At 44.4% G+C, this 57,671-nt stretch carries 57 protein-coding genes and 1 riboswitch (2 of these 58 cut by a window edge); of the genes, 9 read left to right on the top strand and 48 right to left on the bottom strand.

Annotated features, from left to right (window positions below):
- Window positions 1-212 carry the 5' end (the start) of an RNA-guided endonuclease InsQ/TnpB family protein gene (locus ACESPQ_RS07110; RefSeq protein WP_373144163.1) on the bottom strand. 709 nt of this gene lie to the left of the window's left edge, so only the first 212 of its 921 coding nucleotides appear in the window; its start codon is at window positions 210-212; its stop codon lies beyond the left edge, outside the window.
- Between ACESPQ_RS07110 and ACESPQ_RS07105 the strand changes: the two genes are divergently transcribed.
- On the top strand, window positions 213-410 hold the full coding sequence (locus ACESPQ_RS07105) for a hypothetical protein (RefSeq protein WP_257377013.1): 198 nt from the start codon (window positions 213-215) through the stop codon (window positions 408-410). It abuts the gene before it with no gap.
- A gap of 441 nt (window positions 411-851) precedes the next feature.
- Here ACESPQ_RS07105 and ACESPQ_RS07100 read toward each other — a convergent pair whose 3' ends face one another.
- From ACESPQ_RS07100 to ACESPQ_RS06980, 25 genes are all read right to left on the bottom strand, one after another.
- Window positions 852-2,279 carry an MATE family efflux transporter gene (locus ACESPQ_RS07100; protein ID WP_002607538.1) on the bottom strand — a complete coding sequence of 476 codons (1,428 nt, stop codon included), beginning with the start codon at window positions 2,277-2,279 and terminating at the stop codon, window positions 852-854.
- A 16-nt stretch (window positions 2,280-2,295) separates the two neighbouring features.
- Entirely contained in the window at window positions 2,296-2,721 is a 426-nt protein-coding gene (locus tag ACESPQ_RS07095; protein ID WP_373144162.1) for a MarR family winged helix-turn-helix transcriptional regulator, read from the bottom strand.
- Window positions 2,722-2,865: 144 nt separating this feature from the next.
- A complete protein-coding gene (locus ACESPQ_RS07090; protein ID WP_109771315.1) occupies window positions 2,866-3,264 on the bottom strand; it encodes a hypothetical protein in 399 nt (132 codons plus the stop codon).
- A 287-nt stretch (window positions 3,265-3,551) separates the two neighbouring features.
- Window positions 3,552-4,034, bottom strand: a complete 483-nt coding sequence (locus ACESPQ_RS07085) for a hypothetical protein (RefSeq protein ID WP_109771316.1) — start codon at window positions 4,032-4,034, stop codon at window positions 3,552-3,554.
- Between the two features lie 550 nt (window positions 4,035-4,584).
- Window positions 4,585-4,956: a hypothetical protein gene (locus tag ACESPQ_RS07080; protein WP_373144161.1), complete on the bottom strand. Its 372-nt coding sequence runs from the start codon at window positions 4,954-4,956 to the stop codon at window positions 4,585-4,587.
- Between the two features lie 332 nt (window positions 4,957-5,288).
- Window positions 5,289-6,596, bottom strand: coding sequence for a phosphomethylpyrimidine synthase ThiC (thiC, locus tag ACESPQ_RS07075; RefSeq protein ID WP_002607543.1), 1,308 nt, complete (start codon window positions 6,594-6,596; stop codon window positions 5,289-5,291).
- Between the two features lie 98 nt (window positions 6,597-6,694).
- Window positions 6,695-6,799: riboswitch (TPP riboswitch) on the bottom strand.
- 158 nt (window positions 6,800-6,957) lie between these two features.
- A complete protein-coding gene (locus tag ACESPQ_RS07070; protein ID WP_373144160.1) occupies window positions 6,958-8,520 on the bottom strand; it encodes an ATP-binding cassette domain-containing protein in 1,563 nt (520 codons plus the stop codon).
- 374 nt (window positions 8,521-8,894) lie between these two features.
- On the bottom strand, window positions 8,895-9,446 hold the full coding sequence (locus tag ACESPQ_RS07065) for a GNAT family N-acetyltransferase (RefSeq protein ID WP_373144243.1): 552 nt from the start codon (window positions 9,444-9,446) through the stop codon (window positions 8,895-8,897).
- Window positions 9,447-10,099: 653 nt separating this feature from the next.
- On the bottom strand, window positions 10,100-10,654 hold the full coding sequence (locus ACESPQ_RS07060) for a GNAT family N-acetyltransferase (RefSeq protein WP_373144242.1): 555 nt from the start codon (window positions 10,652-10,654) through the stop codon (window positions 10,100-10,102).
- Window positions 10,655-11,003: 349 nt separating this feature from the next.
- Window positions 11,004-11,804, bottom strand: coding sequence for a pyrroline-5-carboxylate reductase (gene proC, locus ACESPQ_RS07055; RefSeq protein ID WP_373144159.1), 801 nt, complete (start codon window positions 11,802-11,804; stop codon window positions 11,004-11,006).
- A 72-nt stretch (window positions 11,805-11,876) separates the two neighbouring features.
- Window positions 11,877-12,140 carry a zinc ribbon domain-containing protein gene (locus ACESPQ_RS07050; protein WP_373144158.1) on the bottom strand — a complete coding sequence of 88 codons (264 nt, stop codon included), beginning with the start codon at window positions 12,138-12,140 and terminating at the stop codon, window positions 11,877-11,879.
- Between the two features lie 78 nt (window positions 12,141-12,218).
- The gene (locus ACESPQ_RS07045; RefSeq protein ID WP_109771322.1) at window positions 12,219-12,686 is read right to left on the bottom strand and encodes a GNAT family N-acetyltransferase; all 468 of its coding nucleotides are present in this window, start codon (window positions 12,684-12,686) and stop codon (window positions 12,219-12,221) included.
- A 225-nt stretch (window positions 12,687-12,911) separates the two neighbouring features.
- The gene (locus ACESPQ_RS07040) at window positions 12,912-13,766 is read right to left on the bottom strand and encodes an ABC transporter permease (RefSeq protein ID WP_109771323.1); all 855 of its coding nucleotides are present in this window, start codon (window positions 13,764-13,766) and stop codon (window positions 12,912-12,914) included.
- Window positions 13,763-14,674 (bottom strand): ABC transporter ATP-binding protein, encoded by a 912-nt coding sequence (locus ACESPQ_RS07035; protein ID WP_257328373.1) that lies wholly within the window; start codon window positions 14,672-14,674, stop codon window positions 13,763-13,765. The genes ACESPQ_RS07040 and ACESPQ_RS07035 overlap by 4 nt, the downstream gene beginning before the upstream one ends.
- A 321-nt stretch (window positions 14,675-14,995) precedes the next feature.
- A complete protein-coding gene (locus tag ACESPQ_RS07030) occupies window positions 14,996-15,421 on the bottom strand; it encodes a UPF0158 family protein (RefSeq protein ID WP_002607552.1) in 426 nt (141 codons plus the stop codon).
- Window positions 15,422-15,627: 206 nt separating this feature from the next.
- Window positions 15,628-15,999, bottom strand: a complete 372-nt coding sequence (locus ACESPQ_RS07025; protein WP_373144156.1) for a hypothetical protein — start codon at window positions 15,997-15,999, stop codon at window positions 15,628-15,630.
- Between the two features lie 216 nt (window positions 16,000-16,215).
- Window positions 16,216-16,395 (bottom strand): hypothetical protein, encoded by a 180-nt coding sequence (locus ACESPQ_RS07020; RefSeq protein WP_373144155.1) that lies wholly within the window; start codon window positions 16,393-16,395, stop codon window positions 16,216-16,218.
- Between the two features lie 312 nt (window positions 16,396-16,707).
- Window positions 16,708-17,361, bottom strand: a complete 654-nt coding sequence (locus ACESPQ_RS07015; protein ID WP_373144154.1) for a flavodoxin — start codon at window positions 17,359-17,361, stop codon at window positions 16,708-16,710.
- A 17-nt stretch (window positions 17,362-17,378) separates the two neighbouring features.
- Window positions 17,379-17,912: a flavodoxin family protein gene (locus ACESPQ_RS07010; RefSeq protein WP_373144153.1), complete on the bottom strand. Its 534-nt coding sequence runs from the start codon at window positions 17,910-17,912 to the stop codon at window positions 17,379-17,381.
- Between the two features lie 16 nt (window positions 17,913-17,928).
- Window positions 17,929-18,285 (bottom strand): cyclophilin-like fold protein, encoded by a 357-nt coding sequence (locus tag ACESPQ_RS07005; protein ID WP_373144152.1) that lies wholly within the window; start codon window positions 18,283-18,285, stop codon window positions 17,929-17,931.
- Window positions 18,286-18,301: 16 nt separating this feature from the next.
- The gene (locus ACESPQ_RS07000) at window positions 18,302-19,177 is read right to left on the bottom strand and encodes an aldo/keto reductase (protein WP_373144150.1); all 876 of its coding nucleotides are present in this window, start codon (window positions 19,175-19,177) and stop codon (window positions 18,302-18,304) included.
- Window positions 19,165-20,361, bottom strand: coding sequence for an MFS transporter (locus ACESPQ_RS06995; protein WP_373144149.1), 1,197 nt, complete (start codon window positions 20,359-20,361; stop codon window positions 19,165-19,167). The genes ACESPQ_RS07000 and ACESPQ_RS06995 overlap by 13 nt, the downstream gene beginning before the upstream one ends.
- Before the next feature lie 6 nt (window positions 20,362-20,367).
- Window positions 20,368-20,919 (bottom strand): cyclophilin-like fold protein, encoded by a 552-nt coding sequence (locus ACESPQ_RS06990; RefSeq protein ID WP_373144148.1) that lies wholly within the window; start codon window positions 20,917-20,919, stop codon window positions 20,368-20,370.
- A 16-nt stretch (window positions 20,920-20,935) separates the two neighbouring features.
- Window positions 20,936-21,877 (bottom strand): alpha/beta hydrolase, encoded by a 942-nt coding sequence (locus ACESPQ_RS06985; RefSeq protein WP_373144146.1) that lies wholly within the window; start codon window positions 21,875-21,877, stop codon window positions 20,936-20,938.
- A gap of 34 nt (window positions 21,878-21,911) precedes the next feature.
- The gene (locus ACESPQ_RS06980) at window positions 21,912-22,436 is read right to left on the bottom strand and encodes a flavodoxin family protein (protein WP_002607568.1); all 525 of its coding nucleotides are present in this window, start codon (window positions 22,434-22,436) and stop codon (window positions 21,912-21,914) included.
- Between the two features lie 236 nt (window positions 22,437-22,672).
- On the opposite strand from ACESPQ_RS06980, the gene ACESPQ_RS06975 reads away from it, so the two are divergent.
- The 3 genes from ACESPQ_RS06975 (at window position 22,673) to ACESPQ_RS06965 (ending at window position 25,049) form a co-directional block, all read left to right on the top strand.
- The gene (locus tag ACESPQ_RS06975) at window positions 22,673-23,569 is read left to right on the top strand and encodes a LysR family transcriptional regulator (RefSeq protein WP_373144144.1); all 897 of its coding nucleotides are present in this window, start codon (window positions 22,673-22,675) and stop codon (window positions 23,567-23,569) included.
- 384 nt (window positions 23,570-23,953) lie between these two features.
- Entirely contained in the window at window positions 23,954-24,640 is a 687-nt protein-coding gene (locus ACESPQ_RS06970) for a hypothetical protein (protein WP_373144142.1), read from the top strand.
- Window positions 24,641-24,644: 4 nt separating this feature from the next.
- Window positions 24,645-25,049, top strand: coding sequence for a hypothetical protein (locus tag ACESPQ_RS06965; protein WP_373144141.1), 405 nt, complete (start codon window positions 24,645-24,647; stop codon window positions 25,047-25,049).
- 123 nt (window positions 25,050-25,172) lie between these two features.
- On the opposite strand, the gene ACESPQ_RS06960 is transcribed toward ACESPQ_RS06965, so the two are convergent.
- The 9 genes from ACESPQ_RS06960 to ACESPQ_RS06920 form a co-directional block, all read right to left on the bottom strand.
- Complete coding sequence (locus tag ACESPQ_RS06960) at window positions 25,173-26,099, bottom strand: DUF4268 domain-containing protein (RefSeq protein WP_373144140.1); 927 nt, start codon at window positions 26,097-26,099, stop codon at window positions 25,173-25,175.
- 278 nt (window positions 26,100-26,377) lie between these two features.
- Window positions 26,378-27,712, bottom strand: a complete 1,335-nt coding sequence (rlmD, locus tag ACESPQ_RS06955; RefSeq protein WP_373144137.1) for a 23S rRNA (uracil(1939)-C(5))-methyltransferase RlmD — start codon at window positions 27,710-27,712, stop codon at window positions 26,378-26,380.
- 36 nt (window positions 27,713-27,748) lie between these two features.
- The gene (locus ACESPQ_RS06950) at window positions 27,749-28,345 is read right to left on the bottom strand and encodes a hypothetical protein (protein WP_002607584.1); all 597 of its coding nucleotides are present in this window, start codon (window positions 28,343-28,345) and stop codon (window positions 27,749-27,751) included.
- A 265-nt stretch (window positions 28,346-28,610) separates the two neighbouring features.
- Window positions 28,611-30,035, bottom strand: coding sequence for an Asp-tRNA(Asn)/Glu-tRNA(Gln) amidotransferase subunit GatB (gene gatB / locus ACESPQ_RS06945; RefSeq protein WP_002607585.1), 1,425 nt, complete (start codon window positions 30,033-30,035; stop codon window positions 28,611-28,613).
- Window positions 30,032-31,453 (bottom strand): amidase family protein, encoded by a 1,422-nt coding sequence (locus ACESPQ_RS06940; protein WP_002607586.1) that lies wholly within the window; start codon window positions 31,451-31,453, stop codon window positions 30,032-30,034. The genes gatB and ACESPQ_RS06940 overlap by 4 nt, the downstream gene beginning before the upstream one ends.
- Window position 31,454: 1 nt before the next feature.
- The gene (gene gatC / locus ACESPQ_RS06935) at window positions 31,455-31,748 is read right to left on the bottom strand and encodes an Asp-tRNA(Asn)/Glu-tRNA(Gln) amidotransferase subunit GatC (RefSeq protein ID WP_002607587.1); all 294 of its coding nucleotides are present in this window, start codon (window positions 31,746-31,748) and stop codon (window positions 31,455-31,457) included.
- Window positions 31,749-31,931: 183 nt separating this feature from the next.
- A complete protein-coding gene (locus ACESPQ_RS06930; RefSeq protein WP_008728486.1) occupies window positions 31,932-33,056 on the bottom strand; it encodes a CamS family sex pheromone protein in 1,125 nt (374 codons plus the stop codon).
- Window positions 33,040-35,037 (bottom strand): NAD-dependent DNA ligase LigA, encoded by a 1,998-nt coding sequence (ligA, locus tag ACESPQ_RS06925; RefSeq protein ID WP_373144136.1) that lies wholly within the window; start codon window positions 35,035-35,037, stop codon window positions 33,040-33,042. The genes ACESPQ_RS06930 and ligA overlap by 17 nt, the downstream gene beginning before the upstream one ends.
- A gap of 10 nt (window positions 35,038-35,047) precedes the next feature.
- Window positions 35,048-37,336: an ATP-dependent helicase gene (locus ACESPQ_RS06920; protein ID WP_373144135.1), complete on the bottom strand. Its 2,289-nt coding sequence runs from the start codon at window positions 37,334-37,336 to the stop codon at window positions 35,048-35,050.
- Between the two features lie 191 nt (window positions 37,337-37,527).
- Between ACESPQ_RS06920 and ACESPQ_RS06915 the strand changes: the two genes are divergently transcribed.
- Complete coding sequence (locus tag ACESPQ_RS06915; RefSeq protein ID WP_002607591.1) at window positions 37,528-39,111, top strand: LCP family protein; 1,584 nt, start codon at window positions 37,528-37,530, stop codon at window positions 39,109-39,111.
- A 126-nt stretch (window positions 39,112-39,237) separates the two neighbouring features.
- Here ACESPQ_RS06915 and ACESPQ_RS06910 read toward each other — a convergent pair whose 3' ends face one another.
- The 4 genes from ACESPQ_RS06910 to licT form a co-directional block, all read right to left on the bottom strand.
- Window positions 39,238-40,104: an HAD-IIB family hydrolase gene (locus ACESPQ_RS06910; protein ID WP_002607592.1), complete on the bottom strand. Its 867-nt coding sequence runs from the start codon at window positions 40,102-40,104 to the stop codon at window positions 39,238-39,240.
- A gap of 58 nt (window positions 40,105-40,162) precedes the next feature.
- A complete protein-coding gene (locus tag ACESPQ_RS06905) occupies window positions 40,163-41,638 on the bottom strand; it encodes a family 1 glycosylhydrolase (RefSeq protein WP_373144134.1) in 1,476 nt (491 codons plus the stop codon).
- 11 nt (window positions 41,639-41,649) lie between these two features.
- Window positions 41,650-43,494, bottom strand: coding sequence for a glucose PTS transporter subunit IIA (locus ACESPQ_RS06900; RefSeq protein ID WP_109771331.1), 1,845 nt, complete (start codon window positions 43,492-43,494; stop codon window positions 41,650-41,652).
- A 108-nt stretch (window positions 43,495-43,602) separates the two neighbouring features.
- Window positions 43,603-44,445 (bottom strand): BglG family transcription antiterminator LicT, encoded by an 843-nt coding sequence (gene licT / locus ACESPQ_RS06895; RefSeq protein WP_002607595.1) that lies wholly within the window; start codon window positions 44,443-44,445, stop codon window positions 43,603-43,605.
- A gap of 376 nt (window positions 44,446-44,821) precedes the next feature.
- Between licT and ACESPQ_RS06890 the strand changes: the two genes are divergently transcribed.
- The 3 genes from ACESPQ_RS06890 (at window position 44,822) to ACESPQ_RS06880 (ending at window position 47,024) form a co-directional block, all read left to right on the top strand.
- A complete protein-coding gene (locus ACESPQ_RS06890; RefSeq protein WP_044906356.1) occupies window positions 44,822-45,640 on the top strand; it encodes a purine-nucleoside phosphorylase in 819 nt (272 codons plus the stop codon).
- Between the two features lie 11 nt (window positions 45,641-45,651).
- Window positions 45,652-46,326, top strand: a complete 675-nt coding sequence (gene pnuC, locus ACESPQ_RS06885; protein ID WP_002607597.1) for a nicotinamide riboside transporter PnuC — start codon at window positions 45,652-45,654, stop codon at window positions 46,324-46,326.
- Window positions 46,327-46,388: 62 nt separating this feature from the next.
- Window positions 46,389-47,024 (top strand): Crp/Fnr family transcriptional regulator, encoded by a 636-nt coding sequence (locus ACESPQ_RS06880; protein ID WP_257377024.1) that lies wholly within the window; start codon window positions 46,389-46,391, stop codon window positions 47,022-47,024.
- Window positions 47,025-47,393: 369 nt separating this feature from the next.
- On the opposite strand, the gene ACESPQ_RS06875 is transcribed toward ACESPQ_RS06880, so the two are convergent.
- From ACESPQ_RS06875 to ACESPQ_RS06850, 6 genes are all read right to left on the bottom strand, one after another.
- Window positions 47,394-48,404: a Gfo/Idh/MocA family protein gene (locus ACESPQ_RS06875; protein ID WP_022300116.1), complete on the bottom strand. Its 1,011-nt coding sequence runs from the start codon at window positions 48,402-48,404 to the stop codon at window positions 47,394-47,396.
- A 117-nt stretch (window positions 48,405-48,521) separates the two neighbouring features.
- Window positions 48,522-49,910 carry a PTS galactitol transporter subunit IIC gene (locus ACESPQ_RS06870; protein WP_118002609.1) on the bottom strand — a complete coding sequence of 463 codons (1,389 nt, stop codon included), beginning with the start codon at window positions 49,908-49,910 and terminating at the stop codon, window positions 48,522-48,524.
- Between the two features lie 28 nt (window positions 49,911-49,938).
- Entirely contained in the window at window positions 49,939-50,214 is a 276-nt protein-coding gene (locus ACESPQ_RS06865) for a PTS sugar transporter subunit IIB (RefSeq protein WP_002607601.1), read from the bottom strand.
- A 21-nt stretch (window positions 50,215-50,235) separates the two neighbouring features.
- A complete protein-coding gene (locus ACESPQ_RS06860; protein WP_022300117.1) occupies window positions 50,236-50,706 on the bottom strand; it encodes a PTS sugar transporter subunit IIA in 471 nt (156 codons plus the stop codon).
- Window positions 50,675-51,166, bottom strand: coding sequence for a PTS sugar transporter subunit IIA (locus tag ACESPQ_RS06855; RefSeq protein WP_373144133.1), 492 nt, complete (start codon window positions 51,164-51,166; stop codon window positions 50,675-50,677). The genes ACESPQ_RS06860 and ACESPQ_RS06855 overlap by 32 nt, the downstream gene beginning before the upstream one ends.
- Window positions 51,167-51,289: 123 nt before the next feature.
- Entirely contained in the window at window positions 51,290-53,314 is a 2,025-nt protein-coding gene (locus ACESPQ_RS06850) for a BglG family transcription antiterminator (RefSeq protein ID WP_109771333.1), read from the bottom strand.
- Between the two features lie 191 nt (window positions 53,315-53,505).
- On the opposite strand from ACESPQ_RS06850, the gene ACESPQ_RS06845 reads away from it, so the two are divergent.
- Window positions 53,506-55,107 carry an LCP family protein gene (locus ACESPQ_RS06845; RefSeq protein ID WP_257379600.1) on the top strand — a complete coding sequence of 534 codons (1,602 nt, stop codon included), beginning with the start codon at window positions 53,506-53,508 and terminating at the stop codon, window positions 55,105-55,107.
- A 199-nt stretch (window positions 55,108-55,306) separates the two neighbouring features.
- Here the strand turns inward: ACESPQ_RS06845 and ACESPQ_RS06840 are convergent, their stop codons facing one another.
- The 3 genes in view from ACESPQ_RS06840 to ACESPQ_RS06830 are tightly spaced (at most 41 nt apart) and all read right to left on the bottom strand, a layout consistent with a single transcriptional unit that may run on beyond the window.
- Complete coding sequence (locus ACESPQ_RS06840) at window positions 55,307-56,542, bottom strand: hypothetical protein (RefSeq protein ID WP_002607606.1); 1,236 nt, start codon at window positions 56,540-56,542, stop codon at window positions 55,307-55,309.
- Window positions 56,543-56,583: 41 nt separating this feature from the next.
- Window positions 56,584-57,264, bottom strand: coding sequence for a hypothetical protein (locus ACESPQ_RS06835; protein WP_002607607.1), 681 nt, complete (start codon window positions 57,262-57,264; stop codon window positions 56,584-56,586).
- 40 nt (window positions 57,265-57,304) lie between these two features.
- Window positions 57,305-57,671 carry the 3' end of a DHHA1 domain-containing protein gene (locus ACESPQ_RS06830; RefSeq protein WP_002607608.1) on the bottom strand. Its footprint extends 791 nt past the window's final position, so 367 of the gene's 1,158 nt are visible here — the last part of the coding sequence; the start codon falls outside the window, past its right edge; it ends in the stop codon at window positions 57,305-57,307.

The raw sequence follows: 57,671 nt of genomic DNA, 5'->3' as shown, positions 1-57,671 counted from the left end.
ATACATCCTGCCTGCAGCACTGCCTTGGGAAACTTTACATACCAACCATGTTTGTCTTTTCTCAGTTTGCATATCTGATTGGTAAAGATCAAGGGTTTATAACCGTTTTTATCTGCATATCGAGGGATATAGGGAATTGCTTCATATTTGTCAGGATGTGCTTTGTAATCCGCTAAAGCAGCAAAAAAGCTTTTCCAGTCACGATACAGCATATGCAAAACATTCTGATTTGCCTGCGCAGGAAGAGCACGGTAATCGATCTGGTTACGCAATTTAAAAAAACCATCCAGATGCTGCATGGAAACAAGGCGATGTTCATGATCAATGATGTGGAATGGTGTGCTATGATGCTTTTGACGTATGACATTCCATTCATCAACGACACCATTGAGTTCTTCCAGGACCTGTAACTCATGTGGAAAGCGATCCTCATTTGATTTGATGGAAGCACTGTACGCATTTCTTATATAGAACGAAGCAATGTTGTACAGATTTTTAGCACGATGTGTAAGAGCAGAAAAGCCGGGGGTTTTGCGGGTGATTAGCAGATAGGATACTAGAATATGTACGATATGATTTCATGTTGTAAAACCTCCTTTTGTTGATATCATTATACCATGAACGCGAGAGAAACTTAAGGAAAGATTCGTGAAAAACAGAAAGAAAACAAGGATGAAAAAAAAATGGCTGCATTCACGCCCGCAGGGTGTACAGAGTATCCCCCACCTGTTCATCGACCACTGAGGTGGGGGAATTCTGCCTGCTTTTTAGATAAAAAACAACTAGATTTCTCCTAGATTGTTAAAAAAGACGCATTCCGCGTCTTTTCCAGATATGTAAGTTATCTTATATCATGCAATCGGTTCACTGTATACCCCAAGCTCTTCTCCGCTCTCCTGTGCTATCTGCACATCCAGCTTCTTCATTTCATGATGAATAAAGAAGAAAATGATGACAGCACTCGTGATATCCGCAATCGGTCCGGCATACAGGATACCGTCCAGCCCGAAATGCAGCGGCAGAAGGAGAATCAGCGGTATCAGCAGTACGAGCTGTCGCAGAGAAGACAGTATGCTTGCCTTCATCGGCTGTCCGGTCGCCTGGAAATAGGAGGTGGAGGTTACCTGAAAGCCTGCGCAGAAAACTCCCAGATCAAAGATACGCATCGCCTTGATTGCGAATTCTGTAAAATTGGCATCTGCACTACCAAACAGCATCAGAATGATATGCGGAATCAGCATAAACATCGCCCAGCCTACCGTTGTGACAGCTGTTGCGATATTGCTTGCGAGCCGATAGCATCGCTTGATACGCTTCGGCTGATTCGCTCCTCTGTTAAAGCCCAAAATCGGCTGTGCACCGATACCGATACCGATACAGATGGATACGATGATCATGGATATCTTCATGACGATGCCCATTGCGGAAAGTGCAACATCCCCAGTGACGCTTGTCTGATTTCCATAATATACCAGCGAATTATTCATGGCAATCTGCAGAATTGTCGAGGACAGCTGTGTGATACAGCTGGAGATTCCCAGAGAAAACGCCATTTTACAAATGGTTGGGTTCAACCGCGTATGTGTCAGACGCAGGCGCATATTTCCCTTTCGCGTAAAATAATACAGCAGGATTACCGTTGCGATAATCTGTGAGGTGATGGTCGCAATCGCAGCTCCCTGCACGCCCCAGTGAAATACAAATATATAAATCGGGTCCAGAACACAGTTTAACAATGCCCCTGCGACCATGCTGTACATGGCAACATTCGGGCTGCCATCACAACGCGCCATATTGCTGAGACCGATACCGAGCAGATTAAAAACCGTACCAAGCAGTATGATGCTCGCATAATCCTTCGCATACCCCATATTCTTCGGCGTTGCACCGAAAATTGTCAGAATCGGATCCAGAAAAACCAAACCGATTACGGTCAGTACAATCCCGATTCCCACCAGCAGAATAAATACATTTCCCAGTGTATTCTCCGCTTCCTCTTCCTTCTTTTCCCCCAGCTTGATTGCCGCATAGGCACTTCCGCCTGCACCCAGCATGGTTCCTACCGCCAGTATAATCGTAACAATAGGAAATGCAACCGTTGTAGCCGCATTCCCCAGATAGCCTACTCCCTGTCCGATGAATATCTGATCTACAATATTATAAACCGCATTCACCAGCATGGAAATCACAGACGGGATGGCAAATTTCATCAGCAGTCTGCCAATCGGCTGATATCCCAGCGGATTCTTTGTTCTTATTTCCTTCATGGTCTGTTCCATAATTCTGCACTCCCTTTCATCGTTTTATGTACGCTGCTGCATTTCCTGCAATTTCATCCAGCAGCCTTTCTGCCTGTTCCTTTTCATCCGCCTGCAGGGTACGGCAAAGGATTGCATTCCATTCCATAAGCATACCTCGTATTACCGGTACCAGCTGCTTTCCCTGCTCTGTCAGATACAGCTGCACGCTTCTTCGATCACTGCTTCTTATTTCCCGCCGAAGATAGCCGAGCTCCTCCAGCTTCTTTACGGCTCTGGCACAGGTTCCCTTATCGAAGCTTCCGGTTTCCGCCAGCTCAAACTGACTGATTCCCGGTTGTTCATAAATTCGCATCAGAAAAAACTGCTGGCCGCAGCCAATGTGATACGGCGCCAGCGTTTCATCGAAAAAGGCCTGTGAGCTGCGATATACGATGGAAGCATTTTTACTGATATGTGCCATTGTCCTACCTCTCATAAAAAACAACTACCTTAGTATAGCAGACAATAGTTGCACATGCAACTATTTATATAAAATATTACCAATCCGATAAGCAGGGCTTTTCCACAAGCTGACACATGCCGAAAAAGAAAAAACCGCATGGCTTCATGCGGCTGATGCTGACTGCTGTTCTCTTGCGATGATCTTGCGAATAAGCTTCAGAATATATCGCCCAGTCGCTACATCCTCATGATATGGTGTAAGATTGGGACGTATGATGTCCCTGGAAACATACCCGTATACCCTGGTATCATCCTTCAGCTTCACTTCAATGCAAACCCGAAGCTCCTGATTTTCACTTGCCAGGATTCCATTGATTGTAAACAGATTGGCAAGCTGAGATACCGAGCTTTTCTTGTAATACTGATTTTTCAATGAACAGCTACTGATTTCGCGGTAGGGTATGATCTTCTCCTCATCCATCAGAAAACGTAACTGCTTATGCTCCTTATCAAATTGAATAACATCGCGAACAGTTTTACTGGGAGTAAATTTCGGATTCATCGCCTTCTCCTTTCCGGGTTTCCCCTTCCTACACCCTCATTATATTACTATTCTTATTTTTCTTCAATATCTTATTCAATGTTTTGAAATTCTATTCAGCGCTTAGGTATCGCCTTAACCTGTTCATGTATAAGCAAAAAAAGAACAGACAAGCGCATAGACACTGAAGCACGATAAAATCACAGCCTGCTGGGTATGTCCGTGGCTGTGACTTCTTATCATAGATACTGTTTCATCCTCCCCTGCCGATCATTCACCGACAAACGGTAAAGGTCATTCTCCTATCCTCAGCTTTCGCTGTCCACACGGTCGAGTTCCTTATGTAAAAGCTGCAAAATATACGGATGACTTTCCTCATTTAAGGTAAGAAGGAACGCCATGTAGCGGCATTTCTGATACTGCTCACGCTCCATTACAAAGGTGTAGCCCATCCTGCACCTTGGATTGCAGTCATTTGGATCCAGCAGCCGTTTACATACTGAGGCCTTACGGATTTCCGTTTTCATTCTTCTTGGAAATGCATTTAAAAGCTCCTGAAACTCAGCGATATGATCTGCGAAAACTCGAAGCTTTATACCTGATTTACGTTGAACAAAGGTAGCCAGTGTTCTTTTCGTATCCTTACGTATATAGGAAACAACAAAACCGCTTTTGGCTGTCTTCATCTCAAGACTGCATCCCCGCTTCATCAATTCTGAATGAATTTCCGAAACATGGCTCTGATAGCGGGGATCCACACGATCCACAAATAGATCAAATTCTCCACACATATATAGTTCCTCCATTCGCCGCGTGCGGGCATGTTATCATGGATGCTATTTTAAATCGTCTTACCAATTTTGAAATACGCACCTCTGTTTCTCCATCCCACACAGCTTCATGCCTGCATACATCGTATCAGAAGCATGCTTTTCTGTCCTCTCTTTCTACGTTCATGAACTGCGAGCTGCTGATAACCATACCGATATCCGGATGCTGCCGATAGGGTAAAGCATCACCATAAGCAAAACATCAGGGAAGCAGAAAGCGATAGGAAACCGTTCTCCCTTTGCAGGTAACTGCACCGACAGCACACTGTATATTATGAAGTACTCTCTGCACGCTCCAAGGCAGAATGAATCATCCGTTTTCGCAATATTCCAAAAGCGGAAAGGCAACGTGCACGATCCGGATTCTTTCTTACGTTAGCGGGTTTACGAAAAGGAGAATTCAATTCCGATTGATACATACAATCGTATGGAATCCTCCATGTTTTGAATATACCCGCATTTGAGCAAGAATCACTGCCTTTCGGTTACCGGCCTGTTTATGCTTTCTATGCTACGCCTTTGCACGGCACTTCTTCAGTAAACTTACAACTTCCCGAGCTGTACGCATGTCCTCATGATACTGCAAGGTACCTTTATCCACGATGTCCTCAGATACATGTACGAAAACAGACTGTCCCATCCGCACCTTCATACGAATGCCAACGCGCACAAACTGCCTCCCTTCCGCATAGGTGGGAAACACCAGATTATGCGCAAGGGCTTTTTTCAGATTATGATGATACTCGCAGGATATACCGATCGTCTCCAAGTCCTTGTAATAGTATACCTGATCTCCCTCATCCAGCAGGAATCTCAGCTTTTTGTTGGTTTTATCAAACTCAACCACATCTTTAATCCGCTTACTGACAATAAATTCAGACATATGACCACATCCCTATCTTATCTTCATTATATAGTATTCAAGGGGCCTGTCAATGCTTTTCCTGTTACTTCTTGTTATCCTGTAATGTTTATGCTGTTCCTGTTACTTCTGTGTATTTTATATCTTGCGTATGATAGCTTCCCCTGTATATCGGTAAAGCTATTGTATGTTACAGTAAGTTTTCTAAACCGCTTTCTTTCATTACCTTTCGACCTTTGTTCCTGCTTTTCCTTCGCCGCTTATTCATGATTTTTTACACTGACATAATTTCACGAACATGCGTACAAGATATCAACCTGCCGGAAAGCCGCAGCAGCTCCTGCGTAAAACTGCTAGTCCTCTTCCATGATATCAACGATTTCACCGCGCAGAAGCTTGTTCATATTGCGAATAGCACACATTTTCCCGCACATGGTGCAGGTATCCTCACGCTCCGGTGCAGACTGGGCACGGTATGCTCTGGCCTTATCCGGATCCATTGCTAAAGCGAACATACGTTCCCAATCCAGATTACCGCGTGCTACAGCCATTTGATGGTCCCAATCCATAGCACCCTTTACTCCCTTGGCAATATCCGCCGCGTGTGCAGCAATTTTACTTGCAATGATTCCTTCCTTAACATCATCGACATCAGGAAGAGACAAATGCTCTGCCGGTGTCACATAGCATAAAAAGCTGGCTCCGTAGGCTGCCGCCATTGCACCGCCGATCGCCGCAGTGATATGATCATAGCCCGGTGCGACATCTGTTACGATTGGACCCAGCACATAAAACGGTGCCCCCTTGCAGATTGTTTTCTGCAGCTCCATATTCGCCTGAATCTGATGAAGCGGCATATGTCCCGGCCCCTCGATAATGACCTGTACATCCTGTGCCCATGCGCGCTGTGTCAGTTCTCCCAGCGTAACAAGCTCCTCCATCTGTGCAATATCCCCGGCATCCTCCAAGCAGCCAGGGCGGCAGGCATCTCCGAGCGAAAGCGTGACATCGTGCTCTCTGCATATCCTTAAAACTTCATCAAAATACTCATAAAACGGATTTTCATTCCCGGTGATTTCCATCCAGGCAAACATGATGGAGCCACCGCGGGATACGATGTTCGTAATTCGCTTCTGTTGTTTGAAGCGCTGTGCAGTCTGCCTGTTGATTCCACAGTGAATCGTCATAAAATCAACACCGTCCTCTGCATGCATACGAAAGACATCCAGCCATTCCTGTGCAGTGATATCCTTCAATGCCTTATGGTAATATACCAGGGCATCATATATCGGCACGGTACCAAGAATTGCCGGGCATTCCGCAACCAGCTTTCTACGGAATGTCTGCGTATCGCCAAAGGAGCTTAAATCCATAATGGCCTCAGCTCCCATTTGCACGGCATGCCGTACCTTTTCCATCTCCATGTCCAAATCAAGACAATCTCTGCTCGTCCCCAGATTCACATTGATTTTTGTCTTCAGCATGCTTCCGATTCCATAGGATTTCCGGCATGTATGATGTCTGTTTGCCGGGATCACCAGCTGTCCGGCAGCGATCAACCGGCAAACCTCTGCCTCCTCCATCTGTTCATAGGCAGCGACAGCCTTCATTTCCTCAGTGATGATATGCTGTCTGGCGGCATCCATTTGTGTAGTGTACATTGTGTTATCCTCCTATATGTAAAAAAAGCTGTACGCCCGCTACGGTGTCAGCTTCCATGATTTTTTCCGGATGATAACAGCATAAGCTTCCGTCCTGCTGTGCTTCCCTATAAAATCCCTACGCCGGCATTACCCGTATCAGGTTCCTTGGGTCCCGGATGATCTCCGATCTCAGCCATACGTAGGCACCCCATTTTTTTGTACGAAAATATTACACCACAAAATGACGGGGCTGTCAATGCTAATTCTGCAATGGCTTTGCTTTGTGTATGCGATCATTTTCCATAAAACAACAGATCGACACAGCGGGAGGCATTCCCCGTTTGCATTGCCATACCATGAACAGCCTGTATAATCCGTGTTAGCCCAGTGCTTCCATAAATTGTTCGGTTTCCAGCTCCTGCAGCTCACCCTGTGCAATATACAAAACAGAATCAAACACCTCCTGTATAAACAGCCGGTCATGGGATACAGCCAGAATACAGCCTGGAAAGTCCTTCAGAATACGGCGTATGACAGGACTTGTCAGCGGCGACAGATTCCGTGTCGGCTCATCCAGCAGAAGGACATTGCAGCCCTGCTTAATGAACCGCAGCAGATACAGCTTCGCCTTTTGCCCTTCACTCAGCTGATATACGGAATGCTCCATCTCCTCTCTAGTGAACTTCATCCGTCCGAGCAATTCCCGCGCTCTTGTTATATCGTCCCTGTCACAGGCTTCCAGCAAAAATGTCACCGGTGTGTCCTTTGCTGAAAATGCTTCAGCATAATTCTGCGGCATATAGCCGAGACGAATATCCGTATGAGATTTCAATACTTTATGAATTTCCTTCATCAACAGACTTTTTCCACATCCGTTTTCACCGGCTATCACTGTCTTCTGTCTACCATAAAGTGTTATGTGAATATCCTGCAGAAGCGTACTTACGTCTGTTTTCAATTCCTCCAAATGAAACTCAAGGATACGTCGGCTTTTCGGAAAGCCTTCACACTGGAAGAAAACATCAATCGCCTCCTCCACGCTGTCCACATGCGCATAGCCCTCCTTCTCCAGCCTGCGATCCTGTGCCTTCAGATTTCTCATTTTTGTCTTTAGGGTAGCCGCATAAAACGGACTGCGCACCGTATCGTTCTGCGCATCATGCACCGCATTCATAAAGTCATTCAGCTTCTCTTTTTTCCTGCGGTATTCCCGCCTCTGTGCCGATGCCTCCTGTGCCTCCTTTTTTAGACGGCTGCACCTCTGCTTCACATATTCCTCATAATTTCCGTGAAAAATTGTATGACGGCATTGGGTTTTCTTATTCAGCTGCTCCAGATGCAGGATTACAGTTGCACACCTGCTCAGCAAAATTTCATCATGCGATATGAACAATACAGGAATGTGCAGATTTTTCAAAAAATCCTCCAGCCACTGTAAAGTTTGAATATCAAGATCATTGGTTGGCTCATCCAGCAGAAGCAGCTTTGGCTTACGCAGCATTAGCTTCAACAGCTGCAGCTTCACCTTCTCTCCACCGCTTAATGTTCCTATCCTCTGTTCTCCATACAAAAGTTCATTTTTTAAACCCAGCTGTGCGCACAGTGTTTCACAGCCCTGCAGATCATTGTATCGCTCCGGCTGGATTTCATCTTCACTTTTTTCCTTCAATAAATAATCAAAAAGAAAAGCATCCTCCCATTGTCTGGAAAGCTGCTGTTCAAAATATCCTATTTCTTTATAATCTGTGTCAATTTCACCACTCACAGTTGCATAGTCTTCAATTAGATTTCGGTTATAAACCGCCTTTAGCAGTGTGGATTTTCCATTCCCTTCCTCGCCGATAATTCCTACCTTATCGTCATTTCCCAGGGAATAATTCAAATCGTTAATCAGTGTGTGATGTTTACTATCATGGATAGTAAGGTGCTTTAGAATAAGCATGAGCATCGCCTCCTTTTAAGCAGGCTGTAAGCAGATAATTGACACATACGAAAAAAGTTTATTTTAAACAGTTCGTTTGCTGGGTCTCTTATCTATTTGCTCATCTTCTCACTCTCCATTCCTCTCTATTCTAGTATCGTATGCATTTACTGTCAAGCCCAAAAGTGATTTTCTCAGGACTAAATGAAAAAGTGTTTTGATTCTGTAAACCATATGATAGAAATGCCTTAGACTCTATATAGATCATATGGCATGAACTCATTAAGGGATAAGGCCTTATGACACGTAAAAGAAAAAGAGATTTCTTCAGCTGATTTCTCGGCTGTTCAAAATTCCGTTATTCTTCTTCAAAAAGATATCTGGTTTCAGGTATGCTATATCATTAAGCTATGCGCTTTTTTCCATTCTGCTATTGTAATATAAAGGATATGCTCTGTAAGTGTCTGTTGAATAAGTGGCCATTCCCTTACCTCACTGCGTAAATAATGGAAGCCGCATTTCTCCTGTACACGTTTGGATTTTTCATTACCGTCGAAATATCCGCACCATAATGTTTTTAACTGACAGTCCTCAAATCCAAAGCGCATAAGCTCCTTCACCGCTTCCGGTATCAGTCCCTGACCCCAGTACGGTTCTCCGATCCAATAGCCGATTTCTCCTTCATCATCCGCAATCGCCAGATTACTCTGCTTACCAATCATCAGTCCGATGCTTCCCACAGGCTCCATGGTTTCCTTCAATACAACAGCAAAGGTATTCGGCGCAGACAGCACAGTCCGTATGATTTCCCGGCTGTTTTCCACACTTTCATGCACCGGCCATCCCGCTTTTGGACCGATGTTTGGATTTTTCGCATACCGATAGCAGCTTTCCGCATCCTCAACCTGCCATGGACGAAGAATGAGTCGTTTTGTTTCCAGCATAATCTCCCTCTTTTCTGTAATTCTCTATATTATATCAAATATCCTTTTATTAGCAAGAAAAATAAGGCAATACTACAGCCCTTACGCATCCATCTGTATTATGTTTTCATGCAAAAGATAACTTCCTATATTTTCAGATGACTTATAGGAAGATATGAGCGGAAATAAGAATTCAAGGAATATATTCAGATGTGGGATTCTTTTTCTATATTCAGCTTCATTTTTGCTATAAATTATCCACTTCCTGCTTTGTTTAATCAGTACGTTTGTTTTAGGTAATTCTGAAGCCTATTAGCAGGGCTTGTTATCGCTCAGCGCTAATGTATTCAAAACAAGGATGCCCCTGCAGCTTCCATAAAATCGAGGAATTCAAAAGCCGTGATTACTATCCGATATTGCCTGCATACGCTGAATATAGTTACAGCATATCCTGATGCCTGCTATTCTCTGAGAATTTCACAGGTATTTAAATCATTCAGACTGTGAAAACGAAGGCTCTCTTTTTGAAGAAGATAAAGAAAACCTATTTCGGTCTGTTTCTACTAGCAATATGAATCCTGCAGCCTGCCATAAATATAAAGACATTTTCCATCCGGCTGCTAAACAGCCCTTTGAAAAATGTCAAATATTCTCTTTAAACAATATATAAAGCATGCTTACTTAGTTTCCGTGCCGGTAGAATGTTTCCATTCCTCTATGGTAAGACTCATGATATGTCCGGTAAGTGTTTTATGAAGCAACGGCCATTCTCTTACCTCAGACCCTGCATAATGAAAGCCGCATTTCTCCTGTACACGTCTGGAATTATGATTTCCTTCAAAGGAACCGCACCACAGTTTTTTCAAACAGCAGTCTTCAAAGGCATATCGTATCAGACATTGAACTGCCTCCGGAATAAATCCCTGTCCCCAGTACGGTTCCCCCAGCCAGTAGCCGATTTCACCCTCATCAGCTGCATTTGTCAGATTACACTGCTTTCCGATCATTAAACTGATATTGCCAATGGGCTCCATATTCTGCTTCAGCACAACGGCAAAGGTATTCGGTGCGGACAGCACAGTCTGAATGATCTTACGGCTGTTTTCCACACTTTCATGCACCGGCCATCCCGCTTTGGGACCGATGTTTGGATTTTTCGCATACCGATAGCAGCTTTCCGCATCCTCTATCCGCCATGGTCGAAGGATAAGTCTTTTTGTTTCCAGCATAATCTCCCTCTTTTCTGTGATTTTCTATATTATACCAGATTCCTTTTTAATGACAAGCAATCGGCAGAAGGAACAGACACAGAAAGAGCTGTTATGAGAATTCATACCAAATAACAAAGCACCCTTAACTTGGACATTCATACTATTTATTAGTAGCCTTTGTTTAATTGCATATTTCGAAAAACAGGGACAGCAGAAGATAAGAAGATTCTTACTTAATTGTGGTAAATTCAAAATATGGAGAATTCAGCATACTTATATTTATCAACAGAATTCATAGTCTCCCTTTGTAAATGCCTGAAAGTAAGAAAAATACGATAAGAACACCTGTTTATTCAGATTAAGGAAGCTGCTACTTCAGTCGAAATTGCTCAATCCGTTCGATTGCAGAAATCAGGGCATTGCGAAAACCAAGACGCTCCAGCTCTGCAACTCCCTGAATCGTCGTTCCCTTCGGAGAGCTTACGCGATCCTTCAGCTGTCCCGGATGCTGTGGATGAACCAGTAGCTGCTTTGCAGTGCCAGTCATCATCTGCGCACAAAGCCGGTAAGCAGCCTCACGTCCAAGCCCATATGCCACTGCACCATCCCCCAGCGCTTCTATAAACATTGCCGCAAAGGCAGGACCGCAGCCTGCCACGGTTGCACCAATTGTCATTTGATCACTTTCCAGCTTTTCTATGAAGGCAATCGCGGAGAAAAGCTGTTCAACGGCCGCAGCCTCCTCTGTTTGCAGAGAATTTCTTTGTTCCCATAAAATGACACCTTCACAAACGGATACCGGCATATTGGGTATAATGCTCAAATGATGTGTATGTGGTGGAAGCAGTTGTTCATACGTTTCAAAGAACATACCGGCCGCAATAGAAACTACAGCTTTTCCCTGCAGGTGCTCTTTCACTGTGGAAATCGCCTCACTCATCTGCGCTGGCTTCACTGCGAGCAGGATGATGTCACATTGTCGTACCATATCAATTGCATGTTTGCATGCATGCATCCCTCGTACTTCTGTATTTCTGCACAGCTTATCCCATTGCCTGGCACAGGCATACAGCTGCTCTCCTTTTACAATTCCACTCGCAAGCATTCCATCTGCCATGGCCTGTGCCATATTTCCAAATCCGATAAATCCTATGTTTTGTTTCAAATTCATCACCTCTGTATATCGTATGCAGAAAACGACAGCTGTGCACTGTCGTTTGGTAAATTCTGAATTTTATATCAGTTATTTCATCCACCGCTTCAGTGTTGGAAAATACTGCGTCATCATTTCCCGCGCTTTATCTTCACTCATCCCCGGATTTTCCTTAACCATGACAGGAACACAGAATTCAATCATTGCCTCCATTGTACAATCTGATGTAAATTCACCATGTTCATAACAGTATTTACAATAGTCCACAGACCTTGATCCGTCCTTTTCCGTTCCATATAACTCCTTTGTATCTCCCATTGGCATTCCACAGCACTGACAATATCTCTCTTCCATGATATGTCCTCCTTTATATGCCCACATGATATCATGAGAAATATGACAGCAGCCTGTCCTATTCCAAAAGAAATGACTCTATTTTTCTTTTTTCATATAGAAATTTGTCAACAGCTGTCCCTGACGCTCCACCTGCTGTGCATAAATCAGCCGATAGCCACGCTGCAGGAAAAAATTCCTTGCCGTTATCGATGCATGCACTGAAAGAGTAGGTGATGAGGTTTCCGTTTCCAGCAAATCGCAAAGCATCGTGGCGATTCCCTGCTTCTGATGCTGATGGTGAACATAGAGGTGATCCAGATAACCGATTTCATCCATATCCGCAAATCCTACCATTTTCTGATTGCTTGTGGCAACAAGAGTGGTATGCGCCAACAGCGCACTTTTCATTCGCTTCTCCTTGACACCCAGTACCCAGGCCGAAATCTGTTCAGTCGTATAATCCCTGCTGTTAATATTTCTCACGGTATCATAAAACAGCCGCAGCACCTCTGCAAAATCTTTTTCTTGAAATGTACGCAGCTTTACATGATTTCTGCTTTCCATACACCGACTCCTTTCTTATACCGGGCTGCATTGCACAGCTTCAGCCTCATTTCAAATCTGTCATCTAATATGCATCCTTTTTTTATGGTATCTATCGCATATATTCAAAAGCTTAGCAGATTCTAATAGAAAAGTACAGGAGTCGATGCAAGGAAAAGGCATGCAAATATATAAAGAATCATGGAAAACATAGCAATCATAATTCTTATAAACGTATTGAATGCATTATCTCCTGGACTGCCTTACATACTGCAATAGGAAAAACAGCAGTCCCATTCCTGCGATGATCAGGATATGATCCAGTGTATTGGTCGTATGTCCGCCATAGCTGTAGACAAGGCCGAACTGCTTTTTGAATGCAGTCAGATGCTCCGGCGGTATTGACTGAAAGGTTTTCGTTAAGACATCATCCATCATGATATTGCGAAACAACGCGGCACAATGACTCGGTGGAAACAGCGATATCACGGTTTGAAGCAGCTTGGGAAGTGCTCCTACCGGCACATAAATCCCCATAAGAAATCCGGATAGTGTGCCGATAATGGTCGTGACATTGCTGAAGGATGTTGCACTTTTAAAAAATGACATGAAGAAAAAAAGCATTGCCGTACAGGCCAGGATAGACAGCACCATGCATGCAAGCACCTTTAACAGTGCGGACAGTGTTAAGAAGGAGCCTCCATAAGCAACGATATAAAGCTCTCCGATTATCAACGTTACAACGGATACCAGAAATGTTATACATATGGTAGAGAGGAGATAGGCGCCGGTAACCTTCATTTGCGAAATGGGCGCAATATAAAAGTCATTGAGTATGGACCTGCTTTTATCCTCGATAATAATTCCAAGTACACTTAAAGAGGTTGTCAGCGAAACAATTCCCAGAGTTCCTGCCATGATCCAGGTATCACTCAGTTCTCTTGCCGTATCCGGGAAATCCTGCTTTAACGGCTGGATCATCATGTCACCTAAAAAGCATACATACAGTCCCAGTACAACAAATACTGCCATAAAGGAAAAAAATACTGAGGTCTTATCCTTGAAAAACAGCAGCATATTCCGTTTTATTAAAGAAATCATATCTGTTCCTCCTGAAGCATTTGCAGATAAATTTCTTCAATATTACCGGGATGGTTTTCAAAGCGCTGAATATAGCGTTCGCAGAGGCGCAGGACAGACATCGTTTTCAGCATACCTCCCGTGTGTATGCAGAAAGCCTCGTTTTGCTCATGAAATGGTATATGGTGTCGGTTTAATTCTGCAATCAGCTGTGCTTTACTGGCCGGATAAAGCAGCAGCTGCTCTGCGGCATACTGTTTATGTACCTCCTTCATAGGCTTATCAAAGATGATGTTTCCCTGCTTGATAATACACAAATGATCAGCAATTTCAGCCTCTTCCATATAATGTGTGGTCATAAATACGGTCATATGACGTTCCTTATGCAATGCGCTGATTGTGTCCCAGAGCTGCTTTCTCGCCTTAGGGTCAAGACCGGTGCTCGGTTCATCCAATATGAGTATTTCCGGTTCCGGAATCAGTGCTCTGGCTATATCGCAGCGTCTTCGCTGACCGCCGGAAAGGGTTCCTACCGGCTGATGCATAATATCGTGCAGCTCACATATGTCACATAGCTTCTGTACACGCCGGCACGCCTGTTTATATGGCAGATGATAGAGGGCACTGCGCAGGATCAGATTCTGTTTGACTGACAGCAACTCATCAAGGACACTGTTCTGAAAGACGATGCCGATACCTGATCGAATACGTTCATCCTCCTGTCCCAAACGGAAGCCATTGATTATAACCGTCCCGCTGTCCTTTTTCAGCAAGGTGCTGAGAATGGAGATCGTTGTGGATTTTCCTGCGCCGTTTGGACCCAGAAAGGCAAAGATTTCCCCTTTATTCACCTGAAAGCTGATGTTTTTGACAACCGTTGTTCCCTGATAGGATTTACAGAGCTGCTCAACGCGGATACTTGTCTCCATGATATTCCCCCTTTACAAAATGCATGCTTCAGTGCAGTATATGCAAATCAAGAGGGAGATATTTCACAGAATACATGCTGTAACAGTGGTGTCTTAGGCTTCATAAATGATATCGACTATAACAGAGCAAGGAGAAAATTGCTGGTTTTCAGAACATCTTATCCATCATATGAAAGACACAAGGTTCTGCAGGAGAAGAGAAAACGGCCTAAGTCCTTTATGTAAGTAACATAAGCCATGTTTTCTCATAACGATTTTTTAAAGACAGTCTAGGGGTACATAAATATATGGTCTTCTGCCTTTTACCACATGGATTTGCAATTACATGCAGTTCTCCACATATTCAATGCCATGCTCTTGGCACCATGCAATCGCCAGATTTCTGTAATAATCTGCCTGAAAATCATACCATTGCTTAGTAATTCCCCTTCTGTTTACCATATCCTTGAATCTTCGAAACGCTCCACGTCCCTGTATGACTTGTTCCAGTTTATCAGCATCTTCACCTTTTAATGTCTGAATAAACTCTTCCATAATATTATACTCATGGATTTCAAATTTTGTTGGAAGCCTAAAAAAACGCTCAGGGTTATCTTCAATTTCATTTTCCAACCCCTCATTATCCATACCGGTACTTAATTCATCAGCAAGCAGCACACTTTTTCCAGTTTCTAAATCTAAAAAAAATGTAAAATTATCATCTGCCATTTCAATCGCCTCTATAATGGTACTTATATTAATCTTCATCTTGACATTCTCCTATTCCATTTTAAATGTGTTTTCTATTCCATATCGAGCATAACATAATTTTTTATTAAAATACAAATAAAAACAGTATTTTTGAATAGACAGAAATAGATTAAACTTCACAAATATCATAGGTATATTATTTCTATCTGCTAATAATTCCGCTAAAAGTTGAAGATTTACCCATTATCGAGTAAAACTTTTTTTTAATATACAACTTCGTCTTCTATGATAATCGAATGATATTTTTCACAAATTTCATCAAAACAATCCTTACAAAGATCACCAGATAATACTCCATCTTCTTTATTGCTAAAAATATCATAATACTCTCTACACTCATTCAATACATCATAAAGACCATATAACTCATTTGTTTTCTTTAAACATCTAGCACATCTACATCCATCAAAACATGCAATCGCTTCATACCTATTTCCATCACAATAATTTACAGCATTTCTTGTGGTGTATAATAAATCTTTCGCAACACTAAATTCAATTTTCCCTTCATCATACAACTCTAATACCTTTTTAGACACTGAATTTAATCCATGCCCAATACTATGACAACTCATATTTTTAGCTCCTTATTCTTTTTATTATCATTAATCTAAATATATCATATTTTTTTATTTTACTGCAATGCTTTATTATAAAATTGTATGATCTTCCTTTGGTAAAGCATTTAGTTTTTTTCAAGTATACAAATTCTTTACTAATCTGAAATAAGGATAAACATCATTTTTCATTTATTACTTTCATTGATTACTTAACCCGCTTCTTCCAACATCTTAATACACTTCAACTAAATCGATTTCTATTACCTTATTAGAAAGTTCTTTAAAATATGCAATTTGAATATTTAAACTTGAACGTTGTTCTTCTACATTTTTACCTACTCTACAATATACTGCAATTTTTACTACTTCTTTCTTTTTATTTTTAACTGGTATCTTCTCTACATGTATCATTTTTTATCATCCTTATCACTCCAATCTTAACATATGAAAACGATGCAAGTTATCATCAACAACTTACATCTCTATAAAACTGATTTGATTTTTTTCTGTTTCGCAACAGAACAATGGACTCAACATGGCACGAGAGGACAGGAAGAATGTCAGGTCGAGAAAACCGTATGTGGGAATTGCTCAATCCCGATTTAGAACGATTTTTGAGTACAGTGCGTTTTTCATAATCTTACCATAAATCATGAGATTCTACAATCAGAGTCACAGGCAAAAAACAGCACTCAGACCTTCAATATCCTGAGTGCTGTTTATTTATAATTTCAAAGAATCAATCCATTCCTGGATCTCATCTGTATCCGCACTGCCCGAAAAGCGCTTTCCTTCAAGCCAATTGGCGTTCGGTGATAATGTCTTTAAATTTTCTGTGCTTTTGCTGATTCCGCTGCCTCCGGAGGTGCAGAAATTTGCCAGCGTCTTGCCGGAAAAATCATAGTTCTCCATAAAGGTATTCATAATTCGTGGTTCCATTCCCCACCAGATAGGATGCCCGATCAGCACAACTTCATACTGATCCATATTCTCAATGCTGCCGGAAATAGACGGTCTTGCATTTTTGTTCTGCTGTTCACGATTTGCACGGCAGTTATCATCATTATAATTAAGATCATCCTCACTATAGGGTTCTGCAGAAATGATTTCAAAGTAGTCTGCTCCCGTAACTTTAACTATTCTCTCTGCTACAGCTTTTGTATTCCCTGTTGCAGAGAAACATACGACAAGAATTTTTGTATTATTTTCCGTCTGCTCGGAAGCCGTATTTGATTCTTCTGCTTCATTAGAACTCAATGCAGAAGGTTGATTCGTATCGTTATCGGCTGTTGACGAGCTTTCCGTACCACTTGCTGCACAGGCAGCAAGTGACAAAATAAGAATCGCGGCTATAAACAGTCCCATTATCTTTTTCATAAAAGCTTTTCCTCCTATTATACGGACTCGCCAAGCTGATATGCTTTTTGCATATGTACGGACTCTTTTGTCATTTCCGGTGTACCACACCCCGCACCAAGTACCATTCCGCAGTTTTCAAAATTCATATAACGGCATAGTTTTTCATAATGGCTTGCGCAATATGGCATAACATCCTCATTGTCATCCCAGGCGGCAGTAATGAGAGCCGCTTTCAGGTGTTTCCCTGACAATTTCATTGTGTAGCTGTAAAATCGATCAATCACCATTTTAAGCTGTGAACTGACACCAAAGTAATAGATCGGTGTTGCAAAGACCACCATATCCGATGAAAGCAGGGTATCTCTAATCGTTTGATTGTCGTCCTTATGAACACACTCTCCGTTCATACCACAATGCCCACATCCCAAGCACGGATGCATATCCATATGTGCAGCGTCCAAAACTGTGACGTTGTGTCCTGCTTCCTTTGCACCTCTTATAAATTCCTTTGCCAGCGTATTGGAAGAACCGCTTTTATGCGGACTTCCCTGTAAAACTGCAATCTTCATTTTCAAAACCTCCTGCTTATTCATCTTTCAAAATAAGGGTTGCCATTATATTTCCCTTACCGAGTACCTTTTTCAGCTCCTTCTCCGTAAGATTCACCACTTTTCCAAGCCTGGTGAACTTCCAAGTGTTCGGCGCATAATAAATCACCAGCAGATTTCCCTCGGAGAGAATAACATCTCCCGCCTTTATGGTAATCTGCTTATCGTTGCGCGGCAGCCTTGTACCAAGATTACCAAACTTCTCCATATGGGCGTAATCCTTCATGGGAATTGTAATGGACCCCTGACGAAGTAATTCTTTCATTGCATCGACGGAACTGTTCTGTTCCAGTTTGATTTGGATGGCTGTTCCATTCACTTCCATAATCATCATTGCTCATATCCTCCGTTTACAGGCTGGTCAGCACCGGGTTATTCAGATAGTCATACAGTCTGTCGATTTCACTTGGCTTTGAGCAGTCCAGCATAGACGGCATATTTTGATTCAGTTCTTCAATTTGCTTCATATCATCACTATCCAGTTCAAAATCCCAGACCGCCATGTTTTCTTCCATACGGTTTTTGTGAACCGATTTTGGAATGATAACGACACCCTGCTGAATATCCCAGCGCAGAATAATCTGCGGTACGGTTTTCTCGTGTTTTTCTGCGATTCTTTGCAGCACAGGTTCTGTAAACATTCCTTTTAAGCCTTCCGCAAATGGCGCCCACCCTTCAGGCTGTATCTCAAACTTCTTCATAATCGCAAGTTCTTCCGTTCTTTGATAATGCGGATGACGTTCAATCTGATTTACCATAGGTCTGATTCTTGCGTTATAGCAAAGATCCATCAGCCTTGCGCCGTCAAAGTTGCAGACGCCGATGGCACGGATTTTTCCCGCTTCGTACAAATCCTCCATTGCCCGCCAGGCGCCATAGTAATCGCCAAGAGGCATATGGATCAAATACAAGTCCAGATAATCCAGTCTCAACTTATTTAATGATTCATAGAAAGCCTGTATGGTCTTGTCATATCCCATCTGCTGAATATAGGCTTTTGTGGTGATAAACAGTTCTTCACGCTTTACCATGCCTGCGGCGATGGCTTTCTTTACTGCACTTCCTAACGCTTCTTCATTTTTGTAAGAGCTTGCTGTATCCAGCAGGCGATAGCCCGCTTCAATGGCATCCAGGATAACCTGTTCGCACTGCGTATCCGGCACCTGAAATACACCAAACCCTTCCATCGGCATTTCAATCCCATTGCTTAATTTTACATTTTCCATTCTAAGTTCTTACCTCCTTCATTCGCTGTGATTATTGATTTTTCCATTCCCATTTTCAAAAGTATTGCAACAAAACCGACTGCAACAAATATGAATGTTCCCATCAGTGCGTAGCGTGTATCCATCGCCGTAATAAATAACCCACAAATAAATGTTCCAAATGTGGTACCGAGATTCGCTGAGGTCAGATACAGCCCGTTGGAAAACTCCGGTGCTTCCGGTCCTGCTTGGGTAATCAGATACTGGTTCACATTGGAATTGATTCCTGCCAATGCTCCGATAACTACGATGCAAATTGCTGTGGCAGCCGTCAGTCTTCCCGTCAGAAACAACCCGATATATGCCGCTGCCAAAGCAAAGGGCAGGACAAATGTTGACAGCTTTGCATTCACTGTGAGAATCTTTCCGGCAATCATATTCCCAACAATATTTGCGACGCCGTAGAATATCAAAAACAAACTGATGGTGGATGCGTCGATTCTTGTAATCGTTCCAAAAAAGTCAGAAATGTAACTATAAAAGCCGAATATTGCACCGTTTAAAAAGACAACAATAACAATAGCTAAAAACATAGAAAGCTTTTTCAGTACACCAAGCTGCTTCCCATAGGATACCGTTTCTGTTGCAGGCAAGGACGGAATAAAAAAGATGGTCAGGACAAAGGCAATCATGTTCACCGCTGCAAAGAACACCATAGCGACTGTAAAGGAGGAGTTCGCCGCAATCAGATTGGTAACGGGTACGCCAAGCACCATTCCCGCTGATACGCCGATAAATACCTTTGCTACGGCCTTTGCCGATTCTTCCGGCTTCACTGCTTTTCCGGCTTCCGTTAATGTCATTGACACATACGCCGGATGAAATGCGGCAGGTACGATACGCGCAAGCATCAGTACCGTAAAATTCGGCGCAACTGCCGAAATAATATTTGTAATGATGAAAATTCCGCCTGAAACCAGCATCAGCGTTTTCCGGTTCATTTTAGAGCAAATTAGCGGCATAGTCGGTCCTGCTACGGCTACCACAAGTGCAAAAGCACTAACCAGCCAGCCTGCTGTGGCTATGTTTACCTGAAATTGCTCTGCAATCATCGGCAGGATTCCTACGATCCCCATTTCCGTATTAAGAATTCCAAAAACGCCGAATGTAAGTATTAAAATCATTCTACTGCTTTTCTTATCCATTTCCGCTTATTCTCCCGTATATATTGAAACCGTAATCGTACCGCTGAGCTTTTCAATATTCTCCTTACCGGAAACAACCTCTCCAAGTCCATACAGACTGCCGTTTGGATTGCAGTAATCATAAAACATTACCACGTCTCCCCAAGGAGAATAGTAGGACAATGTTCCTGCCTCACCGCTGCTTAAAGGCGTATCTGAGGTATCAAGCTTCTGCGGCGGATAAAAGGTCATTTCATTGTTACTGAAAGGTTCCACCTCCATCGTTAAGGGCAACTGCTCATAAAGAGTCTTTGCCGCATTGCTGTTATTCAGTTCATATATGATTTCATTGTCTGCTGATTTTACTGAGATTTTCATCGTTTCTTCCTCCTCGATATTATTGGATTCACTTTCTGTCAGATTTTCTACTTCCTGACTTTGTGTTTCGTCCTCTTTATTTCGCACTTGTTCTGCTGTGCTGCTTTCATCGGCTATGCTTTGTGTGGATGCAGGGCTTTGACACCCTGTTACACACCACATCAAAACAGCAAAAATCAGCAATATGGTCATTTTTCTCATACGCATATCCTCACGCTTATTTCAGGTTTTTACGCAGAAAACTTTCAATTTTATCAAACGGGATTCTGTCCGTTCTGTCATAGAGGTCGATATGCTCCGCATCCTCTACAATATAGAGTTCTTTCGGCTCGGCAGCTCTCTCATACACCTGTTCGCTAAAGAAGCGTGACGCTGCTCTGTCGCCTACGATCATCAGGATCGGACGAGGAGAGATTTCGTCTACATGGTCAAGCAATGAATAATTCATAAACGACAAATCGCTTGTTGTGGTGAACCCCGCCTGTGCATTTGGATGATGTCCTCTCTTGACACCATAAAAACGATAAAATTCATCGGATACAGGATCAAGACCTTCGGGGACCTTATCCATAGGCTCTTCGGGAAATGACGGAATCCACTCCGGACAGCCGTTCTTTGCATCAATCCAGCGCTGAGCAGACAGTCTTTCTTTGTTTTTCTGAAGCGTTTCTTTGTCTGTACCCAGTCTGGAAGTCGCACTCATATCATACATACTTGCTGTGATAACCGCTCTGATTCTGGTATCCACCTGTGCCGCTGACAAAGAGAATCCACCGCTGCCGCAGATTCCGATTGCAGCAATCTTATCTCTGTCTACAAAAGGAAAAAGTCCAAGATAATCTACGCCTGCGCTGATGTTCTCGCTGAACAAATCGGGTGAGGACACATGGCGGGGTTCTCCGGCACTTTCTCCCATATAACAGGGATCAAAGGTCAGCACAACAAAGCCTCTCTGTGCCAGCTCGTTTGCGTATACACAGGGACCCTGTTCTTTCACGCCGCCGTAAGGCGCGCCCACAACAACAGCCGTATACTTTTTGCTTTTATCCATATCCTTCGGAGTATACAAATCTCCTGCAAGGGTAATTCCGTAGCGGTTGTTGTAACGAATGTGTTTTCTTTCAACCTCATCACTCAATCTGCAAATGTAATGACTCATTTTTTATCATCCTTTCATTTTACTGTTATATTTTTTATGCAGTCAGACTGCGTCCAAACTGATATAATTCGTCCAGTTTTTCTGCTGATTTGTTCTGCTCGCCATAAGCTGTGAACACACCGAGATCTTGAAGCTTCATATACTCAATAAACCCATAGTGGTATGAATAAACCGCTCCATCGTAAACATCATCTGCGCCTGAGCTTAAAATAAGCGCCGCCTTTTTCAGATTTTTAGGAATCCCGATGTTATAGGTTCTGGTAATGGCACATTGAAGCTGACCGGAGATATGCAGATAATAAACCGGAGATGCCAGTACAATCATATCCGCCTGCTCAAAGTGCGGATAAATCTTCTGCATATCATCCTCCTGTATACAGTTTCCGTTTCCTTTGGTGTGGCAGTATTCGCAGCCCAAACATCCTGCAATCTTCATATGACAAACCGAAAAAACATCAATCTGATTTCCGGCATCTTTCGCTCCCCGTATAAATGCATCCACCATAGCCGCCGTATTCCCCTTCGGACGGGGGCTGCCGTTTAAAACAAGTATTTTCACAAAAACACCTCCTTAATCCGCTGCTGTAACAGTAATCTCAATAGCTTTTGGCAAACCCTTAAGATCGTTTACATCTTTCATGGCTTACTCCAACCTTTCTATTCTGAGTATACTGTAACGGCTTAACAATTACAATCAGTTATTAATAATGATTTACCATCGTTGACAGGAATGATTATGTCGCGTATAATTAACCTAATTAAAAGAAGTGAAAGCATCGGGAGGAGCCTTTATATATGATTGAAACAAGATTGTTCCACTATTTCCTTGCCATTGCAAGAGAAGAAAATATAACAAAAGCTGCTGAATCTCTGTATGTCACACAGTCCACACTCTCCAAACAGATGATGGATTTGGAACAGCAGTTGGGGAAACAGCTTTTTATACGCGGAAAACGGAAAATTACCCTGACGGAAGAAGGTATTTTTTTGCGCAACCGGGCGCAGGAAATTATGGCACTTATTGAAAATACGGAGTCTGCTCTTCAAACAGATTCTACACGCCTATGCGGAGATATCACCATTGGCTGCGGTGAAACCATTGTGATGGATTATATTGCCGATCTGTTTTCTGCATTTCATACACAGTACCCGGAAGTAAAATTCCATACTCACAGTGGAGACGCTGACACTGTTTTGGAAAGATTAGATAAGGGATTAGCGGATATGGGATTGCTACTCGGCCCAATCCGACAAGAAAGGTACGACTTCCTCAACATACACAGAAAAGATATATTTGGTCTTTTAATGCCTGCAAACTGCATATTGGCTGAGCAGGAGTTTATCAATATTGACCAGCTAAAAACACTGCCCCTGATTATGGCAGAGCAAACCTTTTCCGGTCATCAGGAGTTAGACTGGTTCGGAACAGATGAATCTGTGTTAAATGTAGTTGCAACCTACAATTTAATTCATAATGCCACTTACTTAGTAGAGCGAGGTATCGGTTACGCACTCTGCCTTGATCATTTAGTAAATACTGCAGGAAGAAATTTGGCTTTTCGCCCTATCACCCCGGAATTGTCTGTTGATTTGTATATCGTAACAAAGAAATATCAGGCATTCTCTCCGGCAGCCAAAGCTTTTTTGAATTTGGTAAAGCAAACCACTTCACACCAAATCAATCAAGTGTAAACAGAATATCTATATAAGCAAAGTAACAAGCACCCTGCAATGCTGCAAGGTGCTATAAATATGTTCCTCAATTTTATAAAACTGTGACTTGACAATCATGTCATTTAGAGTTTATATAGCAGCGGCGGGGTTTCTCCGACAATAAAAAACGTCATGGCAGACTGATGTGTTCCAGCACACCAATCCTGCACTAAGGTGAGTTGACCACCCAGCACAACCGCAAAAGCGGCACCACGACAAGGCTATTATATCGTATTTGTTGCAGCTGCACAACAAGCAAATAACAGCGCGTGCATGGGGAAAGAGGATTCCATCCTCCGCCTTTGCATGCGCTTTTGAAGATACGGGAAATACCCGACCCTATAAACGAAAGGTCGGGATAATATGAACATTTTTCAGAACACGGACAGTTTTTTCGACTGTCCAGACGGCGGTATCACAGAGAACTCACTGCTGTCAATTTTTAAACTGGCAAAGCAGATTCGTCTGCGGCTTGGCAAACAAAGGTATTTGCTGGATCACTACCTCTCCACGATTTTTGAAGGAATGAGCGGCGGCCAACTTGCCTTCGAATCTGCTGATGAGGGGTTTCGAACAGGAGGTGAACTGCAAGGCCTGCTGTTTCACGTTCTGGATAGAACAGAACCACAGCATAAGCATCAACTCTACCCACGAATAAAAGAACTTTACGAGCAGTATGCAGACAAACTGATTTTCCAAGAACGCTACACCAATCTTTCCATACTGCTTCTCTTTTTGGCAGACGAAGCAATGGTGGACTCCACAGGAAAGTTTGTAAAAGAGCAAGTGACTAATATTGGCGGCTCGGTGGATATCATACGAGTGCAGGAAATTTATGACCAAATTTCCCATATAGCTGGTGAATCAATGCTGGAGGAATTAAACCAACGGATAAAGCAGCGATTTATTATTGCACCAGCTTCTGCTTTGTTTACACAGGGATTTACGGATGAATTACTCTACAAACTAACCTATCGTGACATTGAGACCAGCAGACAGATGTTCCAGCTTCTTCTGGATATCATACCGTCAGATACGGAAGAGGTATAGGCTCGTGGAAAATTATGAACTTTTAACCAAAGAACAGATCAATATCCTTCTGAAATGCTATTATTTAAAGAAATACACAAGAGTCGCTGAAACGGAAAGCCTAACCACTGCCAAAGTAAAACGCATCAAAGAAAATGCTCTTCGGTCAATCCGTCTGGCGTACAGCAAATCGCATATACAGGGAATAAGATTTGATGGGAAGACTGTCCTGCAGCATATGGCTAAACGCTGCGGCATGACAGAAAATAATCTTTTGAAGGTATTTGATAAATATATAGCAGAGGGACTGACTTCTCAAGAGAAGCGATATTGGGAACGGATAAGAAAAGCGGGAAATGTCCCTACAGCAGCGGAACTGCTTGACTTTATTTATGACAAGTTCGAAGTGGACATTGAAGGAGGCATCTAAATAAAACCTTTAGACAGTCCAACCAATTCATAACTCATATTCAGCAAGGGAGCGCACACCCTCATTAGGTGGCGCTCCCTTGATTCTCTAATTGTTTATATTTCCGTCTGAATGATATTCTCTCTACAAATATTTCTTAAACGCCTTTTTCATCTTCATTGCAGCATCCATCGCCCAATTAAACTGTTCAGACCATTTATCCTTATTATCAAAATCCGCTTCATGGATCACCAGAATTCTGCTTGCTTTCTTATCCGGCAATTCTCTCCAGTCCAGTGCCATTCCCATATCCGCTTCGATATCCTCTTTGTGAGAATGAACTTTCTGATAAAGTTCCTTATCATCCGTGATATACCACTCAACGATAATGTTATTGTCTTTCCTGACTTGCAGTAAATTAATGTGGCAAGCAGATGATCCAACACTTAAGGTCATCCAATGGTCAGTGCTGGCTTTTCTTCTGTTAAAGGCCTTAGCAAATTGGACATTATTAAAAGCATATTCGTTAAAGGCAACCCAATAATCATATCTCGCCTGCAGTGTGGGAGAGCTGCTTGTTTGGCGCTTAATTTCTTTCGTCCAGTCATTCGGCTTTTCAATGACTTCAAATTTTACAGCAATATCTGAATCACCGATTTGAAATAACTTAACCTCCAAAAGGAAAAATGCTATATTTTCATCCGTATGGTTGTTCAGCCATTCGATTGCCGCTCTGTGTTCTTCACGGGCGCGCTTCACAACCCAGATTACAATATCCGCCGCTTTTCCTGATGCATATGTAATCAATTTGCCCAGATGGTCATGGTTTGTATCCTCTAGCTGATTCTCAATAATAATTTTTCTGTCTGTTCCGGTTTCAGTCGCATAAATATCCACATTAAAATCACCGACACTCGACTCGGTTTCATCCACGGTAATCTCCAAGCCTACGACATCCGACAGCAACATTAGATTATCTTCTTCCGCAAGCCACGGTGTGAAATCTAAAGCCTCATGAGGCCATACCCTTCTTAAGTCCTTTATTTCTTTTAGCTGCCCTAAATTTATCACTCTAAATTCCTCCTTTCCCACTTTGACATCAATTCCGTACAACAGCCATTTGACTTACTTTTCAGATGCTCCGATTGCTGTCAATAATCCTACACACTCCCACTATGCCAGCATTCCTATGCACTCACCAAGCCAAAATCAAATAATAAGTCATAGGGCAGATTTCAAAATACCATCAATGCATCATCGAAACCTCGCCCTATTTTCAAATTCCCCGGTTGCTCTTGTTGCAAGCCGATTTCCGAGAAATGCCCATTTCATCGGCTTTCTCGGCACTTTTACTTCTCTTTCCGAGTCATTAAACAAACGCACTCCACATGATGTGTAAACGGAAACATATCCAGAGGCTGCACAATTTCTGTACGATACCCCTTCTCCTCCAACAGCTTTAAATCCCTTGCCAGTGTCCCGGGATCACAGGACACATAAACAATCCGTTTTGGCTGCATCATCACCATACTGTCAATCGTCTGTACATCACACCCCTTGCGCGGCGGATCTACCACAATCACATCCGGATGTGCCCCCTGCTCACACAGCTTTTTCGCATAGTCAGCCGCATCACTGCATACAAAATCAATATTCGCAATACCATTCAATGCCGCATTCTTTCTCGCATCACGAATTGCCTGCGGTACAATTTCTATACCCGTCACATGCTTGGCCTGCTGTGCTAAAAACATGGAAATCGTTCCAACCCCGCAATACAAATCCAATACGGCTTCCTTTCCCGTAAGCTGTGCAAACTCCAGAGCCTTTCCATATAATATCTCCGTCTGTCTTGGATTCACCTGATAAAAGGACTTTGAGGATATGGAAAACTTCAAATCATGGATACTGTCAGTGATAGCACGCTCCCCAAACAGCAGCTGTTCCTTATCCCCCAAAATGACATTATCATCCCGCACATTCAGATTTAATATGACACTCTTCACAAACGGCAATGCCGCAGTCAGCTCCTGCACCATCTCCTTCCCATGCGGAATCTGAAAGGAACGCACAATCCAGACAACCATTACCTCATCACTGGAAAATGCATGCTTGATCAACAGATGACGAAACAGCTTCGCATTCTGATACTTCTCAAATAATTTACGCATTTCCTGTAATACCGCATTGATCCGTTCACTCTGAATCAGACACGTATCCGTATCAATGATGGCATTGGAATTGATACGATAAAAGCCGGTAACCGTTTTACCTTTCTCAACTCCGACCGGAATCTGCCCTTTGTTGCGATAATTGGTATAGCAATCCTGCATCCCCAGCACATCCTGCACCTCAATATCAAGGTGTGCTATCCGCTGCATCACATCCTGCACCTTCTGCTTCTTAAACCGCAGCTGCTCCGCATAGGACATATGCTGAAGCTGACAGCCTCCGCACTGCTTTGCAATCGGACAGGGGGGAGCAACACGCTGTGAGGATGTTTTACTTCTTTTCATCAGCCTGCCATAGCCAAATTTCTTTTTTGCCATCGTGACAACCAGCTCTCCCGCTTCCCCCTCCAGCATGTCCTTCACAAACAGCGGAAAGCCGTCTATCTTTACAACCCCGTGCCCGTCGTGCGTATATCCGCTGCAGACACCATATACCTGATCATTTTTCTTCATCTTCTCACCTCATTGAAAAAAGGGCAGGCCGCCCTTTTACTTGTTTTTCTTAGCTGCTTCTTCCTGCTGCTTTAACAGCTTTTCTGCGACGGATTTATTTTTCGGAGATGAAGGTGTAGAAACGTTCGGCTTCTTCGCTGCCGCTGTCTTCGTCTTGATCTTATAAATCTGATCATCCGCAGAATGCTTGTCATCCGGAATGAAATTATAAACATGCACTTCCAGATCATACATCTTATCGGAATCGTTATTTGTAAAATACTTCTTGATAGGAAGAATATCATTCACCTTATCATAGGCTTCATTCATAATACTCTTCACCTTGGCACTGCTGGCATCATCCTTAGTATCAATATTGATACGCAGGGTAGCACTGATCAAATTGACTTCAACGCTTTCAACACCATCCAGCTTCATTGCGGACTTCACCTTGTCCAGCTGCTCTTCTGTTATGGCCGGGTTCAGTGAATTGTCAAAACGGCTGCCGACCGTAGGACTTCCGCTGCTCTCCTTGGCACTCAGATAAATCCATCCAAGCAGCAGTACAGGAATCAGAATAACAATACCGGCAATCCAGTATAGTATCTTGCTCTTTCCGCCGCCTGCTTTTGTTTTTTTCTTCTTTTTACTCATGGGGTTCACTCCTGACTATATAGACAATGAGCATACTCCTTAGGAGTCATGCCTGATTACACGATTGTGTTTCTAGTATAGCACATTTACCAGTATAACACAAAACCGCGAGAATTACAGCGGGAATCTTCTTACGATTTCCTAAAATTGACAGCTTCACAGACAGGCTTTTTCAAAAGCTACCCTTCAATATATAAGCCGGTGTTTCGCATAGCATCCGTGCCTTACGCTCGCAGGCTTCATCACCGGCTGGCGCAACAGAATGCTAGCGCTTTTTCAACTCCTCCTGAATCAGCTTATTCGTCATCGCCGGATTCGCCTGTCCCTTGCTGGCCTTCATCACCTGACCAACCAGGAAGCCGACAGCACGATCCTTACCGTTTTTGAAGTCTTCAATGGATTGCGGGTTGTTATCCAGAACAGCGCTGACCATGGCAAGCAGCTCACTGCTGTCACTCATCTGCTTCATACCCTTTTCTTCCACGACCTTCTTCGGATCCTTGCCCTGCATGATGTCCTCAAACACAATTTTTGCCTGCTTGCCGCTGATTTCACCGGCATCCACCATATTTACCATATCCGCAAGATGCTTTGGATTACACGGATTATCCACCAGCTTGATATTTGCCTTATTCAACGCAGCTGTAACCTCAACGATCACCCAGTTTGCTGCCTTCTTATAGTTCTTTGTATACTGACATACCTCATCGAAAAAGTTGCTCAGCTCACGATTGGCAACGAGTACATCAGCATCGTATTCCTTCAGTGCATAATCGTGCATATAGCGTGCCTTACGCTCATCCGGAAGCTCCTCCATATTGTCCTGAATGTCTTTGATCCATGCCGCATCCAGACGAATCGGTGGAATATTCGGTTCCGGGAAGAACTTGTAGTCCACGTTTCCTTCCTTTTTCCGCATCAGAATCGTTGTTTTCTGCGTTTCATCATAACGACGGGTTGCCTGTACGACTTCCTCACCGTTTTCCAGCAGCTCCCTTTGACGTGCCACCTCTGCATCAATCGCCTTCTGTACATTGGAAATGGAATTCAGGTTTTTGACCTCGGTTTTGGTACCAAGAGCTTCACTGCCCTGCGGACGTATGGAAACATTGACATCACAGCGCATGCTTCCCTCTTCCATTTTAACATCACTGACTCCAAGGTAATACAGCATACTTCTCAGCTTTTCCACATAGGCAGCTGCCTCTGCCCCGTTTCGGATATCCGGTTCACTGACGATTTCCACCAGCGGTGTTCCCGCACGGTTGTAGTCTACCAGTGTCCCCGCATCACTGTGAAACTGCTTAGCGGTATCCTCTTCCATATGAATACGGTTGATGCGGATATCCTTTTCCCCGTCATCCGTTTTAATGGTGATGACACCGTTGGAGCCGATCGGGTGAAACTGCTGGGTTATCTGGAAGCCCTTTGGAAGATCGGAATAATAATAGTTCTTGCGATCAAACTTCACCAGCGGATCGATTTCACACTTCAATGCCGTTGCGGCCAGAATTGCCAGACGCACAGCATCCTTATTTACACAGGGGAGTGTTCCGGGATGTCCCAGATCCACTTCATTTACACAGGTGTTCGCTACCTCTCCAAAGGATGTCGGTGCCCCAGAGAACATTTTTGTTTTGGTTTTCAGCTCGCAGTGGATTTCAATCCCTATGACTGTTTCGTATTTCATGCGTCTACCTCCACATCATTACCTTTTAATCCTGTTTCCTCTTCAATCGCCAGTCCGATATTAAACAATGTCTGCTCATCAAATGCCTTCGCCGTCATATTGATACCGATCGGCATACCTTCCGCAAAGCCGGTCGGCATGGTCATGCTCGGATATCCGGAAAAGTTGCCCAGCACCATATGATTTTCAGCCACATTGTTATCTGCCCCAAGATGAGAATCCTTGGATTCCTCTGCCAGCGGCGCGATTGTTCCTGCAGCAGAGGCAATGACAACATCGCTGTTGGCAAGAACACGGTTCAGCTCCTCCACAATCAGGCGGCGAACCTTCTGCGCCTTGCGGAAGATCTTATCCTGATTTTCCACAAACAGAGAATAGCTTCCGATGACAAAACGCTTGCGTACATAGGAACAGAAGCCCTTTGTCCGGGTGTTGATCATGACATCCTCCACGTTTTCTCCAGCCTCACGCATACCAAAACGGATTCCATCCAGATTGGAATGGTTGGCTGTAGCCTCGGCATTCGCAATAATATAGTAGGTAGGCATCAGTGCCTTCATCAGCTTATCATCCATGCGCACATGTGTAACAGTAGCACCGCGTGCCTCCAGCTTCTTCATCAAAGCGTCAAAATTCTCACGGATTGCAGGATCTGCAACCGCCTCCTGTACATTATCCAAAACAGCAATTCGCTTTCCGCGAAGGTCATGATTCAGGTTAGCAGCATAGGCCTCCACTGCACGGTTGGATGAGGTCATGTCACGGTCATCGCGACCAGCCAGCACCTCCAGTGCAACCGCTGTATCCTGTACGGATGTGGTAAAATAACCCACATGATCCAGACTGGATGCATACGGAATGATACCATAGCGGGAGATTCTTCCATAGGTTGGCTTCATGCCGATAATCCCCTGGTATGCGGCCGGCTTGCGCACACTGTCACCGGTATCCGTACCAATGGCAAACGGAACGACTCCAGCCGCTACAAGTGCTGCACTGCCGCCGCTGCTTCCTCCGGAAATTCTGCTTTCATCCCAGGCATTGTTAACTGGTCCTGTGTAGGCATTGCGGTTGGTTCCGCCCATGCCCAGCTCATCCATACTGGCCTTTGCTATTACAACAGCGCCTGCAGCTTGCAGCTTATCAACGATATGCGCATTGTATACCGGGATATAATTATCCAGAATACGGGAGGATGCCGTGGTACGGATTCCCTTCGTATTCACGTTATCCTTTAAAACAACTGGCATGCCATACATCGCTGCATCTGCGCCGATTGCTTCCAGCTCCTTCAGCTGCTCTTTCGGGTCTACAAAGGTAACAGCAGCATTCAAACGCGCCTGTGCTTCCTTCGCTTTTTCCAAAGCCTCGTAAACGCGGCCCTCCACATCCTGCTTTCTCGCTCTTTCAAAATCCATTTTACTTCACCACCTTTGGCACATGTACATGCCCTGCTTTTGCACTTTTCACATTCAGAAGCGCGGCTTCCTGTGATATTACATTATCTACGCTGTCCTCACGCAGAAATGTCGTTTCTGCTTCAAACGGGTAGATCATTTCTTCAACACCCTCTGTATCAATGCCGTCCAGCAGCTCGATCTGCTGCAGCAATACCTTAAATTCCTCCTGCAGCTCACTGACCTCTTCATCATTCAGATCAAACATGATGTCATGTGCCAGCTTCTTGAAATATTCTGCACTAAATTCTTCCATGATTGCCTCCATTCCTTCGCCTTGCGCGATTCAGATTTCTGAAAAAGAGAATGCGTTTTGTTCGATACCGTCACATCTCTTTTCGATCTTCCCTTTTTTATTTATACCGTTGTATGAAAATCTTGAAAAGGCATAGCAACAGTTCCTACAAAATTCATTTTATTCTTCTTTTCTATTTCTGGATTAATACAGCAGTGTCTGTGCAACCGTACTGCTGGTACCCTTGTTTCTCGTAATGGTGGCGACATCTACATCATCCGCCTTGACTACGACCGTGATTTTAAAATTATTGCTGGAAAAGATGGAAAGCCGCTCATCCAGCAGCTGCACCGCCGCAATGACCTCATCCGCACTCTTGGCATGCAGCTTCACATTGATGCGCAGATCTGTCAGCTCATTATCCATGAAATGACCTTTGCCGATCATGTCGATATCCTGTCCCAGAAAATCCTGAAAGCTCGCCTTGTAGCGGTCGAAATAGGTTGCGTTTGTCCCGTCCAGCTTGGTTGCCGTGCTTGTTGGAAACAATGCCCATTTTTCATTGATTGCCTTGAATTCCGCATTGGTCTTGGATTCAAAATAGGCTTCCTCAAAGTACGTTCCCGGCAGCGTCGCATCATCGCTGGAGGTATTATACAGCGCTACATAAATCGGTGTGTTGTTTCCGATTTCCGGCTTTGCCTTTCGCAGATAATTAACCAGCTTACGCGCACATTCCTCGCCATACAGCTTCATTTTATCGCTATCGATGGTTGCCTCCTTTGGTTCCGTTCCGATTTTATCATTGAATACGAGCGCCAGTGACAGCCCCTTCAGCTCCTTGTTCTGATACCAGTCATATTCAAAGATATCCAGCAGCAGCACATCATTGGCTGTTATTTTTTTATCCCCGTCATCGGTTGGAAACACATCACCGACTGCAGGATTTAAACCGTTTGCATTTTTCTTGCTCGTTCTCCCCAGCAGTCCGCTGTTATCCGCGGAGGCATCCAGTGTATTGTAATCCAGATATTTTCCACCCCGAAAGGCATACGTCTTACTGGAGAAATATTCCTTGGAAAGCTCCATCAGCCCGGTACCGATGGTCAGGGTATCACTCAGATTGGTTTGCATCTGGGCATGCTTCTGCCCCGCATCACTCACTGAAAACGGCAGCAGTGCAGAGTATTCCCCTTCGTTGATGGCCTTTGTTTCCTCACTGCTTTTATCATTGTCCGCCTTGTTTTTATCTTCCTTATTACAGCCGCCGAGTACCAGCATGCAGCTGCAAAGAAGCAGAATCGGGACTGCTCTAGGTTTCCTGTTCATTTCCGTTCACCTCTTTCATAAAGGTATCCTCATCCATTGTCATGACACCGAGGGAATTCGCTTTGGTCAGCTTGCTGCCGGCCGCCTCGCCGTAAATGACAAGGTCGGTTTTTTTGGAAACAGAGCCGCTGACATTGGCCCCGAGAGATTCCAGCAACGCCTTGGCATCATTTCGTGTCATCTGCGTCAGCGTACCGGTCAGTACGATGGTTTTGCCGCTGAATGAGCTTTCCTGAATCTGCTCAGCCTCGGTATCCATCCGCAGGCCATAGCCCTTTAAATGGGCAATCAGCTCCATGTTCTTCGGCTCATGGAAAAAGGCGGTGATGCTCTCTGCCGTAATCTGTCCGATATCCTTGATTGCCACAAGCTCTTCCTCATTCGCTGCCATCAGTGCATCCATGCTCAGAAAATGCTTTGCCAGAACCCTTGCGGCTTTCTTGCCGACCTGGCGGATGCCCAGTCCATAGATCAGATCCTCCAGCGGATTCTGCTTGCTGTCCTCAATGGCATCCAGCAGCTTATCTACCGACTTTTCCTTAAAGCCCTCCAGATCGATCAGCTCCTGCCGATGCTCCTTCAGGCAGTATATATCTTCAATGGTATTCAAAAAGCCCTGCTTATGGAAAAATTCCACTTTCTTATCACCCAGTGTATCGATATCCATCGCATCCCGACTCGCAAAATGAATCATGCTTTCCACAACACGGGCGGGGCAGTCCTGATTGATGCAGTAATGGGCAGCTTCCTCAGGAAAGCGTACCAGCTCACTTCCGCAGATCGGGCAGTGTGTTGGAAAGTGATAAACCGCCTGCGTATCGTTTCTTCTCTCAAGCAGTGGTCGAACGACCTCCGGTATGATATCTCCGGCCTTGCGTACCACGACATCATCATGAATACGGATGTCCTTTTCCTTAATCATATCCTCATTGTGCAGCTGTGCCGCCGATACCGTTGTACCCGCAACCCGCACCGGCTCCAGTACGGCATTCGGAGTAATACGTCCCGTTCTTCCAACCGTTACCACGATATCCAGCAGCTTTGTGATAACCTCTTCGGCCGGAAATTTATATGCAATCGCCCAGCGCGGCACCTTGACCGTGGAGCCCAGACGATTTTGTGCGTCCAGATCATCCACCTTGATGACCATACCGTCAATCGCGTAGGGCAGATCATTTCGCTGCTCTGTAATTTCTTCGATAAACTGCCACACCTCATCGATGCGCCCACACACCTTACGAAGCGGATTCACCCGCAGATGCATTTCACTCATCTTCTGCAGTGCCTCTTCATGGGAATGAATATCGTATTCCTGTGCATTCACAAAGTAATACCAGAAGGCATCCAGCTTACGCTTTGCCGCAACAGAGCTGTCCAGCTGACGGATACTTCCCGCCGCCGCATTTCGCGGATTCGCAAACAGTTCTTCCCCGTTCTTTTCCCGTTCCTCATTCAGCATCTGAAAGCTGGCATTGGGCATATACACCTCTCCGCGCACTTCCACCTCACCCTGTAGCGGGATATGCATCGGAATGGATGGGATCGTTTTGACATTGTGCGTAACATCCTCACCGACAACACCGTCTCCGCGGGTCAGTGCCTGTACAAAGCGCCCGTCGCGATAAATCAGGGACATGGCAAGTCCGTCAATTTTCAGCTCCACCACATAGCGTGCGTTTGGCACCACTTCCCGCACACGCTCGTCAAAGGCATGCAGATCCTCCAGATTGAAGGCATTGCCCAGACTCAGCATGGTGCGCTTATGCTCCACCTTCGTGAATGCGTCCAGTACGACACCACCGACGCGCTGCGTGATGGAATTGGGATCGCGGTACTGTGGAAATTCATCCTCCAGTGCCACCAGCTCCTGATAATAGCGGTCATATTCCTGATCGCTCATGCTTGGCTGATCCAGTACGTAATATTCGTACGCCAGCCTGTCCAATATACTTCGTAATTCTAAAATCCTCTGCTGACTCATTAGAAACCTCCTATTTTTTCGATAAAGCCGGATGGTCGATCTTGATCTTTCGGATTCCGAATTTCTGTTCGAAGGCAATCGTTGCCAGCTGTTCCTCCAGCTTGATGACAACGCCGTCTCCGAAGCTTTCGTGATGAACCAGATCGCCTTTTCTTATTTTACCCTTTTTCTTAGGTTTCCTATCCTCATTTATGATTGGTGCTCCGTCAAATGAATCTGCAATGCGCACATCGCTTAATTTTCGCTCGGCCTGTCTTGCATAGCCGCTGCTTTCCTGAGGACGATGCTGTACCAAGTCACTGTGCATGGACAGAAAGTCACTGCCGCTGAAGGTATCGACATCGCTGGAAAATGTATTCCGCGGTTTTGCGCCGACATCCTCGATACAGTCCTCGGGAAGCTCCTTGATGAACCGGGAGGTTGTTTTGATTTTATCCAGTACATAGCTGTAGCCGTAGGAGTCGGATAAAAACAGCTGTTTTTTAGCCCGGGTAAAGGCTACATAGGCAAGACGGCGTTCTTCCTCCAGCGCCGGTTGTCCGCCTTCTCCCACAGAGCGTTCATTCGGGAAGATTCCCTCGCATAGGCTGTACACAAAGACATTATCAAATTCCAGCCCCTTTGCGGCATGAATCGTCATCAGCTGTACAAAGTCCCCGTTCTCCTGTTCCTCCTTATCGGAATACAGGGAGATTTCCTGCAGGTATTCATTCAGGGTACCCTCCGGATGTGCTTCCACATAATCCGAGATATCCCCGATCAGCTCCTTGATATTTTCCAGACGCTCTATTTCCTTGTCTTCCCGCAGCATATTTAGATAACCGCTGTCCTCCAGCACCTTCTCCAGCAGCTGGTCGATGCTGATGGTATCCACCAGCATGCGGCATTCCTCAATCATCGCAACAAACGCCTGTATGTTGGCTCTTGCCTTGCCCTTTCCGATTTCATATTCGCACAGGACATCATACATATTCGTTTCATCATGGTTTGCCTGCAGCTCGATGGTTTCCAGCGTCTTTGCACCGATTCCCCGCTTCGGAGAATTGATGACGCGCTTGACGGCAAGATTCTTGTACATCGCCTTGGGATCCTGTTCATCAAAGGGAGCCAACAGACGCAGATAGCTTAAGGCATCCTTGATCTCCGCACGGTCATAGAAGCGCACACCTCCGTAGATGCGATACGGAATATGAAAATCCAGCAGTGCTTTTTCCAGCCCTCTTGACAGAAAGTTGGAGCGATACAAGATTGCAATATCCCGATAGTCCACATGATCGTGATGCAGCGTCATGATTTTGCTGGCAACCCAGACCGGTTCGTTTGCATCATCCATAGCAGAGAAATGAATGATTTTATCCTCACTCTCCACACGGGTGAACAAATCCTTATCGATACGGTTGCGGTTATTCTTGATCAGTGCATTGGCACCGTTCAGAATCTGCTGGGTGGAACGGTAGTTCTCATTCAGCACAACGGTATGGCTGTCCGGAAAATCCCTTTCAAAATTCATAATGATATCCACCTGTGCACCACGCCAGGTATAAATCGTCTGATCGGGATCGCCGACCACGCACAGATAGCTGCCTTCCTTTACCAGCAGCTTGATGATGGCATACTGCAGATTATCGACATCCTGAAACTCATCGACATGCAGATACGTGAAGCGGCGCTGCCATTTTGCGCGTACATCTTCCTTGCTTTTCAATATACGGTGGGCAAAAATCAGCAGATCATCGAAATCCAGCGCATACATTTCCTTCAGGCGCTTCTCGTAAAACTCGTAGACATCGGCCTTGATCTGTTCGCCCGCCCATTTGCCAGCACCCGCCTTGGCTGTTGCGGCATCAATAAAATTCGTTTTGTTGTTGCTTATGTACGACAGCACACTGTTGTAGCTGTAGCTTTTGACATCGATATGCATCTGCTTGTAGGCATCCCGCAAAATGCTCTTTTGGTCATCCGCATCCAGAATCGTGAAATTCCTCGGATATCCCAGCTCCAGAATGTCCTCCCGCAACAGACGTACGCAAAAGGAGTGAATGGTGGAAATCGTAACCGCCTTGGCTACATCTCCCAGCAGATTCTCCACTCGCTCTTTCATTTCCCTAGCCGCCTTATTCGTAAAGGTGATGGCTAATACTTTATTCGGATATACTCCGCAGTCATTGATCAGATATGCAATTCTGGTCGTTACCACCCGGGTCTTTCCACTTCCTGCCCCCGCAATGATCCGCAGGTGATGATCCACACACTGTACTGCCTCTAACTGATGCTCATTCAATTGATCTAAAAACGACACAACATCACCTCTTATTTACCTTCTCGACTATTATACTATACTTTGTCTTCCTTTTCTTTAGAAAACAACTTCAATTATAACCCAAAACGGCATGGTACTCTATAGTTATTACGAAATTTTCAGAAATCTGCCATAGTATTTTAAATTTGTTTATACTATAATGTAGACTGACTAACTGAGGTGTGATACATATGGCAAAACAAAAACCGAAACGATACTATACCCGCACGATCGACCTGCTGTTTCTGCTGGCGTTTCTGATCGTGGGAATCGTATCCTTTACCATAGCATTTACCTTCGGCATCCTTCCTGTGAAATGGACGATGGCAGCCGCAGGTATCCTGCTGATTCTATTCCTTATATTATTTATGCTGTCCATGAAGAAGCTTCCCAAGTGGGCTGTGATCGTCAAGCGTCTGTTTATTCTTCTTTTGACGGTGGTTATCGGTACCGGGGGATATTTTCTGGATAAATCACGAAGCACGCTGCATAAGATGAGCAAAAATGCGGCAGGCTCCACCACGGAAATCTATGTGGTCGTGAAAAAGGGCAGCGGTATTGATTCCCTTTCCCAGCTGGAAGGCAAAACGATCGGCTATCAGAAGGGCGTCGATAAGAAAAATGCCGCCTATGCAAGGGAAAAGCTGGACAGCGAGGTTGGCAATACCACGCCCAAGGAAGAGCTGGATTATACAACGCTGTACAGCGATCTGAATCTGGAAACGGTGAATGCCTTTGTTATTTCCGATTCCTATTATGATATGTCCAAATCCAATATTGACGGCTTTGCGGACAGTGTGGATATCATTCAGACCTACAAAAAGAAAAATGATGCCGCCAGCGGTCCCGATATCGATGTCACAAAGGATACCTTCACCGTCTATCTGAGCGGACTTGATAATATGGGAAGTCCGGACCAGCAGACAAGAAGTGATACGAATCTGATTCTGATTGTCAATCCGAAGGCGAATCACATTGATATGGTGTCTCTGCCAAGAGACGGCTACATACCGAATGCCGCCTACGATTATAAAAACGACAAGCTGACGCATACCGGAAACGACGGGATTGAAAACAGTGTGGAAACGATACAGAACTTCTTCGGTATCCCGATTGATTACTATGCCCGTGTAAGCTTCAATTCCCTGATTGAAATTGTCGATACGATCGGCGGTATTGATGTGGATGTGGAAATTGACTTCTGTGAACAGGATGAAAATCGAAGCTTTAAGAAAGAGGATTTGATCTGTCTGAAAAAGGGCAAGCAGCACTTAAACGGCAAGCAGGCGCTCGCCTATTCCCGGCACCGTAAGACCAAGGGCTATGACAATGCCGGAAGAGAGCGTGCACAGCAGCGCATTATCAAGGCAATTATCAATAAGCTGATCTCCGCAAACGGGTTAACCAAGGTGAATGATCTGATGGATATTGCACCGAATTACATTATCACCAATATGCCGGCAGAGAAGATTGCGGATTTTGTATCCGGTGAGCTGAATGAGCTGAAGCCATGGACGATTTCCTCCATCACCAGCGATAACGGTGTCTATGAAGACCTGTATGTGGCAAGTCTGGATCCGTCCCTTGGTGTAAGCAATGTGTATCTATTCAGCCGGGATGAGGTGCATGCGGTTGTGAATGCCTATGATGCGGCACGCAGGCAGCTGCAGATGAACAGCTTTACGTTTAATTTGAATGATCTGTATGCGAATACTCCGAAGATCAATACCTCGGAAAACATACGCTATGCGGATATGGCAGAGAATCCGCAGTAAAGAAAACAAAACCATGCAGCGTCAGCGATGAGTGATATCGTTGAGGGCATGGTTTTTTGATGTTTGTTATCATGGTTTCATAATGCTTTGTCTATAAATACATCCGGGCAGTTTTCTGCCTGTTATTCAAATGGGTGTGTGTTTCCTGCGATTGTCCGCTGCAATCTGCATAATTTTTTTAAGCACACCGTATTGATCATTGGAAGCAATGATTTCAGATACCACTTTTTTTACTTGTTCCTGTGCATTTTCAGGCGCATAGGAATGTACAAAGCTCATCAGCATATCCATATCATTTCCACCATCTCCGAATACAGCAATTTTCTGTTTGTCCCATTGTTTCCGATGCGCCAGAAACATCAAAGCACTTGCTTTTGATATTGCTCTGTCCGTCAATTCAAAAACATTGGAATCGAAGGAAGCATTTACAATATCATTTTCAAACATAGTCAGTCTGTCGAGAAGGTCTGCACGTTTGTCCTGATGTAATTCCAAACCGTTTATTTTCAGAATATCCAACTTCAAGATTTCTTCACGCTTCGCTTGAAAATGAAACCGGCTGAGATATTCATCCAGATATCCGCTCTTTCCATTATCAAGAACCTTCTTTCTCCATATATCCCATTTCATATATTCCTCTATGTATTTTTTCCGTGGCAGCATCGTTAAAATTTTATCTTCTGTGAAAAATTCCAGGTTTGCATGCGGCATAGCATCCAGTATTCCCGCTACCGTCCTTTTCTTTATCGCCCCACGGAACAGTGTCGTTTTATCTTTATCCAAAATGAGTGCACCGTTCATAACGATAACATGAACCGGCAGCGCCCAGAGTCCTTCGCAACCTTTTACACCTGCAATCGTTCGCCCCGTTGTCACGACGAATTCATAACCATCCCTCAGAATCGCCTTCATGCCCTCATCCAGAATGGTATCCCATGCATAATCTGCATTTAATAATGTACCATCCAAATCACTTGCGAAATATTTAATCATAGAGTGCCTCCTCATCTTTTAAAAAAGACTTCATTTTTGAAGTCTTTCACCCTTGCTCTTATAATTTCTCTCCGTTACTTTCGATAACCTGTTTATAATAGTAGAAACTGTCTTTTTTATACCGGTTATAGGTACCGTTGCCATAATCATCTATATCCACATAAATAAAGCCGTAGCGTTTTGACATCTGTCTCGTGGATTCACTGACAAGATCAATACAGCCCCACCATGTATAGCCCCACAGCTCCACACCATCTTCATTTATGGCATCACTCATCGCCATGACATGCTCCTTCAGATATTCACAGCGGTACGGATCATGTATTTTTCCATCCTCTGTAATCTGATCACGTTCCCCCAGACCGTTTTCCACGATAAACAGAGGCTTCCTGTACCGGTCATAAATATCAACAAGTGAAATCCGCAATCCGGTTGGATCCGTCTGCCAGCCCCATTCAGAGGATGGCAGATATGGGTTTTTCACACCATTCACAGTATTTCCTGGTGCCATATCCAGACCTTCTGTTTCTGCAGCCATACAGCTGGTCATATAGTAAGAGAAGCTTACAAAATCAACTGTTCCCTCTTTTAAATCCGTCTCATCACTGTCTTTCCATTGTATGACATACCCCTTGTTTCTGATTTCATTGTTTAAATAATTTGGATATTCTCCAAACACCTGTATATCTACATAGCGGTAGATACTGCGCATCCGCTGCTGTGTCGCAAGATTGTCCTCCGGCTTACAGGTAAACGGATAGAAACACAGCTTTGTCATCATGCAGCCGATCTGTGCTCCGGGAACAAGCTCATGTCCCAGCTTCACTGCTCTTGCGCTCGCAACCATCTGATGATGCATTGCTTGATAAATCGCCTGTTCAAATGGGATATCAGCAAATCTGTCTTCAATCAGTGCTCCGCTTGTCACAGGATGCCTGAGCATAGCGTCCACCTCATTGAAGGTAAGCCAGTAAGTTACATATTCCCCAAAGCGTTCAAAGCAGACACGAGCATATTTTTCAAACAGATCAATGACCTCTCTTGAATACCAGCCACGATACTTTGTTGCCAGTACAACCGGTGGATCATAGTGGGAAAGCGTAACGAGCGGTTCTATGCCATATTTTTTACATTCCTTAAACATATCCTCGTAAAAAGCGATACCATCCTCATTGGGCTTCTCATCTCTTGGATCTGTAAAGATTCTCGCCCAGGAAATGGACATACGGAATATCTTATAGCCCATTTCCGCAAATAATTTAATATCTTCCTTGTAATGGTGATAGAAGTCGATTCCCCGTCTTTTTGGATAATTTGCATCCGGTCCAGCTGTCAGTGCTTCTTCTAAATCTCTGCTGCTGAATTGAAACTGCTTCGTAAAATCAGCAACGCCTACTTCACGATAAGGCAGACAATCTTCAATCGTCATACCTTTTCCATCCTCATTCCACGCTCCTTCAACCTGATTGGCCGCAGTTGCACCGCCCCACAGAAAGTCGTTTGGAAATTTCAATGGTGATGTATTCTTATACATAATTTTTCCTCCTATTTCAGAACCGTCAACAACGGTTCTCCTTTTACGATAATACCGCTTTCTTCATTCGCCAGCACATCCAGGTAGCTAGCGGAATTCGTGATGATAACAGGAGTGATCAGAGAATAGCCTTCTTTCAGAATTCCTGCCAGATCGACTTCCACCAGGATATCACCAGCCTGTACCTCCTGCTGTTCACGCACCTTCACATCGAAGTATTTCCCCTGTAAATTTGCTGTATTGATACCAATGTGAATAATACATTCCACTCCCTGCTTTGATGTCAGTCCGATTGCATGCTTTGTAGGATAAACCGCAGTGATTGTTCCATCAAATGGTGCAGCGATCACGCCCTCATCCGGATCAATCGCAATTCCCTTCCCCATACTACCAGAAGCAAACACGTCCTCCTCAACGTCACTCAGCTTCATCAGTGTGCCATTCATCGGTGCCTGTATCACTTCATTTCGGCTGTTTTCCACAGTCTTTGTATCTACAGCTGTACTTTCACAGCTGTTTTTTTCTTCAGATAAGCCCAATACCATAATCAACAGGAAGCCAAGGGCCGCAGACACGGCCATTCCCAAACATACTGCCCAGAATCCATCTCCCATGAAAACAGGCAAAGACAGGATACAGGAATTGACATATGCAGTTGACTGTCCACCAAAAGCACCGACGATTGCTCCACCGGCTGCACCGGCAATCATAACGGCAATCAGTGCATTTTTAAATTTCAGCAGTATTCCGTAAATTCCCGGCTCTGTTATTCCGATAAAGGATGATATAGCAGTGGATGCACCGATTGATTTTGTCTGTGTATTCTTTGATTTCACCCAGACTCCCATACAAACACCAAACAGTGCCAGTGTTCCCATTGTATTCATCGGCAGCAGGAAGTCAGACCCGAACTGATTGATATTTTCCAGTATTACTGCCCCCAGCGATAAATGCATTCCGGTTAATACGACCAGTAAGCGTGTACCACCAACAATAGCTCCGGCAATTACCGGTGATAAGTCATACAGGAATTTGACGACCATAACCAATCCCTGAGAAATATAGCTTGCCAGCGGGGCAATCGCAATCAGTGTCAGAGGTACCATCATCATCAATACGAGCATCGGTGTAAATACCAGACGCAAAACCTTGGGAATGAGCTTATCAATGAACGGATAAAACCAGCTCAATACCAGAACAGCAAGAACAATCGGAATACTGCTTGCCGCATATTTTACGAACGGAATCGGCAACCCCAGAAAATGCATAGGATCTGCCCCTGCCGCAAGACCCGCTGTCATGGTGGGATACAAAAGACAGCCTGCCAGCGCCAGTGCACAGGCGGTATCTGTTTTAAAGCGTTTGGATGCAGACCATGCTACTAAAAACGGGAAGAAATAGAATACACAGTCCCCCGCAATCGTAGCTACCTGAATAAAATCAGAGGCCGCATCAAATCCGCAGTAAGAGGTGAGAATCGTGATCAGACCCTTAATCATCCCGGTTCCTGCCAATACTGGTATCGTCGGCAGGAAAATAGCCGCCATGGTTTCAAATACGCCTGTGGCTCTGAATTTTTTCTTTTTCGCCATTGTCTCTTCATCATGGATGAACCCGGTCAGTGCAGTAACGGCATCATATACGCTGCCTACGTCGTTTCCGATGATGATCTGCAGCTGTTCCGTCTGATACTGCGCCCCCATTACCCCATCAATTTTTTTAATATGTTCCAAATCCACCTTTTTATAATCCTTTACATAAAAACGCAGCCTCGTCACACAGTGAAACATCTCCTTGATATTTTCTTTTCCGCCTACTTCTTTTAAAATCTGAGCGGCTGTTTTCTTCACGTCCATTACAGACTCCTTTCTACTTGTCAAAAAAGACCCAAATTAAGCTACCTTATAAGCTGTCTTATAAAGATAAGGTTAATTCAGGTCTTGCCTCTTTCATGAGTAACAATCCTAATCATTAGTCTCTCTAATTCGTTCAATATGTATTGTCAGATACAATCGTTCCTCATTTGTCAATGAGTACCCGAACTCCAGATTCATATATTTCACAATTCTGTTAACGCACTCATAGGAATCGGGATATTTCAGCTTTACAATTTCCAGTAGTTGAACATCTTCCTTCGCTTTGCCCTGTATTTTTTTAGCGGTTATGCGTTGTGCAAAAAATTTCAGATGCGTAACTAAGCGATAATATGAGATGGAATCCTCCTGAAATGTCATGTTGAAGAAATTTTTAATAACGGTCAGGGTATCCTGTACGATACGTGTCTGCTGAACCGTATCCTGCATACTTCCGCCTGTACTGGCATTGACGAAATGAAGCGCGATAAAGGCTGCTTCATCCTCCGGCAGCTGAACGTCAAATGTTGTATTGATCAATTCCACAGCTTCTTTGCCTGCTGCAAATTCATCTTTATACAGAACCTTAGTCTCCAGCAGCAGCCGATTCTCAATCAGCATACCTTCCCGATATCTTTGAATTGTAAAATTGATATGGTCCATCAATGATATGTACAGATTATCATTAAAATCGTGATTCAGCTTCAGCTTTGCATTCAAAATGATCTTCTCCGCTATCTCCAGAAAGTCCATTGGTATTTCGCTTAACATCTTCTGAAATCTCGCTGTTAATTCAGGAATCTGCTGTGTAAAAATACGTTCTATTTTTGAATCATCAATTTGATCTCCATATTTTTTCTGAAATGCGATACCATTTCCAAGTACAATGACATCCTCATGATTCTCATCCATTGAAAGCACAACGTTATTGTTTAATACTTTCACAATATTCACGCATATCCCTCCTTAAATATTAAATATAAAAAAAATACAGACCACCCAAAGTAACATCTTTTACTTTCGGTATTGCCTGTAACCAGTAACAATCCTCATCAAGTTTATTTTGTAAACGTTTACGAAATTATAGTATATCAGATTCACGGTAATGTCAACCGAAAAATTTATTTTACAACTAAAAACCTATATAGCGGTAATACTTCCTTTGTTGAAAGATACCACCTTGGAATACCTACATATGCTTTTTCAAATTAACAAGATCTTAAATAGCAATACATCCTATCTGTCAACTCGTGGACAAATGTCCTTGAAAACGCTATCACAAATTGGCATAATGTCCATGGTCGTAAATATGTAAAGCGAGGTACAGACAATGCATGTAAGAGAAGAAATCAACGAAGCGTACGAGTATATCAGAAAGCGTACGCACTACACTCCCGCAATCGGAATCATTTTAGGGACCGGATATCATCAGCTTGCTGATATGATCGAACAACCTGAGCAGTACCGCTATGCGGATATCCCCCATTTCCCGGTGCCCGGTGTCGCAGGACATGAAGGAACCCTGATCATCGGGAGAATACAGGGGAAAGAGGTGGTAGTCATGAAAGGAAGATGCCATTGCTATGAAGGCTATTCACCCAGCAGGGTAACACTTCCTGTTCGTGTCATGAAGCGTCTTGGTGTAGAAACCATCATCATTACAAACTGCAGCGGGCAGGCCGGTGAATCCGTAAAGGCACAGGATTTATTCGTCATTCGCAACCATCTGAATTTCTCCGGCTTCAATCCTTTGATCGGAGAAAATTTAGAGGAATACGGAGAGCGGTTTCCCGACCTTGCCTATCCATATAATCGAGACTGTATACAACAGATAAAAGAGCTTGCAGCACAGGAACACATTGAACTGAAGGAAGGCGTTTATGCAATGTTTTCGGGGCCGAGCTATGAAACCGTCATGGAAACCTATATGGCGGCAAGACTGGGCGCTGATATTGTCGGAATGTCCACCATTCCGGAGGTTATCATCGCCAATCACTGCGGGATGAAGGTTTTAGCCTTATCCGGTGTTCCATGTCCGGCAGCCGCCTATTCCGATCAGGAAATCACACATGAACAGGTAATGGAGAATTGTCAGAGCATTTCTGACAAAGCGATGATTCTGATTGGAAGATTCATCAAAGAATTATAGGAGGAGCCCATATGAATATCATTAAGAAGTCAACCGAACTAACCAAAAGCCCGATTTTTGCCATACTATCCTGTCTGCTCTGCATCCTTGCAGGCTACAGCATAAAGTCCAGCCTCATTGAAATCTTCGCCTCGGTGATGGGCATTATCAATGTATGGCTGCTATCAAAGGAAAAAATTTCAAACTTCATATTTGGTATTATCACCGTGCTTGCATATTTGTATATCTATTATACAACAGGCTTATACGCACTGGCGATTCTGGCCTGCTTTCAGGTCATCTTCAATATCTATGGATGGTATTACTGGGGAATGGGGGATGACGGCAACAGCACAAAAACATCCGGCTTAAACAGACAGGGGCAGCTTCTCTGGATTGCGATCATCCTGCTTCTGTGGGCTGTATGGGGTTATGTGGAAATCAATATCCTGCATGCTCAGAATGCCATCCTGGACAGTCTGACAGCTATCCTTGGCTTTATCGGTCAATACTGGCTGAGCAGAAAGCTGTATGAAAACTGGATTTTATGGATTATAAGCAATCTTCTCTTCATGGTAATTTATGTCCTGAACGGCTATTTTATCATGCTGATTCTGGTGATTATTCAATTCATCCTCTCCATTGCCGGATTGATAGAATGGTACGAAAGCTATCTCGAGCAGGGCAGAAATAAAATCATGTTCTGATTCGCATGGAAATACTTATATAATCTGTGATATTATACATATGATACACGTTGGAGGTACGTATGAAACCTGATCTGACAACCTTTATAGCCGCCTGTCCTGCCGATATCCGCTCTCATTTTCAGGAACAGACCTATTCCTTTCAGGATAAGCTGATGGAACAGAATAAAAAAAGTGACTGCATCTACATCCTGTTGAGCGGAATTGTAAAAAACTATCACTCTGAAATCAATGGAAATGTCTACATAGAGGATATTGATACCGGTGTGACGATTTACGGAGAGCTGGAGGCACTCATTGATAAAGAGACCGTCTCCACCGTGGAAGCCGTTACGGAATGCAGGGTGCTGAAGCTGGAAAATGCACAGTTTCTAAAATGGCTGCGTGCAGATAATGCATTTACCTTATATATTACGACGTTGATTGCACAGAGGAATTACGCTTGCAGTAAACGGGAAAGAGTAAATGCCTTTTACCCCCTGAAATACAGAATTATGTATATGATTTACAACACTCTGTGCAAAAAAGACCTCACGATCACCAAGGATCTTCTGGTAGAGGGAACGGGCTCCAATATACGCAGCATCAACAGGGTTGTGCATACATTGATCAGGGATGGGATTCTGGATTATAAGTCAGGTATTATAACGGTTCATTCCATGGAACGCCTGGAGGAAGAAATAAAGCTTTACAGCTAACGCAGCACTTGTTCACGCGTTGGATGAAACAAAAGTGTTTCCTAACGCTTATGCATCGGATATAAATCAAACAGCTGCAGTGGATTTCTATCTGTCTGACGAAAGCTTTTCTGATTGTTTTTTTCAGTAAGCATGGATTTCCTGACAGAAAGCTCCACCGTTGATTATCAAAACAGCTTTTCCATTGTCATAAGGATTCCCCGATAGGATGCTTTATGATAACCGGAAAGGATTGCTCTCAGGCGCAGCCTTGGCTGCACGTTTTGTGATGGCAGCTTTTCTGTTTTGAATATGTAAAAAGGCAGGACGAGAGCTGAGATTTGTAGTATACTGTACCTGCAAGCTATCAGATCGTTCTGCCCTGTTCTTTTACAGATGAATGACGTTGCCGCTTTCTGCGGATGCATGCACTGCGGCAGCGATTCTTGTCGCCTGTAAACCATCATACGCATTTGTCCGGAAGGAGCGCTGGTTTACGATGTCACTGACGAAGTCCTGCATCGGCTCCAGTCCAAAGCCGCTTGCATTATGTTCATCAAATTTCATGAAGATATAGTTTGGCAGACTTGCCTTTTTGTCAGTATAGGTTTTAACTCCCCGATAGGATTCATTCTTCAGATACTTGTGCTCCGTCACGATCACAAGCTGTCCGTCATTTGATTTCGGATACGTATTGGGAAGAATCCAGGAGTTTTCCACCGTCCAGCTGCTTCCATCCTGCATCGTCAGAATGGCCTGGATACTGTCATAGGTCTGATAGCCTTGCTTTTTTAGTACCTGTTTATTCCCGACTGCATACACGCTCTCCACCTCACTGCCGCTTACATAGCGAATCAGATCATAGCAGTGCACACCGAGAAACCAGGAGGGTGAGGATTGATCAGTCCAGGTAAACCAGTTCATAGGAACATCGATCACATCATCCAGTGACATATAGCCGCGGATGATGTTTTCTTTATCCATCAGGATTTCATCACGCATATTGTTATAGGCCGGATCCCAGCGTTTATGGAAGTCCACGGCAATCTGCACACCGTACTTCTCTGCCATGGCAATCAGTTCTTCACATTCTTCTACGGAGGTTGCCAGCGGTTTTTCAATCATCAGATATTTGATACCTGCCTCCATGGCAGCCCTTGCCGGTTCATAGTGATAAGGGTCCGGTGTCGCAATGCTGATAGCATCCAGCTTCTCTGCCGTAATCATTTCCTTGACATCTGCATAGCCTCTGATCTGATAGCGGTTTTGTGTGGCTGCTCTGCGCTCCTCGTTCAAATCACAGAACACCACCGTTTCCACATGCGGGTCACAACTATACGTATGGATATGATAATTACCGTAAATTCCGGCTCCTACCACTCCGATGTTAACTTTTTTCATACTACCTACCTCTTTCTTTTACCTATTAAAATACTTATTTCGCTCATAACGCATTAGACAATCCCCCTTTGCCTGCTTCATTTTCTAAATCCCATTATACTTTATACAGGGCTCGCCTTATTCATAATACTTCGCTTCAAATGCCGCATCCTCTTTCGCATAATAGCGCTCGATAATCTTTCCGCCTAACAGAACTGCGATATCAATGATTATCAGGATGCCTGCACCGATCAGTGGTGTCTGAGCCAGGACGGTCGGCAGCCAGATAAACATATTTCCAAGAGCCATGGTCGTTGCCTGCTGTCCGGCCTGTACATAGCTCAGCCCGGCATTGGAGGCGAGCTCCGTGAACAGCGGTGCTGCCCAGCTTGAAATCCACAGCACGATCGGAATAAAAATCAGGCTGGATATAATTGTTCTTTTACGGTTACCGCGGTGAACGATGGTCGCAAAGCACACATAGAAGGCCGCAAACGGTACCTCACCAAGGGGCAGCGTGGTATTGCCGGGAAGAATTGCCGCAAAGACCATGAAGACCGGAATCATCAGAAAGCCGACACTGATTGTCACAGGATGTCCGATGGTTACCGCAGAATCCAGTCCGATATACAGTTCTCTGTCCTTAAAATGTGTGGTGAAGAATTTCTTTGCCTGATTGGATATCGGAATCAGACCGTTGACGATCATTTTTACCATTGTCGGAAACAGCATCATGATCGCAGCTGTCTTCATCATCACATCCGCAATCCCCTTGAAATCATAGCCGGCTACCACGCCGAACAGCAGTCCCATGATCAATCCCAGATAGATTGGCTGTCCCAGCACAGAGCCGATCACCTTTCCGATACCGTGCTCTCCACTCTCCTCTTCACTTTCCTTACGGTGCTTCAGATAGGGAATCCGGTCATATACCTTATCCAGCAGCATGAACAGCGGTGCACTTGCCGCCGCAAAGCCGTGTGGAATGGAGATGGCATCAATACCGATAATTTCCTGTGTGCGATGTGCCATGACATCTGCGACCTTCAGTCCCAGAATGGCATGCGTGACTCCTGCCAGGATTGCCAGCCAGTAGCTTCCGGTAAGGAGCTGAACAAAGCCTGCTGTTATAGCAAAATACCAGAAGTTGTAAATGTCGACATTTACTGTTTTGGTCAGCTTTAAAGCGACCAGAACGATATTGGTAATCAGAATGACGATAATCAGCGCAGCCCCAAGCAGACTTCCGAAGCCAACAGCTGCCGCCGGTGATCCGCCGACATCGATTGCGGTCAGATTCAGATCCAGCACCTTGACCATTTCATTGATGACCGGTGACAGGGAATCTGCCGTTAGGGTTGATACAATACTGACTCCGATGAGTCCGATTCCCACCGTTACCCCCGCTTTGATGGCCTTGGAAGGCTTCAGTCCGAAAATCAATCCGATGATGCACATCAGAATCGGTACAAATACATAGCTTCCCAGGTCGACGATATACTGAATGATGTCTAATACTGTCTGCATAATTTTCTCTCCTGTTCTTATCCGCACGCTACGCGAGAATATCCATAATCTGTTGCGTAACTGCTTCTTCATTGATGCCTGTCAGGTAGGCACTGCCGTGAACGAGCGGTGTTGTGAATTTCTTCTTTACCTTCATCGTCGTGATGATCAGATCCACCTGACCGTCATAGCTCTCTACCTCATGCAGGGTGCATTGCATGATTTCACAGGAAATCCCATGCTCCTTCAGTTCCTCCTCCACCTTTTCACGAACCATGCTGGAGGTTGCCAGTCCTGCCCCGCAGGCGATTACAATTTTTTTCATATTCGTAGCCTCTCCTTTTCCTTATGATTTCTGTCCTTCTATAAATGCATTCAGCTGCCTGCATACCTCATCTGCATCATGCAGCCTCACAAGCCGGGTAAACAGCGTGTCATCCCCCAGCATCCGCATGATGGTCTGCAGCATTCCCAGCTGCTCATGGGCACTGCTGATTGCCATGAGAAACACCATGTCAACGTCAATTTCACTGTCCGTATCCTCCATGTTGCAAAAGCGAATCGGATGCTGCAGGATAGCCAGTGCAACATGATTGCCGCTGATTGCCGGATCAAAGGCATGTGGAATAGCGATAGCAGCACATTTGGTACGCAGCCCGGTTGGATATTCCTGCTCACGCAGCAGCACCTTATCCGCATATGCCGCATCACTGCATCCATGTGCTTTCAGCTTATCCGCCAGATGGCGAATGACCTCTTCCTTGTCCTTTACACATACATCCGTTTCAATCAGCTGTGGTATGAATTGAAATCCCATCTTCTCTACCTTCCTTCGATTCCTTTGCCTGAAAACATTGAAACAGCTCCTGCGGCGTACTGCTTTTCAACAGGCTTCGCAGTGTCGCTTCATCCGTAACTACACTCGCCAGCATCTTCAGGATTCGCAGATGTGATTTTGAATCTACAGAAGCCAGAATCATCAACAAGCGGATCGGTATGCTTCCATCGTCAAAATATACCGGTTTTTTTAATGACAAAATGGAAATCTGATTTTTCCGCACGCCCTCCTCAGGCCTTGCGTGTGGAAGTATGATGTAGGGTCCGGCCATGAAGTAAGGTCCCCATGCCTCAATATTGCGAAGTATGGCTGCTGTATACCTCTCTTCCACAAAGCCGTTTTGAATCAATGGCTTCACTGCGGTTTCTATAGCGGATTTCCAGTCACAGGAGCGCTCCTGTATCTGAATGTTCTCAACGGACAGCACTTCTTCTTTCATTGCCTTCACCTCCATGCCTGAAAGATATGCATCTCTTTACATGTTCATTATACAAATGACGGTAAACAGAAAAAAGTCCAACCTGACTGAACTTGAAAGTGCAAGTCGTTGGACTCTATCGTATTAAGAGAAAGCAAACTGCAGAAGCCTTCGCACCTCGGCTGCATTTTCGCATTCATCCAACCGTCTAAGAAGATCCCTGTTTCTGCTCAGCTGCAGGATTTCATGCAGGACATTCAGATGCTTGTCGTGAGCGGCGTCTGACAGTACAAACAGATACCGCAGCGAAGATACCTCATCAAAGGGTACATCCCGCTTGACTATCAGGAAGGACAGTCCCAGACGGAAGGCGCCATGCTCCGGCTTCGCATGAGCTACGGCAACGGAATTCGCCAGCAGGATATATGGTCCGTATTCATCCACCAGATGGATCATCTCCTGCACATAGCTGTTTTGAATGACACCGCGGCTCAGCAGCGGTGTGGATGCCGTCTGAATCATCTCCTTCCAGGAGTCCACCTGCTCCAGAACCTGTATATCCTCCTCCTGCAATATATCCAGCAGACCGAGCTGCTCTTTATCATGAATACCGACAAAGGAGTTTCCACGGTTCAGATAGGCCAGAACATCCCGCTTCAGGGCGTCCATATCCGTTTCCTTCACATAGGAGGCGATGATGGAAAACAGACCGCCCAGCTTTTCATTGTTGATTTCATAGCAGTCGAAATTCAGCATCATCATGGAAGCAATTCGTGCCTTATCCTCTCTGCTTAAAATCGGATGCACCTGTATTACTGGCACCTCGCTTTGTACATCGATTGTCGATACAATGAAATCCACCTGCTGCTCATATTCCTGCACATGCTCCAGACTCGCGGTATCCACAACCCGCACATTCGCATACAGCCCCTCAATTTCCCGCTTGAGAAGCATGGATGTGGAAATCCCGCTGGGACAGACAATCAGAATACGGATTTCATCATAGCAGCGCACCCCCTGCTTCAGATGTCCGCCGAAATGCATGGTCAGATAAGCGATTTCACTATCTATGATCGGCATCTGAAACAAATCCCTGAGGTCTTCGCATACCAGCTGTGTAATCATATAAATATCCTTGTACTGCTTCTGTATTTCATCGATCAGCGGGTTTACGACCTGGATGGAAAGACGGTTGTAATACATGGACAGCTTCAAATGCATATAGATGGAATTGATCAGGTCATTTTTATCATCAAAGGATACACATGCCGTACGCTCAAAGGTTTCCACAAGACGGCTGGATAATTCAAAGATGCGGATATCATGCTCATCATCCTGCGGACACAGCTCCCTGCTTGCCTTGGAGCCCAAAAGATGCAATGCGAGATACAGCCGCTCATGCACATTCAGCTCCTGAAAATAACGGTCAATCAAATCCAGCTCCTGTGTTTCACACAGATCACGCAGCTCCATGAGAGAAAAATCATACTGCTCCGGTGAATCGCGGATAATGCTCAGCATACAGGCGATGGATAGCAGATTGTCCTGTCGGTATTCATGCTCACGCTCACTGGATATTTTCTGTAGTCTTCCATAATAATCGTCCACCAGCGCTGTGTCCAGAAAGGGCAATGCGTGATAATTCACCTCATCCAGCAGCTGCTTCAGAAAATACAGCAGAACCGCCCGCTTGTTGAATGCCTTTCCCTCGATGCCGTATCCGTTTTTCAAATCGATGCGCAGCTCCAGACCATAGGCTTTCAGCTGCTCCTTCACATTCTTCAAATCACTGAACACGGTATTGCGGCTGCATTTTAACAACTGCATGATATCCTCCACATGAATAACTGCTTTGGGATAGATCATATAGCAGATCAGAAAGCTGACACGCTGCTGAGGTGTCAGTACATCCGGCTGCAGCTGCCGCTTTTGCAGAAGGGCGGATAGCTGCTGCTTCTGCTCATCCAACAGAAAATAACCGGCTCCCCGTTTGCACATCACAGGCTTTTGTGCATTCATCTGCAGTACCTCATTCGTTTTATTCACGATATAATACACACTTCGCCTTCCTGCATGCAAAAGCTGTGATATTTCATCCAACGCAATCGGTGTGCTTTGTTCCATAAGCAGCTGAATCAGCTGCAGCTGTTTTCCTGTAAACGGTATCATAACGGATCCCTCTTTCAATTCAAGTATCCTTATTCTATAATATTTGCGGCAAAAAATGCAAATCATTCCATATTTATCCTGATTTATAGTTTATTTTCATAAAATTCATAAAACGTTCACATAGAGTAATTACAGGTAATCTGGAATTTCCGTACTTTTTATACTATAATGTAGATTATTGAGGTGTTTTCATGGAAAATAAAAAACTAAAACGCAGGAGCCTGATTATCGATATCATCATGCTCGCTGTATTTCTGATGGTAAGTATTGTATCCTTCTATATCGCCTACAGCTTCGGACTGCTCCCAATCAAGTGGGTTACCATAGCAGCAGCAATCTTCGGACTGCTGTTTCTGATTTTACTGCTACTCGCATTTAAACAGATGCCGACCTGGGGCTTAATCATCAAGCGGCTGTTTCTGATTCTGCTTGTCGCAATTGTTGGCACCTTCGGCTATTTCATGGAGAAATCCCGTACAACCATCAACAAAATGAGTAAAACGACCAAGGTCAATGATGACGGTACGACAACCATTACCACAAACCTGTACCTGATTACATCAAAAACCAGCGGTATCAGGAGTGAGGCAGAGCTTGCGGATAAGATTATCGGATTTCAGAACGGAAGTGATGCAGATAACCTTTCCTTTGCCAAGACCTCGGTATCCAAGGACATCAGCTCCTATACTGCCAAAGAGGAAATGGATTATACGACACTCTATGATCAGATGGAGCAGGGAAATGTATCCGCAATGGCAATCTCTGAAACCTTCTACAATATGTCGAAAGCAAACATCAAGGATTTTGAGAAAAATGTACAGATTCTGAAAACCTATTCCAAAACCGATACCATTAAGACCAAGGAACAGAAGGACATCACCAAGCAGACCTTTACCGTTTACCTGAGCGGTCTGGACAGTACCGGTTCTCCGGATCAGCAGACGCGTACCGATACCAATCTGCTGCTGATTGTCAATCCGGTCGCAAATCATATCGATATGGTTTCCATACCAAGGGATGCGCTGGTACCCAATACGGCCCTGAACAATGCCAATGACAAGCTGACGCATACCGGCATCTATGGAATCGATACGAGTGTGGACACCATCTCACAGTTCTTCGGCATTCCGGTTGACTACTATGCACGTGTCAGCTTTAATTCCATGATTGAAATCGTCGATACGATCGGCGGTATTGACGTGGATGTGGAACTTGATTTCTGTGAGCAGGATGAAAACCGCAGCTTTAAAAAGGACGATCTGATCTGCCTGAAAAAGGGAGAGCAGCATCTGGATGGAAAGCAGGCGCTCGCTTATTCCCGTCACCGTAAAACCGAGGGCTATGACAACGCCGGAAGAGAACGTGCACAGCAGCGTATCATCAAGGCAATCATCAACAAGCTGATTTCCCCGTCCGCACTTGGCTATGTCAATGATCTGCTGGATGTCGCTCCCAATTACGTGATTACCGATATGCCGGCAAACCAGATTACAAAATTCGTTTCCAGTGAGCTGGATAATATGAAGCCCTGGACAATTTCCAGTGTCATTTCCGATACCGGTGTCTATGATTCACAGCAGGTCGCAAGCCTGAATCCGCTGGAGGGACCATATGATGTATATCTCTTCAACAAGGATGAGGTACACGCTGTCGTCAATGCCTATGACGGTGCAAGCAACCAGCTGCAGATGGAGAGCTTTCATTTCAACATGGATGATCTCTACAGGGATACTCCGCCAATCAACGATGATCCCAATATCATCTGGGACATCATGGCAAGCACGCCGCACTAACAGCCATACGAAAACACCCTATGACAGGGTGTTTTTTATGATTTCTTATACTGCACGAGTTGTAGCTGTGAAGGATGGGAAGGATAAAAGACAGGACAATGGAATGAGGATGTGCCTTTTGGCATAGCCTGCTGGCAGTACAAAAAAACGCTCTTTAAAGGATACTCTGCCTCCTTTAAAAAGCGTGATCAGCCTCTATTCAGCTGTGCAGCTCATCGCTGATGGTAACACGATGCTTGATTCCCTGACACCATTCCTTCAGCAGCGCAATATCCTGTTCATCACGCACAATGCACTCAAGAAACAAGGTGTCCTTTTCACAGTTTGCCTGAACAACCACGGTATAGTATTCATCCAGATTCTCCACAATTCCCTTGCAGATCACCGCTTCCTTTTCGAAGCTGAAGGCGTCCATGACATCGACCGGCTTCTCCAGCTTTTCCAGAAATGTCGGAATTTCCTTTTCGAAGGTATAGGCGTTTGCCTTGATCATCCATTTCCAGGGCTCCTGTGCATCCTTGTACGGTGCCATAAAATGCATCGTCTGTGTTGTCTCATCAAAGCTTTTTTCACTGCAGCCATGAGCAGGAATACTCCAGCTTCCGAAAGGATAGGAAACAACTCCGTTTCGATAGCCCAGATGCGCGATCTTCAGCTCATCCGCATGCTGAATCAGAATCTCACGGTGGATTGCCGTACAGATACTGCGATAGGCGTCCATCGGCAGCGGAAGCAGGTCATCCTTCTCATACGCCGCCTCCAGATAATCCAGAATGCTGTTGGCAATCTTATCCGTATATTCATTCATAGAGCTGTATGCAAAGTAACACTCCTTCCACAGCAGCACCATGGCGCAGTTGCGATAATAGCGTGCAGTACGCTTTCGATCATTCCATACAAAGAAATCATCTGCCAAGTCCTCGACATCCCTTGTCTGAAAATCATCTCTGTGAATATAACCCAGCGGTGTGACGACAAAGCCCTCTCTGTAGACAGGGTGATAATACTCCTGCGGCCAGGAGATGCATAATTCCTTTTCCTCATCGATATGATCCAGAACATAGCCCTGTATATCCTTCAGCCAGCGGTAAAAGTACTTGTATTTCAAATTTTCAAAATTGCGGTCCGTATAATATCCCGTCGGATCGTTTACCTCCAGCGGAATTTGGGAACCGCTGATGATTTCATCAAAAACAGTGCAGACAAAAGCATGGAATCCGGGTCCTGCGACATTGGTCTGTGCCGCAATACTCACAAAGCGGTCCTCATAGCCGCATTCAATGTACCCCTCCGGACAGATATCAATCATGACGGTGGCATCATAATCCTCCAGCTTCAGCTTTTTCTCATCGCATACCTGCTTTAGAAAAGCACTGAATGCCTCTTTGTCCGTTTCCTTTTCCAGCTGTCCTTCCAATACAATTTCAATAGACATTGTCAAAACCCCTTTCAAAAAGGAACTGATTTCTCAGTCCCTTATTCAACTGCCAATACACGATAGACATTTTTCATTTCCCCATCGTAGATGACATCTTTCTTGTAATTCTTTGTACGGTCATATTCATAATCCTGAATTTCGATAACGCTGATCGTCATGGACTTCTTCAGACTCTCCACTTCCGTTTCTGCATAGGTCAATGTCAGCTTGACATCGTATCCTCGGCAGGCAGAGCCGTTGTAGGTAAAATCCTTGGCTTCTACAGCATCCACCTTATAACCGGATACCTCCGGCAGGCTTTTCTTCCCGTATTCGTTTACGATGGTCGGATAATTTCCATAGTAGTATGCCTGTGCAAACTCCATGAAGTTGCGGATCTTATCGCTTGGTATAAACTGCAGTCCGCCAAGATCCTGGGCATCCTCTTTGTTGGATAATGTAAAGAAATCAAATGCAAAGCTGACTGCTACCATGGTAGCCTCCTCTTTTCTGTCCTCGCTGGTAATTGCTTGCGACAGCTTGTTATACGCCTCGATTTGCGCCTGCGTTGGATTCAAGGGCTCCACATATAAATCATTGGCAACCATTTTCACTTCCGCCTTCTCTTCATTTTTCGCTGTTTCTTTTTTCTTGCTGCTGTCGTCAGAGCTGCATCCGCTAACCATAGTTACCGATAGGATTCCGACGCAGAGAAGTAATTTCTTTGCTATTTGATTCATACAGACCTCCATAAAACGTTTATTAGTATATCATAATTTTTCAGGAAAACCTATGCGTTTTGACAAATTTAATAATTTCTTCAGAATACATGCCGCCTCCCTGAGAAAGCCGGGCACTTCCGCCCCCCTTCAGGTGATAGGCATCCGCAATTTCTTTGAATACCTTTGCGGAATCAAAGTCCATATCCTTGTGAGAGGCTACGACTACATGAACATTGTCATATGTCTTTGCCACAAAGATGACCGCCTTTTTGTAATTCTCCGTTACATATTTTGCGACATCCGCTTCTGATTTCACATCAATATCATCAAAGAAATGGATGATGATATCCTCCTCGCTCTGTCCAAGCTCTTTTCCAAACATCTCATAATACTTCTGCTTCCAGACAATAATATCCCGATTCAGC

Source organism: Clostridium sp. HGF2, from assembly GCF_964240115.1.
GTDB lineage: Bacteria > Bacillota_I > Bacilli_A > Erysipelotrichales > Erysipelotrichaceae > Clostridium_AQ > Clostridium_AQ innocuum.
This window is presented reverse-complemented; position numbering and strand designations above follow the sequence as displayed.

Bases quoted from the DNA above. Each gene is read 5' to 3' on its own strand.
- ACESPQ_RS07105 (WP_257377013.1), top strand. From the start codon at position 213: ATGCAAAACATTCTGATTTGCCTGCGCAGGAAGAGCACGGTAATCGAT.
- ACESPQ_RS07100 (WP_002607538.1), bottom strand. From the start codon at position 2,279: ATGGAACAGACCATGAAGGAAATAAGAACAAAGAATCCGCTGGGATAT.
- ACESPQ_RS07095 (WP_373144162.1), bottom strand. From the start codon at position 2,721: ATGGCACATATCAGTAAAAATGCTTCCATCGTATATCGCAGCTCACAG.
- ACESPQ_RS07090 (WP_109771315.1), bottom strand. From the start codon at position 3,264: ATGAATCCGAAATTTACTCCCAGTAAAACTGTTCGCGATGTTATTCAA.
- ACESPQ_RS07085 (WP_109771316.1), bottom strand. From the start codon at position 4,034: ATGTGTGGAGAATTTGATCTATTTGTGGATCGTGTGGATCCCCGCTAT.
- ACESPQ_RS07080 (WP_373144161.1), bottom strand. From the start codon at position 4,956: ATGTCTGAATTTATTGTCAGTAAGCGGATTAAAGATGTGGTTGAGTTT.
- thiC (WP_002607543.1), bottom strand. From the start codon at position 6,596: ATGTACACTACACAAATGGATGCCGCCAGACAGCATATCATCACTGAG.
- ACESPQ_RS07070 (WP_373144160.1), bottom strand. From the start codon at position 8,520: ATGCTTATTCTAAAGCACCTTACTATCCATGATAGTAAACATCACACA.
- proC (WP_373144159.1), bottom strand. From the start codon at position 11,804: ATGAATTTGAAACAAAACATAGGATTTATCGGATTTGGAAATATGGCA.
- ACESPQ_RS07050 (WP_373144158.1), bottom strand. From the start codon at position 12,140: ATGGAAGAGAGATATTGTCAGTGCTGTGGAATGCCAATGGGAGATACA.
- ACESPQ_RS07045 (WP_109771322.1), bottom strand. From the start codon at position 12,686: ATGGAAAGCAGAAATCATGTAAAGCTGCGTACATTTCAAGAAAAAGAT.
- ACESPQ_RS07040 (WP_109771323.1), bottom strand. From the start codon at position 13,766: ATGATTTCTTTAATAAAACGGAATATGCTGCTGTTTTTCAAGGATAAG.
- ACESPQ_RS07035 (WP_257328373.1), bottom strand. From the start codon at position 14,674: ATGGAGACAAGTATCCGCGTTGAGCAGCTCTGTAAATCCTATCAGGGA.
- ACESPQ_RS07030 (WP_002607552.1), bottom strand. From the start codon at position 15,421: ATGAAGATTAATATAAGTACCATTATAGAGGCGATTGAAATGGCAGAT.
- ACESPQ_RS07025 (WP_373144156.1), bottom strand. From the start codon at position 15,999: ATGAGTTGTCATAGTATTGGGCATGGATTAAATTCAGTGTCTAAAAAG.
- ACESPQ_RS07020 (WP_373144155.1), bottom strand. From the start codon at position 16,395: ATGATACATGTAGAGAAGATACCAGTTAAAAATAAAAAGAAAGAAGTA.
- ACESPQ_RS07015 (WP_373144154.1), bottom strand. From the start codon at position 17,361: ATGAAAAAGATAATGGGACTGTTTATAGCCGCGATTCTTATTTTGTCA.
- ACESPQ_RS07010 (WP_373144153.1), bottom strand. From the start codon at position 17,912: ATGAAGATTGCAGTTTTACAGGGAAGTCCGCATAAAAGCGGTTCTTCC.
- ACESPQ_RS07005 (WP_373144152.1), bottom strand. From the start codon at position 18,285: ATGATGATTATGGAAGTGAATGGAACAGCCATCCAAATCAAACTGGAA.
- ACESPQ_RS07000 (WP_373144150.1), bottom strand. From the start codon at position 19,177: ATGGAAAATGTAAAATTAAGCAATGGGATTGAAATGCCGATGGAAGGG.
- ACESPQ_RS06995 (WP_373144149.1), bottom strand. From the start codon at position 20,361: ATGGATAAGAAAAGCAGTAGAATGATTTTAATACTTACATTCGGCGTT.
- ACESPQ_RS06990 (WP_373144148.1), bottom strand. From the start codon at position 20,919: ATGAGAAAAATGACCATATTGCTGATTTTTGCTGTTTTGATGTGGTGT.
- ACESPQ_RS06985 (WP_373144146.1), bottom strand. From the start codon at position 21,877: ATGAGTCATTACATTTGCAGATTGAGTGATGAGGTTGAAAGAAAACAC.
- ACESPQ_RS06975 (WP_373144144.1), top strand. From the start codon at position 22,673: ATGATTGAAACAAGATTGTTCCACTATTTCCTTGCCATTGCAAGAGAA.
- ACESPQ_RS06970 (WP_373144142.1), top strand. From the start codon at position 23,954: ATGAACATTTTTCAGAACACGGACAGTTTTTTCGACTGTCCAGACGGC.
- rlmD (WP_373144137.1), bottom strand. From the start codon at position 27,712: ATGAAGAAAAATGATCAGGTATATGGTGTCTGCAGCGGATATACGCAC.
- ACESPQ_RS06950 (WP_002607584.1), bottom strand. From the start codon at position 28,345: ATGAGTAAAAAGAAGAAAAAAACAAAAGCAGGCGGCGGAAAGAGCAAG.
- gatB (WP_002607585.1), bottom strand. From the start codon at position 30,035: ATGAAATACGAAACAGTCATAGGGATTGAAATCCACTGCGAGCTGAAA.
- ACESPQ_RS06940 (WP_002607586.1), bottom strand. From the start codon at position 31,453: ATGGATTTTGAAAGAGCGAGAAAGCAGGATGTGGAGGGCCGCGTTTAC.
- gatC (WP_002607587.1), bottom strand. From the start codon at position 31,748: ATGGAAGAATTTAGTGCAGAATATTTCAAGAAGCTGGCACATGACATC.
- ACESPQ_RS06930 (WP_008728486.1), bottom strand. From the start codon at position 33,056: ATGAACAGGAAACCTAGAGCAGTCCCGATTCTGCTTCTTTGCAGCTGC.
- ligA (WP_373144136.1), bottom strand. From the start codon at position 35,037: ATGAGTCAGCAGAGGATTTTAGAATTACGAAGTATATTGGACAGGCTG.
- ACESPQ_RS06915 (WP_002607591.1), top strand. From the start codon at position 37,528: ATGGCAAAACAAAAACCGAAACGATACTATACCCGCACGATCGACCTG.
- ACESPQ_RS06910 (WP_002607592.1), bottom strand. From the start codon at position 40,104: ATGATTAAATATTTCGCAAGTGATTTGGATGGTACATTATTAAATGCA.
- ACESPQ_RS06905 (WP_373144134.1), bottom strand. From the start codon at position 41,638: ATGTATAAGAATACATCACCATTGAAATTTCCAAACGACTTTCTGTGG.
- ACESPQ_RS06900 (WP_109771331.1), bottom strand. From the start codon at position 43,494: ATGGACGTGAAGAAAACAGCCGCTCAGATTTTAAAAGAAGTAGGCGGA.
- ACESPQ_RS06890 (WP_044906356.1), top strand. From the start codon at position 44,822: ATGCATGTAAGAGAAGAAATCAACGAAGCGTACGAGTATATCAGAAAG.
- pnuC (WP_002607597.1), top strand. From the start codon at position 45,652: ATGAATATCATTAAGAAGTCAACCGAACTAACCAAAAGCCCGATTTTT.
- ACESPQ_RS06880 (WP_257377024.1), top strand. From the start codon at position 46,389: ATGAAACCTGATCTGACAACCTTTATAGCCGCCTGTCCTGCCGATATC.
- ACESPQ_RS06875 (WP_022300116.1), bottom strand. From the start codon at position 48,404: ATGAAAAAAGTTAACATCGGAGTGGTAGGAGCCGGAATTTACGGTAAT.
- ACESPQ_RS06870 (WP_118002609.1), bottom strand. From the start codon at position 49,910: ATGCAGACAGTATTAGACATCATTCAGTATATCGTCGACCTGGGAAGC.
- ACESPQ_RS06865 (WP_002607601.1), bottom strand. From the start codon at position 50,214: ATGAAAAAAATTGTAATCGCCTGCGGGGCAGGACTGGCAACCTCCAGC.
- ACESPQ_RS06860 (WP_022300117.1), bottom strand. From the start codon at position 50,706: ATGGGATTTCAATTCATACCACAGCTGATTGAAACGGATGTATGTGTA.
- ACESPQ_RS06855 (WP_373144133.1), bottom strand. From the start codon at position 51,166: ATGAAAGAAGAAGTGCTGTCCGTTGAGAACATTCAGATACAGGAGCGC.
- ACESPQ_RS06850 (WP_109771333.1), bottom strand. From the start codon at position 53,314: ATGATACCGTTTACAGGAAAACAGCTGCAGCTGATTCAGCTGCTTATG.
- ACESPQ_RS06845 (WP_257379600.1), top strand. From the start codon at position 53,506: ATGGAAAATAAAAAACTAAAACGCAGGAGCCTGATTATCGATATCATC.
- ACESPQ_RS06840 (WP_002607606.1), bottom strand. From the start codon at position 56,542: ATGTCTATTGAAATTGTATTGGAAGGACAGCTGGAAAAGGAAACGGAC.
- ACESPQ_RS06835 (WP_002607607.1), bottom strand. From the start codon at position 57,264: ATGAATCAAATAGCAAAGAAATTACTTCTCTGCGTCGGAATCCTATCG.